Source organism: Peptoniphilus gorbachii (assembly GCF_016908115.1).
Lineage (GTDB): Bacteria > Bacillota > Clostridia > Tissierellales > Peptoniphilaceae > Peptoniphilus_A > Peptoniphilus_A gorbachii.
In genome coordinates this window covers 57,672-114,425 of sequence record NZ_JAFBDH010000005.1, presented here as the reverse complement: position 1 = coordinate 114,425, position 56,754 = coordinate 57,672, and the positions used below count along the sequence as shown (strand labels likewise).

The following is a 56,754-nucleotide window of genomic DNA, read 5'->3' as shown; positions in this document are numbered from 1 at the left end:
GGAAAAAGTGGGCAACTTATGAGAAAGTAGATTCTAATATTTATGTTGAAAATGATATTAGATTAGCAAAAATAACTAGCATAGTTTTAAATGTGGCTGATGTTATTGACTATGAAACAATTAAGTTTACCGATACAGATAAAAAAATATTTGGGCTTTCTGAAGAGGAACTTCCTGTATTAGGGGACGTTATTGTTACAGAGGTTAGAAATGGATAAGAAATTTAATGTTGATGTAAATAATGTCAATCTCCATGAGCTTGAAGATGTGATTTCTATAAATCGCGATGTTGATGTAGGTAGGCACCTGCCACAGGATATTATTGGGAAAGGTGCTGAATTTACTAATATAAGAGTTAGAGAAAACATTGAACTTTCTAATCTTTGGGCGAAATTTAATTCTTTAATGGAAAATTTATATATTGGATCAGCAGATAAACTTGGACTAAGTGCTTATAAAAAGTTAATTGATGATGAGAATATAAAGGGTGATCTGGAAGACCAGAGAAAAAAGATTTATGCCCTTTGGAATATGGCCAGAATTTGGACCCACAGAACCTTTGAAGAGTGGTTAGATTTATATTTAGGCAAGGGAAATTATATTTTATCTTTTGACTATGATAAATATGGAATTGAGATACTGGTAAATATAAAAGAATCATTGAACTTAGAACTTGATGATTTTCAAAAGAAGGCTAGAGATATTATTCCTGCTAACTTGACACAATTTATAAGAATTAAGTTTATTAGAGACCAGAAAATATTTTATGGAATGTATGGGCAAAAAGCCAAGAAGATTACTATTATGGCAGTTAAGCCTGAGGACAGGGTCTTTAATTTATCTACTTATTATGGAATTGGCCAGGTAAGAAAGAGGCTTAAGAGAAGGGCAAGAATGCCTGATGTGTGGACTGTGGATGATGTGGGAATGATGAAGGAAATTGAAGACGGAAGCGAGGTGGACATGAAGTATGACAGATAATTTAAGGGACTTACCTGTGAGCAGGACTTTAAAGGACAAGTGGCTCTTATCCTGGGATGAAACGCAGCAAAAATTTGCAAGAGTATCTCCAAAGATGCTGACTTCAACTATTTACACAGAAGATGGGACTCCTCTTGATGAACTTTTAAAGGTTACACCTTCTGAACTTGCCAAGATGGTTGAAGATATTCTGGAAGGGGCTCCTGAAGCTTATAATACTTTCTTGGAAGTATCTCAAGCTCTTGAAAGCAACAAGGATTCCATAACTGAAATTTTTAGAGAGATTTCTAAGAGGATTGTAAGGCCCGATGGTGGGAAAACAAGTCAAGTTTTAAAGCTTGATGATAAGGGCAAGCTTGTCTTTGCTGATGACCAAGACACCATTTATGAGCATCCTGCCAAACACTCAGCTGACATTATTGAGACTAACGAGAATAGAAGGTTTGTTAGTGAAAAGGAAAAGACAGCCTGGAACAATAAATTAGATAAGGATAGCTTACTTAATGAAAATAAGATTTTTTTGCAGGACCAGGAGGCTTTATTAAAAGACTTTTTGGAAGAAATATTAAAGTTTAATGCTTCTATTAAAGATTCAATTGGGAATTCAAATGGGATGGCAAGTCTTGACGGAAATGCAAAAGTTCCCCTAAGTCAATTGCCTGATGAGGCCTTGAGAGACACTACCTATGATCTAAGTCCTTATGCAAAAACAAAGGATATTGAAAAAACTTATGCAGAAATTGCAGCTTTAAATACCTTGAAGGATGCTATTGAAGAGAAACTGGAAGCTTATAGCAAGAAAGTGGACTTAGATAAATTCAATAAGTCTATAAATGCAGAATTAGACAAGAAGGAAGATACAATCCACAGGGGTGCTGCCAATGGTTATGCTTCTCTTAATGAGCTTGGAAAGGTTCCTAAGGAACAGCTTCCCGAAGAGGCCATTAAGGTCTATGATTTAAATCCTTATGCAAAGACAGAAGATGTGAAAAAGACTTATGCAACTAAGGAAGAAGTTGTTGCAGGGAAGCTTGATTACACTCCTGAAGATGTGTCAAATAAAGGAAGGGCAGGAGGTTATGCAAGCTTGGGAAATGACGGAAAAGTCCCATCTTCACAACTTCCTTCTTATGTTGATGATGTTTTAGAGTTTGCTTCAAAAAGTAAATTCCCGAGCCCTGGTGAGCAAGGAAAGATTTATGTGGACCTTGCTAGTGAAAATATTTATAGGTGGTCAGGGTCTACTTACACAGAAATTTCTCCGTCTTTAATTACTCAAGCTGACATAGAAAAGCTGAGAAATATTGAAGAAGGGGCACAGAAAAACAATGTAACTGGAGATATGATTTCTAAATGGAATAACAAGTGGGATTCTGCTTATGGTAAAGACTTATCTAGGGGTAAGACTAGGGGATATAAGACTTCTAGCTTGTGGCTTGCTTTATCTAATTCAAGAGACCTTGAGGACTGGATTGGGGACCTTTGTCAAAGGACTGAAGAACTAAAAGAAGAGCTTGCAAAGAAGCCAGATGTGGTTGAAATGAGTCTCGCTGACTATGAGGCACTAGAGACAAAGAAGCCCAACACTATTTATGCCATAGATTAGGTGGTTGCATGGATTTTAGAGGTAAAAAACAAGTAATTATAAATGGGAAGACAAAGAGTAAGCTCTTTTATGAGGGGCAAGTTATTTGGTCTAGGATGAGAAGTGATTTTTCTGTAAATTTAAAAAATTTAAGAGAAGATGAAGACTTTGAGGGCCTATATGATGAGAGAAAGCAGGCATTGAGAGTATGAGAAAGGAAGAATTATGCAAAGAGGACGTTATTATTTAACGGAAGCAGGCAGGGACCTGTTGACACTTTGTCAAATAGGGATAGAGTTGCGATTTACAAAAGTTTCTGTGGGTGATGGAACAATTACAAGTACAGAAGAACTTTTAAAAATGGAAGAACTTAAGCACGAACTTTATGAGGCTACAATGACTGGAATAAAGGCTAATGGTGATGGGACAAGTACAATTTCTGTTAGCCTATCCAATGATGGGGTCAAGGAAGGATTTCTTTTAAAGGAACTAGGACTATATGCACAAGATCCAAGGAAGGGAGAAATTCTATATGCTGTTGCTTATTATGACCAATATAGTGACTACATTCCTGTTCACAACCAAGAGATGGTTGAGATTATGATGGATATTATAGTTGTGGTTTCTAATGTTGAAAATGTGACTATAAACATTGATAGGTCAATGACCTTTGTTACTTGGGAAGAGTACTGGGACCTTGCTGGCAGAGGAAGGACAAGCCAAACAGTCAAAGGGAACTGGGATCTCATCCAGGATTTAAAATTACAATTAGCTGCTCAAAGTACTCAAATTGGGACTGGTGTTAATACTAATAGGTTCCAAGTGCAGTTTAAGTTATTAACTGGAGAAGAAGAGTTCGAGGGTGTCTATGATAGCAAGATGGCTAGATTTGTGATTTAAGAAAGGAGTGATAGAAGATGACAACTTATAAATGGGGGAAGTTTGAGAAAAAGAGCTTTAAATCAGGATATGAGGAAGAGTATTTAGGCTATTTTAGTAGAATGGGGATTCGAAATGGTGATCCTTGGCAAAAAATTCTAGGTATTGGGTATTATAAGGGACAATTCTGTTATTGTGCAGGAGACAGCGATATTGATTATAGAGAGAAATTATTTGAGAGCAAATATATACCTGGTTGCATATTAGCTATTAGTGATGAGTATAGAGGCGGATTACCATATAAGGCTGATTTTTTAGAATTTGGCACTTTTAATGGAGATTATCATAAATCTAATTTTAGGATAGTTAATGGACAGGTTGAAAAAAGTGGTAGTTCAAAAGGGCCCAGTGAATATATAAGCGGTGACGTATATTATATAAAAGATAAAATCACATACAATAGAGGCTCAAGACTTGATACTGTAACCTCAACTAATAGAAATGCTTATCCTAATGACGGAAAGAGTGGAAGCTACTGGTACGTTTACGAGGGTATTGCAAATCAAGAACCTACTATTTCAGGACAAGACGAAGACTGGGGTGGTTATAAGCAAGCCTTTAAGAGATACTATTCTGTTGATGATGGGGATAGTGGTCAACAATTAAATGTGACTGTTACTCTAAATGGAGTTACTATTGCATCAGTAAATAATGCAACAAGAAAATCTGACTACCCAATTGATATTGATGATAGTAAGTTCAATGCCTTAACTTTAAATGAGCAAAACACAATAGAAATTACAGTTACTGATTCTAGCGGTGCCACTGCAGTTAGAAGATATACCTTTAAGAGGATAAACACTGCTCCAGTGGTGACAATGACAAATGCTCATTATGGTGAACAAAACAAGCCTTTTACAATAAACTTTGAAGCAGCAGATCCTGACGGAGATGAAATCACTGCAAAATTATTTATAGACGATGTGCAAATAAAGGACCTTGGAACAATCAAAGGCAAGCAAAGTGTGACAATACCAAAGATTGATTTTGCGAAAATTCCTAATGGAGAACACAAGATAAGGGTAGAAGCTAAAGATTCTTACAATGCAGTTGGTGTAGGCTATGCTGACTTTAGCAAGAATTTAACCTATGCCTGGTATAGGCTTAAAAAAGAACTATCAGAGCAGCCTTCTGCGGTAATTGTAAATCCTTTAGCAGAACTTGCACCTGGGGCAAAGATGACTATAAAGGTATGCTCCAATGTAATGGATGCTCAGCCAACTTGGGAAACTGTTCCAGAGGAATTATATGGGCAAAAATATAATTTTAGGAATACATCGAAGACAGCTGCCAAGTGGGGAGTTGGTGTTGAAATTAGGATTGATAAAGAAAAGGCAACTGAAGAGTTCTATCTTTACGGATTCGTTGGAGCCTACATGTAGGAGGGAAATATGTTTGAATTTATAAACGAGAAGTCTCTAAAGGAATTGAGAGAAGCTGAAGATGTGCCTAAGGAAATTTTAAAGGGGATTGAAAGTATTAATGATTCGAACCTTGCCTTGGCTGAAGCTGTAGCCACAAATTATGAAACGAATTTGGAAAGAGCAGAGAAAACAGATGAAGTTTTAGCAACAATTTATGAAACTATTTTAGGAGGTCAAGCATGATTGATTTATATGTGGGATTAGTTATTAGAGGAAAGAGAACTTGTGATGTTAAGAACAAGGAAGTTAAGTTAGTTCCTGCAAATTTAAGGGATGCAGTCATAGAAGAACTTAAAAATCAAGGATATGATGAGAATGGTAAGAAAATCAAATAGTGTATTAATTGGATTTGCAGTAGCAAGTCTTTTTTTATACAAATTTTTTGCTAGGAAAGGAGGTGTAAGTATGTTAGATCTTTATGTAGGTTTAGTTTCTCGTCAAAGAAGGACTTGTAATCCTGAAAATAAAAAGGTAAGACAAGTGCCAAAGATTTGGAGAGATGCAGTCTTAGAAGACTTAAAGGCTTTAGGACTTGATGCTGATGGCATGCCAGTAAAAATGGAAGAAGAATAATTATTATAAGTTACTCTCCTTGATATAATAGTATTGAGGAGAGTGATAATTTTGGATATTTCATTTGATTTGAATAGCATAATAGGTGCATTGTTAGCAGCTTCAATTCCAATATATGTTAGTTATAAGCAAATAAAAGGTCAAAGAGCATTGGAAAAAGAAATGTTTTTTAGACAAGAAAAAATTAAATATATAAACTTCTTGATTGGTGAGGGCCAATTATTAAATCACGAATTATATTATTTAACAGAAGAATTGAGTAGAGTATTTAAAGAAGGAGTTTCTGAACATAGTATTAAAAATTTTAAGGAAAGCTTAAGGCTTAAGAGATACAATGAATTAAGAAATTTTGGAAGAAGTATTGTAGGATATTCGTTTGATGAAGACGAAGTAGACATAATGAATGAAATGGAAATCAATAAATTGAGTGAATTATTTGTTTCAAATTTTACTGTATTGAATATTTTTTTCAATTCACTTTTTGATTTTTGGGATTTTGATAACTTAAAATCAGAAAAAAACTTAACTAGATATTATGATTTAAGCGGTCAGGCTTACAAGCTTATGCGTATAGTAGAAACGATAGTTTTTAGATTAGAACAATTGAATGCCTATAACTTGAATAAGATGACCTATTATAGTGACAACGAGTATTATATGGAAAAGATAAAACAAAAAATTATACGAAATATAATAGAAGACAAGAAGAACTACGGATAAGTGGTTCTTTTTTAATGCAAAAAAGAGGGTGACATATGGATCAAGATATAAGAGATAAATTTACTGAACTAGAGAAAAAGGTAGACAGCGTTGATTTAAAAACAGATAAGACCAATGAGAGAATTAATAAGGTGGAAGCTAGACTCTATGATTCAGAAACAAATATAAAAATAATTCAAACAACTATGAACTTGATTCTTAATGACACCAAAGAAATAAAAGGTGACATAAAAGAAATTAAAAAGAATAGGGAAGAAGACCACTTCGTTAGACCTATAGAGAAATCAGAAAAGCTGCGAAATCAAATTTTTGGTGTAGTAATAGGAATTCTGGTTAGCGGTTTTGTCGTATATCTCTTCCCGATGCTTAAATAGGAGGTGGAAGATGTTAGAGTTTAAATTTATGCCGATTAAATATAACTATTCCAGTAGAAAAGGCAAGAAAGTCCAATTTTTAGTTATCCATGACACTGGTAATTCTGGAAGAGGAGCCAACGCTTTTAATCACTTTAAGTTTTTTGGTGGTGGAAATAGGAATGCAAGTGCCCATTATTTTGTAGATGACCATGAGATAGTGCAAATTATTGGAGATAGCTTTTCTTCTTGGCATTGTGGAGATAATCAAGGTCATGGTAGGGCTTTAAATGGTGTTAGGAACTGCACTTCAATTGGGATTGAACTTTGTATAAATTCAGATGGAGATTATCAGAAGGCTTATGAAAATTTAGTAGAGTTAGTTAAAAATCTCAGGGTTAAATTTAATATTCCTATAAAAAATGTTTGTAGGCACTATGATGTTTCCAGGAAAAGATGTCCTGGAACTTTTTTTACAAAAAATCTTTGGGAAAAGTTTCTAAAGGATGTTCAAGAGCCTATAAAGATAAAATTGGATTTATCAAAGTCCAGTGTTGGTGTACCTGTGCAAGAAAAGGCACTTAAGGAAAGGATTGATAAAGTTATGGATCAAATATTAAAATCCGACAAGGTAAAAATAAATTACAACGGCAAGGAGATTAACTTGCGAGGTAAAAATATTCAAGGTACTAATTATGTATCTATAAGAGACCTTGCAGAAGCCTTAAATTTACAAGTTGGTTGGAATCAAGAAAAACAAACTGTTGAATTGAGGGGATAGGATGCAAGACTTAGTCTTTAGTTTAAAGGAATATTTAAGTCCTGAACTGGTCTTTATGATTCCTGTGCTTGTTGTGATAGGGAAAGCTTTAAAGAAGTCCAATAGAATAAGTGATAGTCTAATACCTACAATTTTATCTATTGTAGGTATTCCTATTGCCTTAGTGACAAGCCTTGCCAATCGAATGGATCCCATGAATAGCATTCAAATTGTTGTTTGGATCCTCATGAGTATTGGTCAAGGAGTTTTTCTTGGTGCAACAGCTGTGGGAGTGCATCAGTTTTTTAAGCAACATACTGAATTTAAAAATCTTAAAGACTGGGAAATGAAAGAGGACCTAATTAAGGAATTTAAAGAATCTATGGAGGATAGAAATGAATGCAAGTAATATTTTTTATGTAGTTTTATCAATTGTATCTGTGCTAATCACTGGTGTCTTGGTGCCTCTCTTAAAACAAAAATACGGCAAAGAAAAAATTGTTAATGTAATGGAAGCAGTTGACATAGCAGTAAAGGCAGCTGAGCAAATATACACAAAGGCAGGCCAAGGACAATTAAAGAAACAATATGTCTTGATGAGGTTAAACGAACAAGGTATAAAATTAAGTGAGAAAGAACTTGATGACATGATAGAAGCTTCGGTTCTTGAATTAAATCGTTGGAAAATGGAAATTGCTAAATGATTTTATGAAATGAAACTTTCAATAAGATATAAGCCTAGGTGTTATGATAGGCCTTGGCTTATAAAAAGAGTTAACGGAAAATACGGATAGCATGCACACATGCGGAGAAAAAAAGATGCCTTTAAACTTAGAAATCTGTTGGATAAAAACCTTATGCCTTATAGTGAAGAATTTAAAACTGCTGCAAAGAGATTACTCAGTGAAAAAGAGTATAAAAATCTTGAAAACAGAAGTAATAAGGCATATAAAGGTATTAAGAAAAAATAAAAAGGCTTATATGAGCCTTGTAGAACCTTGACCTTGTAAGTGTGATGTTGACTGGGTTTAAGGCTTTGATATGTACGATTATAACTTTTTTATAAAACTTAGAATTTTAAATGTTTGTAACGCTTTTAATATACAGCCTAGGGATCTAACCTAGGCTTTTTTTATTGCAAAAAAATAGGGACAGTTGTTACTGTCCCTATAATAATAAATTACAAAAGGTAGGTAGTCCATTGGAGGCCTGCCCACAATTAAATAATAGCAAATGTTCTAAAAGAACACAAGTTCTTTTTAATTTTTCTCTAAAATTATGTAATGTAGCTTTCCCGCCTAAAGTCCCAACCTGATTTTTTAATGTATTAGGTTAATAAAAGTAGGGTATATAAATTATACAGCTAATAAATTAAAAATGTTGATAACTATTTTTAGTTATCAACAGTATTTTTTGATTATTTGTGATATTATAATAACACTTATGCTTGAATTTAAGCATAAAATAAATGAATTAAAGTGATTTGAATGCAGACATATAATGTATATCATGCTACAACAAAAGAAAAAGGTAGTGGTATTTTAAAATCTGGTGAATTTATATGTAGTAAAGGTAAGTATGAGTGGTTGGGTCATGGAGTTTATTTCTGGAAGAATAAATACACAGCTACAGATTTTTGGCCCAAGGCGAGAAAAATAGATGTTGAGGAAGCCTGCATTTTAAAAGCAGATTTAATTGTTAATAGTTCCTTGGTTTTAGATCTTGATGAAGAAGATCAATATGTGAACTTTATAACATTTTGTAAAGATTTAAAATCTGAGCTTATTGCTAAAAATAAGTATATACCATTAAAAAATGAAAAAGAGAAATGGTGTTTTTATTCCAATTATTTTAAGAAAAGATATGAGATTGCATTATTTATTAGAACTTTTCCTGGATATGGGCAAAGTGATGTGTATAGTGTCAATAGAAAACAATTTTGTGTAACCGAAGATTTTAAATCTATAATAAAAAATATTAAGGAGGTTGTATGATGTTTTATAAGAAAGGCGACAATATATATGATGAAGCCATATTAAATGAAGTTTGTGAATATATGGGCATCTATCCAACCGAAGAGTTTCAAGACTATTTTGTTAAAGATACTATGGAACTTGTAGATACTGTTTTTTCTCAAAATTCAAAATTTAATGTAAAGTATGTTGAAAATAGGAGTTTAAAATACGATAGCTCTGTGACTAAGACAAAACATTATACTATTGATAAGAAATCTTATAGTACTTCAAATTTTTATCTTGATAATAAAAAACTATATGAGAATAAATTATTTGTTGAGGCGGCATAATTATGGAAAGTAAAATAAAAGGAAAAATTAGTTTTGAAGAATATAGGGTTCTTGAAATTAATTATAAACTTAATACCGAATTTGATTCCGAAGAATCATTAATGATATCTTTTGAATTAGGACATGATTTTCAAATTTTTGAAAATGGTATGACAGTTCAGATGGGAGTCAATATTTTTGAGGACTCTGAAGAAAATAAGTATCCGTTTGAAATGAATGTAAATTTAGAAGGTTTATTTTCATTTGAAGGTGATGTAGATGGTGAAAAATTCTTAGCTAATGCTTTAGCCATATTATACCCTTATATCAGAGCGATAGTTTCATCTTATACTTCGTTAGCAAATATACCTCCGTTAACTTTGCCAACTATTAATGTACAACAGTATTTGAGAGATGCAGAGAATATCAAAAGTAAATAATTATCTAAAAGCCTTAAAGATTTACATGAATTTTTAAGGCTTTTTATGTAATGTAGCTTTCCCACTTATAGTCCCCACCTATTCAATTATAAAGTTGTATTAAATAGGTATTTTAAGCGGTTTGATATTATAAACATATCGGGTTCGACTCCCACCGCCTCCACCAAAAATTTTATTTAAAGTCATTCATGCTTATGGATGGCTTTTTATTTTTGTAAAAATTTCTTTCTCTAAAAATTTGCAATAAAAAAAAGAGACTCCCGCCTCTTAATTTTTTAGCTTGATTGTAGTAGTTCTTCATACATCTTTATTAATTCTTCTGGTATGACAAAGTTAAAATAAGTGCCGGATTTTGATAGAAATAAATACATCAGTCCCAATGATGTGAATTTTTTCATATTTACATAGACATTTTCATCAGAATAATCTACGGCGCCATTATAAAAATCGTAAAAGGACTTGTGCTCTTTTTCGTCAAAGTTCATGAGGGTATTTTTAAATTCGCTGGTAATTTTTTTATGTATTTCCTCTACTTCTTCTACTAGGCTTAGTCCAGAAAGGTCCAAATCATAGGAAGATGCTATTAGCATTCTTTGCTCAGCGTCTAAACTTTCTATTATAGGGTATAATTTATCAACAGGCAGTTTGTTAATGGTTTCAACTTTAAAAAGTTTTAATAAAAAATCGCTCATAATTCACCTCGTATTTATTATACATGAAATGAGCTAAAGGAGGAAATATGTCTAGTATTAAAAAGCTAAGTGAAGGTGTTTATTGTAAAATTATTCCCCTAAAGGGAAATCCCTTAAAGAGCATAAATATTTACATGGTAAAGTCCAGGGGCGAGGCTTTAATTGTTGACACAGGCTTTAACACTGAAGAAATCAGAAATGAAATGTTATCTTTTATAAAAGATATGGAAATTGATTTAAAGAGGACAAAGTTATTTTTAACTCATCTGCATTCTGACCACACAGGACTTGCAACTTGGTTTCATGAAGAACTTGGCGTGGAAATTTATATGGGAGACATTGACTACAGAATGATGTCATCTATGGCTGATGCAAATTCTAAAAGGTGGAAGGATGTCATGGCGACAACTCACCTTCAAGGACTCGATGAAGATAATTTAAAAATTGAAGAACACTCAGGCTTTCTGTATAGACCAAAGGCAGAATTCCCCTATATTTCTTTTAACCCTGATTACACCCTAAAAATCGGCGACTTTACTTTTAAGGGCATGGATTTTTCTGGTCACACTCCAGGCATGGTTGGTCTTTATGAAAAGGAAAGAAAAATTTTATTTTGTGGCGACCATATTTTGGGAGACATTACTCCAAATATTACTTTTTGGAATTTTACTGTAGGCGATAGTCTTGGCAGATATCTTAAAAATATTGAGAAAGTAAAAAATCTTCCAATTGATCATCTGTATTCATCTCACAGAGCTCTTGTTGATGATGTGCCAAAGAGGATTGACGAACTAAAAGCACATCACAAGCATAGAATTGATGAAGCCTTAAAGACTTTAGAGGACAAGGGCAAATGCACAGTAAGAGATATTGCCATGAATATGACTTGGGACATGAGGGCAAGAGACTTTTCTGAATTTCCAAATACGCAAAAGTTTTTTGCAGCAGGAGAAGCTCACGCCCACCTCGAACACCTAAGGGCATTAGGCAAGGCTGATTTTGAAATAGATGAAGATGGAGTTTTATGGTATTACGCGACATGATTTTTATTTGATTTATAAGTCCATTAGACATAAAATTAATATGAAAAATAAAAAAATGGAGTGAAAAATGAATAATTTAATTTGTAAGTATAAAGATAAGATTTTAGAAAGCGGCAAGGAAACAATTTTATGTGGCATAGTAAATGTTACGCCAGATTCTTTTTCTGACGGCGGCATGTGGTATGGCAAAGACAAGGCTATTAAGAGGGCAATGGATCTTATTGATGCCGGCGCAAAAATGATTGACCTCGGCGGTGAATCCACAAGACCAGGTTCCCATTATGTTGAAATTGAAGAAGAAATTAGTAGGGTTGTGCCAGTTATAAAAGAATTAAAAACTATGACAGATGTGCCTCTATCTATTGATACATGGAAGGCTGATGTTGCAAAGGCAGCAATAGAAGCAGGCGTTGACTTTGTAAATGACATCACAGGTTTTTTAGGGGATCCAAAAATGGCTGAAGTGGTAGGAAAAAGTGATGTTGGTGCAATTTTAATGTTTAATCCAAAAATTGCAAGACCAAATCACAAATCATCTGCCAACTTCCCATCTTTTGGTGGCGAAGGAGCCTTTACTGATGATGAATTAAAATCCTTTGAAGATATGGATATTATTGAAGTCATGAAAAAATACCTAGAAAAATCACTTGAAAGGGCAGAAAAAAATGGCGTGACAAGAGATAGAATTATGCTTGACCCAGGTATTGGCTTTGCCCTAACAAAAAAGGAAAATTTAAAATTAATAGATAAAATTGACGCCATAAGAGAAATGGGCTGCTTCACATTTTTAGGAGTATCAAGAAAGAGATTTATCACAAATATTTTGACAGAAAATAATATTGACGCTGACGGAAATAATGAGGAAGGCTTTGAAAATAGAGACGAAGCATCAGCTGCTCTTACAACTATAGCAGCCTATAAGGGTGTAGAAGTTCTAAGAGTCCACACAATGAAGCATCACAGACTTGCAAAACTTGTTGCAGATTCTGTAAGACAAAATGAAGTTATAGAAGATGTGAATTTCAAACCTTATTCACTTTAAATTATTTTTTAGAAGATATATAATATAAGCATAAATAAAAAAGGGGGACATTATGTCATTAATTGAAAATTTGAGAAGTAAAGTAAGAGCATCAAAACCAGAAATAGTATTTCCTGAAGGCGATGATGCAAGAATTTTAAGAGCAGCAATTAGACTTAATGAAGATGGAGATATTAAACCAATAGTTCTTGGAGACAAAAAAGAACTTGAAGCTTTAGCAGAAAAAGAAGGGGTAAAACTAGGAGATCTTGAAATTCTAGACCCAGCTAACTATGAAGCTAAAGATGAGATGGTTAAGGCTTTTGTTGAAAGAAGAAAAGGAAAAGCAACAGAAGCTCAAGCAGCAGAAATCTTAAAAGACCATAACTATTTTGGAACAATGCTTATCTACATGGGAAAAGCTAAGGGACTTGTATCAGGAGCAGCACACACAACTGCAGATACAGTTAGACCAGCCCTTCAAATCATAAAAACAAAAGAAGGATACAAGAGATGCTCTGGAGCATTTATTATGCTAAGAGGCGAAGAAATGTATTTAATGGCAGACTGTGCTATTAACATCGACCTTGATGCAGAAGGACTTGCAGAAGTAGCAGTAGTATCTAATGAAACAGCAAGACAATTTGGCATGGATCCAAAGATTGCAATGCTTTCTTTCTCCACTAAGGGTTCAGCATCTCACGAAAGAGTAACAATGGTTGCAGAAGCAACAAAAATGGCTAAGGAAAAAAATCCTGATATGGCAATTGACGGCGAATTACAATTTGACGCAGCTTTCGTAGAATCCGTTGCAAAGAAAAAAGCACCAGGCTCAGAAGTTGCAGGACACGCAAATGTATTTGTATTCCCTAACATTGAAGCAGGAAACATTGGCTACAAGATCGCTCAAAGGTTTGGCGGCTTTGAAGCAATTGGACCTATCCTTCAAGGACTTAATGCCCCAGTAAACGACTTATCTCGTGGCTGCGTAGAAGACGAAGTATATTCACTAGCAATCATAACAGCAGCACAAGCAGTTCTTTAATAAATTTTGACTTAAAGACTTCCTTAGGGAGTCTTTATTTTTTTGTTTTTAAAATTTATAATGTATAAAAGAAGGTGAGAAAATGGTAAAGAAAATATTTAAAGGAATTTTAATTTTTTTAGTATCCCTTATTATTCTTATAGGGATTGGAGATTTTTTGTGGATTAATCTTCCAAAGATAAGTGCAAGGAAAAATATTTCAGATATAGAAGACTATGGCAAAATGGTGAGTGAGATAAATTTAGATGACCATGTAAAACTTGTGGGACTTGGAGAAGCGACTCACGGCAACTCTGACTTTCAAAATTTAAAATTAGAAGTTTTAAAGACCTTAGTTGAAAAAAATAATTTAAAGAGCTTTGCCATTGAAGCTGACTTTGGCGAAGGCATGATGATAAATAATTATATTCATGGAAATAAAAGAGATGAAAATATTTCAAGAATTTTTTCTTTTAATATTTATCACACAAAGAACATGAGTGACCTCATAAATTATATGTTTGACTATAATCAAAAGGTAAAGGCTGAGGACAAGCTTTCTTTTTACGGCTTTGACATGCAAAACCCTGAAAAATCCATTGAATTGATTTTAGATTTTTGCAAGGAAAATAATATTTTAGAGGACAAAGACTTGCAAGAGGAGTTTTCCTTTATTAAAGATGAAAAATTTAAGATTTCACAGCTAAAAGACAAGGAAGATTTGTTATTAGAAATAAAGGCTCATGCTGATGCTCTTTCTTCAAACTACGCAAGAGAAGTTTCAAGAGCCATAAAAAATGTAATGGACAGCGTAAATTATTATAAATTGGATTTTAATGATTACGCAAAAGCAAACAATGTGAGAGATAAATTTATGGCTGAAAATGTTAAGTGGATAAGTGATTTTGAAAGGTCAAAGGGAAATGATCTGCTTTTAATTTCTGGTCACAATGGTCACATTGCCAAAAGTGGAAAATTTTATGAGCCAATGGGGTCTCACTTAAAGGAAATTTTTGAAGAAAAATATTTTATTATAGGCACAGACTTTTATAAGGGAATTGTAAATATAAATGAAGTTGGTTCATCTAATAAGAGGTCAAACCATGGCTTTGTATCTGCAGATCCTTTAGCCTATAGTGCTAGAAAATTTAAGGGGAAATATTATTTAGATTTTACAAAAGTTAAAGATGGCGAAACTTCTGAACTTATAAATAAAGAGATCAACATGGGAAGTTTGGGCGAAGGATACTCTCCCCTTATGAAATTCATGCCAAGGTCTTATAGGGTAAAGGAAGTTCCAAAAGATTTATATGATGCAATGATTTTTGTTTATTATGCAAAGCCTATTGCTGTAACTTATGAAGATTGAGTTTATAAAAATTTATAAGCTTCTTGCAAAGAAAGAATATGACAAATTAATTATTTTTGCCATTAATAGGAGACAAAGAAGAAATATTTAAAAAGTAAGATTCTTTTTGAGTTTTAGCTTTTGTTTTATGGAAAATTTTTATTAAAGGAGTTTTTTATGACTAAGTTAAGAGATGCTATATACGGCTTTGCTGTTGCCGATGCTCTTGGCGTTCCCTTTGAATTTAAAGAGAGGGGAACTTTTATTTGCAGTGACTGTGTTGGTTTTGGTACTTGGAATAAGGAAGCAGGCACTTGGTCTGATGACAGCAGCATGACTCTTGCCACTTGCAAGTCTATTAAGGACAAGGGAAAAATTGACACAGAAGACATTAGAAAAAATTTTAAGGCTTGGCTTTTTGATGATGAATTTACAGCTGATGGCAGGGTCTTTGATGTTGGAGGCACAACTAGAGAAGCCCTTACTTTAAATCGCGGCATGGATGATTATTATTCCAATGGAAATGGATCTCTTATGAGAATTTTACCCCTTGCCTTTACTGATGCCAGTGATGAGGAAATCGAAAAAGTTTCTGCAATTACTCACGCTCACGAAATTTCTAGGAAGGCTTGCCTTGATTATGTGCATATAGCGAGAAAATTAATAGGTGGAGAAAAATTAGAAAATTTGGGACTTGATGACTTAAAAAATAAAAGTGAAGATGAAATTAAATCCACTGGCTTTGTCCTTCACACCCTAGAGGCATCTCTCTGGTGCATCTTAAATACTAATAATTATAAGGATGCAGTCCTAAAGGCAGTAAATCTTGGCGATGACACAGATACTACAGCAGCTGTAACAGGTGGACTTGCTGGAATAATTTATGGCTTTGATGAAATTCCAAAAGAATGGATAGATAAATTAAAAAATAAAAACTTAATTGAAGATTGTTTATTTTAAAAAAATCCTCCTTAAATTACTAAGGAGGATTAATCTTATATATAATTTTGTAGAAGATTGACGGCGATGCCAATGACTGCACCGAGGCCTATTAATTTAAATAGGTCTATTTTTTTTAGGTATAAAAGAAAACCAAGAACAAAGGAAATTAGGGCGGCAAGGCTCATGCCATCAAGTTTAAAACCTTCTGGAAATACTGATGACTGAAATAATTTTAAAGTAGTTATAAAAATTAGTGACACAACTCCTGCCTTTATACCAAGAAGGGAGTAGTCCATAATTTTAAATTTTTTATTTTTGCTAAATAAAAAGTAGCCCAAAATCATCATGAGAATAAATTGAGGAAGGACAAGACCTGTTGTTGCAACAATAGATCCTATAATTCCGCTTACACTTTGTCCAACAAAGGTCGCAGAATTTATGGCAATGGGTCCTGGAGTCATTTGAGAAATTGAAATTAAATCTATAAATTCTTTAGTGGATATCCAGGCATTTTCTTCCACAACATATTTTGATATAAGAGGGATTACTGCGTAGCCGCCACCAAAGGCAAAGCATCCGATTTTAAAGAAAATTAAAAATAAATTAAGCATTTTTATATCTCTCCATTACACTAAAATAAGAAATTCCTGCAAGGGCGCAGAATAAAATAATAAGTCCTGTATTTATGTTTGTGAAGAAGGCAACTAAGAAGACTAAAATAATCATAACTGCACTAAATCTTGGATTTTTTTTGTAGGAAGAAATTCCCATGCGAAAAACTGTTATAAATAAAACTGCAGAAATTATTCCACTTATGCCTTCAAGGGCAGAATTTATAAAAAAATTGCTTTTAAACTCTTGATAAAAATTTGAAATCACAGATAAAATTATTAGACAGGGTAGTGATGATGCAACAAGACAAGTTATTGCACCTAGAGGTCCCTTTAGGTAGTAACCAGTTAAAACTGAACAAGATATTGCCATGGCACCAGGTCCACCTTGTGAAATGGCAACTATATCCATCATTTCATCCTCGTCAATAAGTTCTAAGTCAGAGACGAAAATATCTTTTATGACAGGCACAATTGTGTAGCCACCTCCAAAGGTTATGGCATTTATTTTAAAAAATGTTAAAAATAATTTTATAAAAGAAATATTTTTCATTAAATCACCACAATAATTATAGCACACATATGGAAAATTAAGTAATATCGTGTATAATCTAGTTAAGGAGTGATGTGATGAAGATGGGAATAATAGGCCTTGGCAATATGGGTTCTGCCATGGCACATGGTCTTTTAAATAATAATATAGAAACTTTTCTCTACGACAGAAATTTGGAAAAGAGAGAGGCCTTTAAGGATTTTGAAAAGGCAAAAATAATGGACTCAGAAGTTGATGTAGTGAAAAATGCTGATGCAGTAATTCTAACAGTTAAGCCTTATGTTTATGATGAAGTGCTTGATAAAATTAAAGAAGCTGTTAAGAATCAAATTATAATTTCAGTTACATCAAGCTATGATTTAAAAAAGTTAGAAGAAAAACTTCCAGGCAAAAAACTTTTAATGGCTATGCCAAATACGCCAGCAAAAATTTTATCTTCAATGACGGGAATTTGTCCTGGAGAAAATATTTCAGAGGGTGAATTAGAGGAACTTAGAAAAATTTTATCTTCCTTTGGCGAAACTGAAATTGTAGAAGAAAAAAATATAAAAATTTATGAAGCTGTAAGTGGTTGCATGCCTGCTTATGTTTATATGTATATTGAAGCAGCTGCAGATGTAGCAGTTTCTTATGGCATGAAAAGAGACCTAGCTTATAGAGTAATTTCACAAGCAGTGGCAGGATCTGCAAAAATGGTAAGAGAATCTGGTCTTCATCCAGGAGAACTAAAGGATCAAGTTACTACACCTGCTGGCACAACAATTAAGGGATTAAAATCTTTAGAAAGAGATGGTTTCAGAGCTGCAATTATAAATGCAGTTGATTCAATAATGAATAAATAGGAGGTCAATATGAAAGATTTATTAGTATTTTTGGCAGATGGTTTTGAAGAAATTGAAGCACTAACTGTTGTTGATGTAATCAGGAGAGCTGGCCTTTTAGTTGAAACAGTTTCAATAACTGATAGAAATGAAGTTAGAGGAGCTCACGATGTAAAAGTTCTTGCTGACAAAACTTTTAATGAAATTAATATTGAAGACTATAGGGCAATGTATATTCCAGGAGGACAACCTGGCGCAACAAATTTAATGAAGGATAAAAAAGTCCTTGAATGTGTAAATTTATTTAACGATGATGAGAAAAAAATTGCAACTATTTGTGCTGGTCCACAAGTTCTTGATGCTGCTGGAGTTTTAAAAGATGGCAAATTCACTTGTTATCCAGGAGTTGAAAATAGACTTAAAGTAAATAATCCACTAGATGAAGCTGTTGTAATTGATGATAATATTATTACAGGCATGGGTCCTGCTCTTGCTATCTTACTTGGAGTAAAACTAGTAGAAGTTTTAATTTCAAAGGAAAAAGCTGAAGAAGTTGCAGATGGATTACTTCTTCCTAAACTAAAAAAATTTATTTAATTAAAAAATTTTCATAAAATAAAAAACTTTTAATGTACCAAATATTTATTTGGTACATTTTTTATGAAGATAAATATTTTATTGCCTTGTATAATAATAAATAGTTTATAAATGGCTAAATAGCTTCTTGTCCTTTTATTACTAATATTCTAGTGTTATAATGATTATAACTAAAATAAATCTTATAAAGATGGGCTGATAGCCTATTTTTATTTATGGAGGATAAATGTTCTGGAAACTAATTTTAAAAAGGAGTCATAATGCCTATGGCTATGATAGGGCAAAAATTTCCAAGGAGACTTCTTTTCTTGGTCTTATATCAAATATATTGGTAGCCCTTTTAAAAGTAATTTTATATACTTTTACTGGCTCAATTTCAATTTTGTCTGATGCTGTTAATAACATTACAGATTGTGTCAGTTCAATTATTTCAATTTTTGGAATAAAACTTGCCTCAAAGCCAAGGGATAGAGACCACCCCTATGGTCATGGAAGACTGGAATATTTAATTTCCCTTGTAGTAAGTGGAATCGTCCTTAGCCTTGGATTTCAGTTTTTAAGAACTTCTGTTGGAAAAATTTTGAATCCAGTTAAAATAACTTATCCAAGTTCTACTATAGTAATTTTGATAATTACTATTTTTATAAAGTTTTGGCAGGCATCACTTTATTCTCATGTGGCAAGAAAAATTGACTCAACTACCTTAAAGGCTCAGGAGAAAGATTCTCTTAGTGATACACTTATAACAGCTGTTGTAATTATTTCTATAATAATAGAAAAATTCACTGGTAAAATTTTAGATGGATATGTAGGAGTTTTAGTTGCCCTATTTATTTTATATACTGCAATATCTTTAATCTATGAAACTATTTCAATTATACTTGGAAGAGGTTTAACGGAAGAAACTAAGCACGAGATAAAGTCAAAAGTTTCAACATATGACGGAATCTCAAATGTGCACAATATGATGGTGACAGATTTTGGCCCAGATAATATTATCGTATTAATTGATGCGACTCTTGATTACAATTTGACCCTGGAAGAGGCACATAATATAGTCGATAAGGTAGAAAGGGAAGTATCTGAACTTTTGGGAATCAAACTAATAATTCACGCTGACCCACTGGGCTCTAGTTCTGATATTATTAGATCAGTTTCAAAAAATCTCAAAAAAATTATTAGAGAAAGTTTAAATATATATTCTTTCCACGATATAGTGCTTGAAGATAAGAAAATTTATATCGACATTGATTATAATGCCGATGCCGTATCTACTTTAAAGGAAAAGGAGCAATTGAAAGAAGAACTTTGCAATAAATTAAAAGCAATTTATGAAGATTATGACTTTGAAATAATTCTTGATGCAATTTTTTAGGAGGAAATATGAAGGCTTTAGTTGTTGGCGCTGGAAAATTAGGCTATAGACTTGCAGCTTCACTTATAGATGAAGATTATGAAGTAACTGTAGTAGATAATAATGAAGACGTAATTGAATATATTTCAAATTCACTAGATGTCCTTAGTATTTGTGCAAATGCCCTTGATTTTGGCGTTTTAGAAGAGCTTGACATATCTCTTTTTGATTATGTAATTGCAACTACTACTAATGACGAGGCTAATGTAATAGTTTGCACAATTTCAAAAAAACTTGGTGCTAAATATGCCATAGCCAGAGTCAGAGACCCTGAATATAGAAAGCATTTAGATTTTATTTCTGAAGAACTTGAAATAGATAAAATTATAAATCCAGACAATGCCACTGCAAGATCAATTGTAAAATATTTAATGAAAAGATATCAACTTTACTCCGATGAATTTGCTGGTGGAAAAGTTTCTCTTGTTGAGTTTAATATAGGAAATGATCCAAACTTTATTGGCAAGAGAATTATGGACATTGAAAATATTAACGACTTACTTATTTCAGCAATTTCAAGAAGTGGAGATGCAATTATTCCAAATGGAAGTACAGTTCTTGAGGAAAATGACGTAATAATTTTGGCAGGAAAATCAGAAAATATAGAAATTTTTGACAAAGAGCACACTGGTGTAAATAAGACAAAAGCTCTTAGAAGCACAATGATTTTAGGCGGAGGAAAGACTGGCCTTTACCTAGCCATGCTTTTATTAAAGGAAAATATTCGAGTTACAATAGTTGAAATAAATAGAGAGAGATGTCTAGAGTTAAAGGAAATGGTTCCAGGTGCAGAAATAATAAATGGCGACGGAACAGATATTGCCATACTTGAAGAAGAAATGGTTCATACTTATGATGCTTTTGTAGCTGCAACAGGCATTGACGAAGCAAATTTATTAATGAGTCTTGTGGCAAAACAAACTGGAATTTATAAATCTGTTGCAAAAATTTCTAGAACAAATTATGACAAAATCTTAGACAAATTAGATATAGACGCAGTTTTTAACACTGCTTATATAACAGCTGCAGAAATGTTAAAGGAAATCAGGGGCAAGTCTTCTCTTTCACTTCATCTTTTATTAAATGGACAAGTTGAATGTTTAGAATTAATTATAAGGGCAAGACAATTAGTTTGTGGCAAAGCTCTTGAAAATTTAAATCTTCCAGAGGGAATTTTAATTATTGCAGTAATAAGAAAAAATGAAATGTTAGTTCCAAATGGAAAAACTGTGCTAGAAGCAGGAGACAGAATTATTTTATTTGCAATGCATCAAGTTGCACCAAAGATGCAAAAGATTTTCTCTTCAGAAGGGAAATTTAAGTATGCACTAAATTCTTTTAAGAATAGAGGAAGAGTAGATGAATTATAAACTTATTTCAAAAATCCTTGGTTTTATTTTATTAATTGAAACTGCATTTATGGCTCCATCTCTAATACTTAGCTTAGTAGAAAAGGATGGAAGTGCCTCTGGATTTTATATTCCCATGGCCCTGGCTATATTTTTGGGATTAATTTTAATTAATTTAAAGGTAGAAAAAAAATCCCTATCACCAAGAGATGGAATTTTAATAGTAACAGCATCATGGATATTAGTTTCCTTAGTTGGAGCACTTCCACTTTTTATAGCGGCTAAAATGACTTATGTCGATTCATTTTTTGAAATTGTATCTGGTTTTACTACAACTGGTGCAACAGTTATCTCTGGCATAGAATCTTACCCTAGGTCAGTAATACTTTGGAGATCTATTACTCACTGGATTGGAGGAATGGGAATACTTGTCTTTACAGTAGGACTTCTTCCAAAACTTGGAGTCGGTGGTTTTCAAATTTTTAAGGCAGAATCACCGGGACCTGTTGCAGGAAAAATTGAGTCCACAATATCTCAATCATCTAAAAGACTTTACATAATTTATATTATTTTATCGGCTGCACTTTTCTTATGTTTAAAAATTGCAGGTATGCCAGTTTTTGATTCCTTTGTTCATACTTTTGGTGTCCTTGGAACTGGAGGATTCTCATCTTATAACGACTCCTTTATGTCTTATAAGGGCAATGCAGTTCACTTTATACTTGCCTTTTTTATGTTTTTAAGTGCCACAAATTTTACAATTTATTCACTTATTTCTAGAAAAAAGTTTAAAGAAGTTTTGCAAAATGATGAGTTAAAACTTTGGATTTTTATAACACTTGCTGCCATTATTTTTATTACCCTTGATTTATATTCCAAGGGTTATCCTACACTTTTGTTGGCCTTTAGAGATTCAGCCTTTCAAGTTACCTCAATATCATCAACATCTGGTTTTGCCAATGCAGATTATGACTTATGGCCAAGTTTTTCAAAATTTATTTTATTGATACTCATGATTTTTGGAGGCTGTGCAGGTTCAACTGGCGGTGGAATTAAAATTACGAGAATTTCAATTTTATTAAAGTTAATAAAAAGAGAAATGAAAAAAGCAACACATCCAAAGGCAGTTCTCCCAATAATTGCTGATGGAAAAACTTTGTCTGATGAAGTTGTCCTTGGCATAAATGCCTATCTTGGAACTTATTTTATATTGGCAATAGTTTCTACTGGCATAGTCACACTTTCAGGAGTAGATGTAATAACAGGATTTTCTTCTGTGGCAACAACACTATCAAATGTTGGACCAGGCTTTGGAGAAATTGGGCCAACAAAAAATTTTGCTTTTTATAGTGACTTTTTTAAACTATATTTTAGTGTCTTAATGTTACTTGGAAGGCTTGAATTTTTCACAATTCTTGCCTTATTCTCAAAGAACAGACGAAGAAAGGATATTATAAGACTATAATGAAAATATTAATTATTGGTTCAGGAAAAGTTGGATCTACAATTGCAAATACACTAAGCCTTGAAAAATTTGACATTGATATAATTGACAGAGATGAATTAAATTTTGAAAAAATAACTAATACTGTTACAAAAATTAAGGGCGATGTATTAGATGAAAATTTTATGCTAAATTTTGATTCAGAAGTATATGATTACGCAATTATAGCCACAGATAGCGATAAGACAAATTTAATAATGGCATCAATTTTTAAAAATCTCAATGTTAAAATTATTTTGCGCCTTGATGAAATGGAAAATATTTCTGAAATAGGAATTATAAAAAATTCTTTGCCAAATGTTGTAAATATTTTTAATAGAAGCCTTGAGTCTGCAAAACTTGCCACGAAATTAATTGGTTCATCAAATTATTATGAGGCGGATTATTTTGGCAAAGGAAAAATTGAAGTTACAGGCCACTACATTGACATGGACGAAGAATTTGAAAATATAAAAATAAAGGACATTGGCTCTCTTTCCACAATTTTAGTTGTTGGTATACTTAGAGAAGGAGATTTAATTGTTCCAGATGGAGAAACCATTTTAAAACATGGCGATTATATGTATCTCATGGGTCTTTCTTCTGACATAAGAAATTTCAAATATTCTCACTTTGAAATAAAGGGAAAAGAAGATGTGCGTGATGTAGTTATTGCTTCAGGGGATGCGACTTTCAATAGGATTATCTCAAACCTTGAAAATATTAATTTAAAAATAATTGAGCCTAATAGAGAAAAATTTGAAGACTTTAGAAAAAATTTAACGAGAGCTTTTGTTGTAAATAAAAGTTTGAAAAATGACAAAATTTTTAAAGATGAAAATATTTCAAAGGATGCAGTTTTTATTTCTATGACAGATTCAGACGAATTAAATATAGTCCTTGGACTCATGGCAAGAAGTCACGGCATTAGCAAGAATATTGTCCTTCAAGGGGACAATAATTACGACTCAATTTTAGAGAGCCTGGGAATTTATAGGGTTATAGATCCAAAAGTTATAGTGGCAAATGAAATTATTAAGGCCATTAACAACGACATGAAGGTGTCAATAAATTATATGTTTGGTGGCAAGGCACAGGTTTATGAAATTAAAATTCCTGACGATTTTATTTATATTGGAAAAAAATTATCTGAAATTAATTTACACAGAGAAATAATTATTGGTGGAATTATTAGATATGATAATTCTGCAGTAATTCCTAGAGGAAATACAAAAATCGAAAAGGGCGACAGGCTTGTAATATTTTCAACTAATGAAAGTAGAAAAGATTTGGAAGAATTAATTGATCCAACGCTAAAGAAAAGCATTTTTGATTTTTTCAGGAGGTAATTTTGAAAGAAATTTTTAAAAATGACTGGCAAGAAATATTGGAAGAAGAATTTGAAAAAGATTATTACAAAAATCTTAGAAAACTTTTAATAGAAGAATATAGACATCATCAAATTTTTCCCAAGGCAGAAGATATTTTTAATGCCTTTCACTACACTTCTTACAAAGACTTAAAGGTCTTAATACTTGGTCAGGATCCCTATCACAATTTTGGTCAAGCTCATGGACTTGCCTTTTCTGTAAAGGAAGGAGTGAAGATTCCACCTTCACTTCAAAATATTTATAAGGAATTAAATTCTGATCTAGGTCTAGCAATACCAAAGACGGGCTACTTAAAATCTTGGGCAGATGAAGGAATAATGCTTTTAAATACAACTTTAACTGTAAGGGCCCATGAACCTATGAGCCATGCAAAAATTGGCTGGGAAATTTTTACCAACGCAGTTATAGAAAAAATAAACGAAAAAAAAGAGCCTGTGGTTTACATACTTTGGGGCAATCACGCCAAGGCTCGCAAAAAATTTATAAATAATAAAAATCACTTAATTATAGAAGGTGTGCATCCATCTCCACTTTCTGCCAATAGAGGTTTCTTTGGCTCAAAGCCCTTCTCTCGTGCAAATGAGTTTTTAAGAGAAAGAGGAGTTAGACCACCTTCTTGGGAAGTTAAATAGAATTTTTAAAATTTAAAATATTTTTTATTACAGCAGAATTATTTGCCAGGTGCAAATCATCCTTGCTGTAATTTTTTTTGTAGTGAGGATCATAATAATTTATTAAAAGATCTCTTATTAAAAAATCGTAGTCGACCTCCTGGAATTTTTCTAAATATAATTTTTCCTTTTCTGAAGAAATAAATTTTTTGATTTCTAGAAGAGATTTATAAATTTCATCTCTATCTGAAAGATTGTAGTCTCTCTTAATTCTTTTTATGCGACTATCAATTTCGTCTTCGATAATAATTTTTCTGCCAGAAGAAATTTTTTCAATTAAAATTTTTGGCAGCTGAATATTTCCAATTTTTGAGCTTTCTCCTTCAGTGAAAAAAATTTTTTTGTCATTATCTAAAGCTTCAAATAAAAGAGACTCAAAATATTTTTGTGAAGGCTGTTGGGTAAGTCCTATACCACCAAAAATTGAGCCTCTGTGGTTGGCAAGTTCTTCAAGATTTAAAACAGGATAAGCACTTTTTAATTTATTTAAAATTTCAGTTTTTCCAACGCCAGTTTTGCCACAGAGAACTATAAATTCTTTTTCTCTTATTAAAGAAGCTAAATTGTCATGAATATATTTTCTGTAAGACTTGTAGCCGCCAATTAATTTTTTTACATCTATGCCGAGAGACCTTAAAAAGCTAAAAAATACATGAGACCTATAGCCGCCACGTGAACAATAGAGGATAACTTCATCATAAGTTTTTGTAAGCTCAATAATTTTTTCATAAAAGGAAGGGAGTTTATCCTTGGCAAAATTTATGCCAAGATACTTTGCCTTATCTACGCTTTCTTTTACATAGGTCCTTCCAACAATTTCTCTCTCATAATCATTAAGTATGGGAAGGTTTATTGCGCCTGGGATTTTATAGTCATTAAATTCTTTGGGACTTCTCATGTCCACAAAGCTTATTTTTTTTCCCTTTTTTATCATTTCATAAATTTCTTCATATCTTAATTCGTATTTCAAAGTATCACCCTTAATAATATATCACTTAATGTGAGAAGCTAAAATAAATCCCATAAAATTTTTATTTTAGATTTATTTTGGATATAATGTAGGTGAGGTGTATTATGGAGTATTTAAAAATGAATTATTCAAATATAGAAGAGACAAAAATAGGTCATGTGCCAGTTCTTATTATTGAGCCAAAAGAAAAAACAGATAAGACTATAGTTTTTTATCATGGCTGGGGATCTAATAATGAAAGGCAAATTTTTAGAGCCAATATTTTTGCAAGTTATGGATATAGAGTAGTTCTTCCTGAAGCAAGATATCATGGAGATAGAAATGATTTAGATCTTGATTATGGGGATAAAGAAATTGAAGCAAAATATATTTTAAAAGTTATTATGCATAATATTGAAGAGGCGCCTTCAATTTTTAATTTCCTAGAGGAAAAATATCCAGAAAGCAAAATTGCAGTTGGCGGTCATTCTATGGGAGCCATAACTGCTGGTGGTCTCTATGCTTTTAAAAAGGATTTAAAAATGGCATTTATCTTTAATGGAGTAAACAACTGGGAAAAACTTGTAGATTCAGTAAATAAAATTAAAAATCAAGATAAAATCAAGGAAGAAGAATTTAGAATCAATGAGTTTTTCTTAGATATGGATCCAATGAAAAGTCCAGAAATTTTTAAGGATAGACCAATAGTTTTATATAATGGCGAAGATGATGATGTAATTGATCCTTCTGGTCAAGAATCCTTTGCCAGGGAAATAGAAAAAGTTTATAAGGACAAAAAACTTTTGGATTTTCAAATTTTTGAAATGACTTCCCATCAAATAACAACTCAAATGCTTGAAGCAGCAATTATTTTTTCAAAAGAGAGGGCGAATTTCTAATGAATACTGAAAAATATTTAGTAAAAGAAAAGAAAAAATTAAATTTATATGATGTGCCAACTTCTTATCATGGAAAACTTGAAAAAAAGGAAGTTAAAGAAGTTTTAATTCCTAAAAATATTGAGAAAATGCGTGAATATCATGAAAGGCTTTACGCAGAAAACAACCAAGCACTTTTAATTGTCCTTCAAGCTATGGATGCAGCAGGAAAAGATTCCTTAATAAAACACATTATGACAGGAGTAAATCCACAGGGGACAAAGGTTGTATCCTTTAAAAAACCAAGTGAAAATGAACTTGACCATGACTATCTGTGGAGAGTTGCAAAAAATCTTCCTCCTCGTGGCGAAATTGGAATTTTTAACAGAAGTCATTACGAAGATGTTCTTGTATCAAGAGTTCACAAGCTTGTCTTAGACCAACCCTTCCCAAAAAATTTAGTTACTAAGGATATTTGGGAAAATAGATTTGAAGAAATAAATAATTTTGAAGAATACCTATCCAACAATGGAATAAAAATTGTAAAATTCTTCCTTCATGTTTCTAAAGATGAACAAAAAGAAAGACTTATGGAGAGAATTGACAGGCCAGAAAAAAATTGGAAGTTTGCATCATCTGATATCACAGAAAGAGAATATTTTGACGATTATATGAAGGCCTATGCCGACATGTTAATTAACACTTCTACAAAAAAAGCACCATGGTATATTGTGCCAGCTGACAGAAAGTGGTTTTCAAGATATTTAGTTTCAGAAGTAATTGTAGAAAAATTAAAGGAAATGGATCCACAGTTTCCAGAGCTATCAAAAGAAGAGCTAGATAGCTTAGACAAGTGGAAAAAAATTTTAGAAGAGAATTAATAAAAGGGCCTCTTTATTAAATATAAAGAGGTCCTTTTATAAAATTATTCTTTTATAAAATTTTTACAAAAAAAAAGAAGGCACAAGCCTCCTTTAATTTTATTATTCAGCTGGTTCAAAATCAGATTTTTCAGCTCCACAAAGTGGGCATACCCAATCTTCAGGAAGTTTTTCAAAAGGTGTTCCTGCTTTTATACCATTTTCTTCGTCGCCTACTGCTGGATCATAAATATATCCGCAAAGTGAGCATTCGTATTTTTTCATTTTATCTTCCTCCTAATAAAATTTATTGCTTTTTCAAGCCTATTTCCATTATAACAAATTGCTAAATATAATACAGTAAAATTTTAAAATTAATAAATTTATGCAAAATATTTTGAGTTTAAAGGGCAGAAGTATTGGGTAATTTCTAAGTAGATGGAGTGAGAACTATGGATACTTTATATAGATACAAAGGATTTGTTAATAGCGATTTATCATTAATAAAAAACTTTTTAGATTCAGCTATAAGGGATTTAAATCCCTTTATTAGAGACCAAGAAAAATTATTTGATATTAAAGTTATTTTAAATGAATTAGTTGTAAATGGTGCCATGCATGGCAATGAAGAAGATCTAAACAAAAAAGTCTTTTTAAAACTAATTTTGGATAAGAATTCTTTAAAGATAATTGTAAAAGACGAAGGAAGAGGCGTGGATTTTGACACATCTCTATATGATTGTACCCAAAAAAGATGTAATGGCAGAGGTCTTTTAATAGTTGAAGCACTTACTGACCAATTAATTTTAAATGACAACGAAGTAATAGCCATAAAAAATTTATAAACCAATATATATTTACTACATAGAAAACCCCTAGGGGTTTCTTTTTTTGCAATAAAAAAAGGCTGCCTCGCGACAGCCATAATTTTTTTTATTAAAGAGCCTTTAAGACTTTTACAAGATGGTCATAAACTCTCTTTGTTGAAGAAATTGAAAGATTTTCCTTTTGTGAGTGAGCTCCTCTTATGTCTGGTCCTATAGAAATTATGTCAAGATCCCTATTTTTTTCGAAGAAGACGCCACATTCAAGTCCACCGTGAGTAAACTCTTCTTCCATTTCTTCTCCCTTCATTTCCTTGTAAATGTTCTTTACGATTTCTCTAAATTTAGATTCTTTTCTGTATTCCCATTCAGGATATGGGTTTTCAAATTCAGCTTCTGCGCCAAATTTTTTCACAATGTCTAAATAAATATTTCCAAAATCTTCAGAAAGTGAAGAAGATGCAAATCTAAGTGAAACGAAAACTTCTACTGTGTCATCAAGAAGTTTTGCTATGGCAAGATTTGATGATGATTCAAGAACTTTTTTAGCTTCATTTATAAAAGTGTGAGGGCCAGTTGGAAGTTCTAGTAAATATTTTGCAAGCTTTTCTGTGTCTTCTGCTGTCACTATTTTACCTTCATGAGAAATTTTTTCACATTCTATAATTAATTCTCCCTCAACGCCCTTAAATTTATCCTTGGCAAATTCTATTGCTTCTTTTAATTTATTTTCCTCGCACACAAGAGAAACTTTTCCTTCTCTCGGGATTGCATTTTGTTTTGTGCCGCAGTCAAGGGAAATTAATTTTGCATCGTCAACTTTATTTAAAATTTCTGCAATAACTTTTATCATGTTGCCCTTGTTGTTGGCAATTTCCATGCCAGAGTGGCCGCCTAAAAATCCGTGAAGCTTAAGTGAGAAGGCTTCTCCTCTAAAGTCTTCTCTTTCAACTTTTAATTTTGAGTGAAGTAATTTTCCACCGGCAGATGAAACTGTTAGGATGCTTTCTTCTTCTGAGTCTATGTTTATTAAATATTTTCCTTCAAGATATTTTGCCTCAAGGTCCTTTGCTCCATGCATATCAGTTTCTTCAGATACAGTTACAATAATTTTAAGGGGACCATGTTCTTCTTCTGCAAGTGCCATTGCCATGGCAACACCAATTCCGTCATCAGCTCCAAGAGTTGTATCATTGGCATGAAGTTTGTCGCCATCAACAATTAGTTCAATGGGATCAGTTGCAAAATTGTGTTTTGAGTCCTTGCCCTTTTCGCAGACCATATCCATGTGACCTTGCAAGATCACCTTTTCTCTATCTTCCATGCCCTTTGTTGCAGGCACTTCCATAATTATATTTAAAGATTCATCTTGAAAAACTTTATAGCCAGCATCTTCTCCAAATTTTTTTAAAAAGTCAGAGACAGCTTTTTCATTTCCTGATTCTCTAGGAATTCCTGCTAATTTTTCAAAATAATCAAAAACTTTTTTTGGTTCTAAATTCATATTAACCTCACTTTAAAATAACCTTGTGGTAAACTTTCTTGCCCTTTCTAATAATAATTTCTCCATTTTTGAAATCATCCTTAGTAAGTTCAAGCTTAGGGTCACTTATTTTTTCATCGTCAAGGGAAACTCCGCCTTGAGTTATTAGTCTCCTGCCTTCAGAATTTGTCTTAATAAGGCCAAGTTCAGTCATTAAATTTAAAATTCCAACAGGTTCAGCAAATTTTTCTGCTGGCATTTCTGTTGCAGGAATGTCTTCAGAATCTTTTTCTCCACCAAAAAGTGAATGTGAAGCATCAAGGGCAGCCTTAGCAGCTTCTTCGCCGTGAACATCTTTTACAACTTCGTAAGCCAAAGCTTCTTTTGCCTTATTTATTTCTGCACCTTCTAATTTTTCGTATTCAGCAATTTTATCAAGTGGAAGCATAGTTAGAAGCTTCATAAATTTAATTACATCACGATCGTCGCAGTTTCTTAGGTATTGGAACATTTCGTATGGAGTAGTTTTTTCTGGGTCAAGCCAAATTGCTCCAGCCATAGTTTTGCCCATTTTGATACCTGCTGCAGTAGTTAAAAGTTTAAAGGTCATGGCATAAACTTTGTCATTTTCTAATTTTCTTACAAGTTCATAGCCACCTAAAATATTTGACCATTGGTCTGAGCCACCAACTTCTAGCTTGCAGTGGTGCTTTCTGTATAGATACAAGAAGTCATAAGACTGCATAAGCATATAAGAAAATTCAAAGAAAGTAAGACCTTGTTCCATTCTGTTTTTGTAGCAGTCAAATTGTAGCATCCTATTAACAGAGAAGTGAACACCAATTTCTCTTACAAATTCCAAGAAATTTAACTTTAAAAGCCAGTCGGCATTGTTTTCAATGATGCCCTTTCCTTCAGAAAAATCTAAAAATTGTGAAATTTGTTCCTTAAATCTGTTGGCATTGTAGTCGATTGTCTTTCTGTCCATGAGAGTTCTCATGTCGCTTTTGCCAGATGGGTCGCCAATAGTTGTAGTTCCACCGCCAAGTAGAGCTATTGGAATATGACCTGCTCTTTGCATGTGTTGCATTACTCTAATTTGAATGAAGTGACCAAGAGTAAGAGAATCTGCAGTTGCATCAAAGCCAACATAAAAAGTTACAGGCTCTCTGCCAAGCATTTCTCTAAGTTCATCTTCATAAGTGCATTGGTCCAGGTAACCTCTCTCACTTAAAATATCATATACATTTTCCATAAATTCCTCCAAAAAAATAAAAAGAGACCGGGGGATGAAAGGACGCATTCGTGGTACCACCTTTCTTCGCCGAGGCCTCAAAAATTATTAGACTCCAATATTGTAATTCAGCTTCCGCTTACTGTATATCTTCACCGTCTTATATTCATGCTATTTATGATATAATAATCGAAAATAAATAAATTGTCAAATGGGGTGAGACTTTGATAGGCATAGATATAGTAGAAGTAAATCGAATAAAAAAAATAATGGCTGACCATGAAAATTTTCTCGTAAAAGTTTTTAACGAAGATGAAATAAAAAGAATAGAGAAGAGAAAAAATCCTTATGAAAGGGTAGCAGGAATGTACGCTGCCAAGGAAGCAGTGGCAAAGGCAATGACTACGGGAATTGGTAAAATTTCCTTTCACGATATAAAAATAAAATACATAGAAAATACTCCCTACGCAGAAGTTTTTGACAAAAAATTTTATATTTCTATTAGCCACGAGAAAAACTATGCAGTGGCTGTGGCAAAATTATGTGAAGATGATCTTGCAAGAAAAAATTTTGATGAAAAAATAATATTAGATAGAGAAATAAAAGCCCTTTGGAAAAATAGAGATGAGGAAACTCACAAGGGTGACTTCGGAAAGATTGCCATAGTGGGCGGCTCTCTTGGCATGACTGGTTCATCCTATCTGTCATCTAATGCAGCCCTAAAAGCAGGGGCAGGTCTAGTCTATAACATAGTGCCAAGAGAAATTTTTGACATCATGTCCATAAAATTCATTGAGCCTATTGCAAAGTCCTTTGACGACCTAGATGAAATGGAAAAATTTTTAGGAGGACTTGACTGCCTAGCTATGGGACCAGGCATGGGTCTTGGCGAATATGCCAAAGGTGTTTTTGAAAAAATAATAGGGACAGAAAAAAATCTCTTAATAGATGCTGACGGACTAAATATTTTGTCAAAGAATCTAAATTTATTGGAAGAGAGAAAAAATTTTACTACAATTTTAACTCCCCATGAAGGAGAATTTGCTAGGCTAACTGGCTTATCCCTTGAAGAGATAAAAAATAATCGCGAAAGACTTGCTCTTGATTTTGCAAAAAAATATAAGGTGATTTTGGTTTTAAAGGGACACAAGACTATTGTCACAGATGGCGAAAGGGTCTATATAAATAAAACTGGAAACTCTGGCATGGCAAGTGGAGGCTCAGGTGATGTCTTGACGGGAATAATTTCTGCCTTTATGAAAAATTATGACCTGTTTGATGCGGCAAGGCTGGGAGTTTATGTTCATGGACTTTCAGGTGACATTTACGCAAGAAAAAATTCCAAGACCAGCCTAAGGGCAAGGGACTTAATAGAAAACCTAAGCACAGTATTTAAAAATTTTGAAGAAAAATAAATTTGTGTGTTTTTTTGATTTATAATAAAATTAAAGTAAGGTAACCCGAACTCTGATTAAATGTTTACATGTAAATATTAAAAGAGCCGAAAATTAATTTATTATAAAAATGAAGGTAGATGAAGAAATTTTATGAAATCATATCCATTTAAGGTTCATGCCTTTTGGCAGATCCTAAACATTTTTGTCCTAATTACAATGTCAGAGTCTCTCAAAAATCATAGAAGTCCAATAATTGTAGCCTTGCCCGGTTTGTTGGATCTTGTTTTAAATTTGATTTGGATAAAAAAAGAGAGGGACAATTGGAGCAAGGGATACAAAATAGCCATGGGTATTTATGTAGTAGTTTTAATTTTATTTACAATTTTCATGGTTAGGATGTCAATGTAAAGGAGTTATTATGTTTAAAAATAGAAAAATACTTTTTATAATTTTATTTGCCCTAGATCTTTTTTATACATATCTTGCAATCACTGGAGTGGCACATTTTTTGCAACAGTTTAGAGGACCAATCTATGTACAAGTTCTCTGGTTTGTAGTAGTTTTTGCACCGGCAATTGTTCACTACCTACCAGGAGGAACAAAATATAATTTAAAGGAAACAAGGAAATATACAATTCCTTTACTTATTATGATTGCAATAAATTTTGTCATGCCAATGTATTTGAAATAAATTTATTAAAAATTTGTAAAAAATAAAATTAATTTCTATTATTTGTATATATTTATGAAAATTGTGATAGAATGTTATAAAGGTTGTTCATAGTTCAATCTTTAAAATCTCTCTCGCCTAAAAGGTGAAAAATTATGATGATAAAAAGAGGGGATATATTCTATGCCGACCTGTCTCCAGTTATTGGTTCTGAACAGGGAGGAGTAAGGCCCGTAGTTGTTGTTCAAAATGACATTGGTAATAAGTACTCGCCTACTACAATTGTTGCGGCAATTACATCTCAACTTAACAAGGCGAAGTTACCAACCCATGTTAATGTGAGAGCTAAAGATGTTCCGCTTCCAAAAAATTCTGTAATTCTTTTGGAACAGTTAAGGACAATCGATAAAAAGAGGTTGAGAGAGAAAATTGGTAAATTCGACAAAGACGTTATGGATGAGGTTGACGCTGCAGTAAAAGTAAGTTTAGCGATGAAATATTGAACAGCATACATATTTAAAAGACTAGGTCTCCTTTGATCTAGTCTTTTTCTTTTGAAAAAAATTCTCTAAATTCTTTAGCGTTTGCAAAATTATTTATTTATAGAAATAGGGCTAGCTATGTGATAAACTTATTAGCGGAGAGATATATGGAAAAAATAAAAATTTTTGGAGTTGAAATTTTTAACATTGATAATAAAGAGTGTGAAAATATTTTAAGAGACTTCTTAAAGACAGAGGGTCTTAAAAAAATTTACACGCCAAACACTGAGATTGTCATGGCAGCCAAGAGAGATGAAAAGCTTAGACATTTAATTAATTCTGGCGATTTAATTTTAGCTGATGGCATTGGTCTTATCCACGCATCAAAGATGAGAAAGAAGCCTTTAAAAGAAAGAGTCACAGGTTTTGATACTTCTATTAAACTTCTTGAGCTGGCAGATGAGATGGGACTTAATTTATATTTTTTAGGTGGCAAGGAAGGTGTGGCAGAAGATGCTGCAAAGTCCGTCAATGAAAAGTATAAAAATCTTCATGTGGCAGCTTATCACAATGGCTATTTTAACTCTAAGATAGATGGCGAGACATCGCCGGAAGAAAAAAAGATAATTGAAGATATAAATGCTAATGACATTGACATCATCTTTGTCGGTTTTGGGTTTCCCCGTCAGGAAAAGTGGATTGACGAATTTAAAGATGATTTAAAAGCAAAAGTTATTATTGGAAATGGTGGAGTCCTTGATATTTTATCTGGCAGGGCAAATAGGGCCCCAGAGATTTTTATTAAGCTTGGGCTGGAGTGGCTCTACAGGCTTATAAAAAACCCATCTAGGTTAAAGAGGCAAATTGATTTGCCAAAGTTTTTGTTAGCAGTTATGAGAGATAAAAATTCAGTTGAGTGAGGAGTGGAATTTTGAATATCGAAAATAAAGCAGTTAATACTATAAGAATGCTGTCAGTGGATCAAATTGAAAGTGCAAACTCAGGTCACCCTGGTCTTCCACTAGGTGCTGCCCCAATGGCTTATGCACTTTTTAAAAATCACTTAGTAAGAGATTCTAAGGATTTAGATTGGAAAAATAGGGACAGATTTATCTTGTCTGCAGGACATGGTTCTGCTCTTTTATATTCTCTTTTCTATCTATTTGATTACGGTTTAAGCCTTGATGATTTAAAAAACTTTAGACAACTTGATTCAAAGACTCCAGGTCATCCAGAGTATAATCACACTAGGGGAGTTGAAGCAACTACTGGTCCTCTTGGTCAAGGCATTTCTATGGCAGTTGGAATGGCCCTTGCAGAAGAAAAACTTGCAGCCCTTTACAACAAAGATGATTTAAAACTTGTAGACCACTATACTTATGCCCTAGTTGGCGACGGATGTTTAATGGAAGGAATTTCCAACGAAGCATCTTCCCTTGCAGGCACTTTAAAATTAAGTAAATTAATTGTCCTTTACGATTCAAATAAAATTTCCATTGAAGGCTCAACTGACCTTGCCTTCTCAGAAGATGTGAGAAAGAGATATGAAGCTCTTGGCTGGGACACTTTCCTTGTAGAAGATGGAAATAATTTAGATGAAATAAATGAAAAAATTGCAGAGGCAAAAAAATCAGAAAGACCGGCACTAATTGAAGTGAAGACAAAAATTGGCTACGGCTCACCTAGAGAAGACTCTGCAAAGGCTCACGGCGAACCACTTGGTAAGGAAAATAGAAAGTCAACTCGTGAATTTTTTGGACTTCCTGACCAAGATTTTTATGTGGCAGATGATGTTAGAGACCACTTCAAAAAAATCGTGGAAGAAAATACTAAAAAAGCTACTGAAAAGAAAAAAATTGAAGAAGAATATGCAAAGAAATATCCAAAGGAATATGAAGACTATAAGGCAGCCTTTAGTCCAGAAAAAAAAGAATTATTAGAAGATTCCTACTACGATTCCTTCGAAAAGGACATGGCAACTCGTAGCGTATCTGGAGAAGTTTTAAATAAAATTGCAAAAGATAATATTCACATTTTTGGTGGCTCAGCAGACCTCGGTCCATCAAATAAGACTATGTTAAAGGGAGAAGAATATTTTTCAGCTGAAAATAGATCTGGCAGAAACTTAACTTTTGGCGTTCGCGAAAATGCCATGGGAGCCATCACTAATGGAATCCTACTTCACGGCGGACTAAAAACTTATGCGGCAACATTTTTAGTATTTAGTGATTATTTAAAACCAACAATTAGACTTGCTGCCCTAATGAACTTGCCAAATGTCTACATCTTTACTCACGACTCCATTGGAGTTGGAGAAGACGGGCCTACACATGAACCAATTGAACACTTGGCAATGCTAAGATCAATTCCTGGTGTCATTGTTTTAAGACCAGCTGATGGAAGAGAAACTGCAGCAGCGCTTAACCTTGCCTTTAATTCTAAGAGCACACCTGTTATTCTTGCTCTTTCAAGACAAAACTTGCCACAACTTGAAAACTCATCTAGAGATATTATGAAGGGCGCCTACATTATTAAAGAAGAAGAGGGCGAACTTGAAAAAATTGTAATTGCAACAGGTTCTGAAGTTTCACTTGCTCTAGAAGCAGCCAAAAACTTAAAGGGAGTGCGTGTAGTTTCAATGCCTTCTATGGAACTTTTTGATGGGCAATCTTCTGAATACAAGGAAAAAATTCTTCCTTCAAATATTACTAAGAGGATTTCTCTTGAAGCACTTTCATCCTTTGGCTGGCACAAGTACATTGGAATGAAGGGCATGGCAATTTCCATTGATACCTTTGGTGCAAGTGGAAAAGGCTCTGAAGTCTTTGAAAGATTTGGCTTCACAGCAGAAAATATTAAGAGAAAGATAGAAGAACTTTAAAATAAAAAATAAAGGAGGGCAACCTCCTTTTTTATTGGAGAAAAAGGAAGAGGTAAAGATGAACTTAATTAAAGAAAAAAAATGGGCAATAATTTTATCGCTCTTTGTAATGTTACTTTGGGGTTCTGCAATTCCTCTAATAAAAGTGACTTACCTTCATGCAGGCATACTTCCTGATGATACTGGTGGGAAAATTTTAATTGCAGGAATTAGATTTTTTATGGCTGGCATATTGACCTTTATTTACTTTTTAATTTTTAACAAGGAAAAAGTAGAAAGAGAAAAGATAAATTTTAAATTTATATTTTTACTTGCTATGATACAAACCTGTCTGCAATACATGTTTTACTACATTGGACTTTCTAACACCTTAGGCTCACTTGCAGCAGTTATTCAAGCTTCCAATGCTTTTCTAATTGTTATATTTTCAGTAATTTTTATAGGAGATGAAGAACTTACAGCAAGAAAAATAGCTGCCCTAATTATTGGCTCTATAGGAATACTCATAATAAATTTAAGAGATGTAGGTGGCTTTAACTTTAATCTTACAGGCGAAGGATTTGTTTTAATTGCAACAAGTTTAAATGCCTTAGCCTCAGTTTTAATAAGAAAATATGGAAGAGGACAAAATGCCTTATTAATGACTTTTTTGCAATTTCTTATTGGAGCAACTCCACTTATAATTATTGGTGCTATCACTCATAAGTCTAATGTAAACTTTGACTTTGTCTTATTTTTAATGTTATGCTATGGAGCTTTTATTTCGGCAACAGGTTTTACAATTTGGACATCAATACTTCAAGCACATAGCTCTAGCGAATTTGGAATTTATAAATTATTTGTGCCAATTTTTGGGACAATTTTATCTATTTTAGTTCTTGGAGAAGAACTTACAATTTATATAGTTTTTGGACTAATATTTGTCTTAATTGGAGCCCTAGTTTTAAATAAAAAAATTTAATAAATCTAAGTATTTTAAGAGATGTGCCAGCATCTCTTTTTTGTTGCAAAAAAATGCAAAAATAAAATTATAAATGTTATAATTAGTTTGGGAGTGATATTTTGAAATTAAAGAAAAATCACGCAATAATTTTAGCTTTATTATTAATCTTTTTTGGATTTATATATTTTAATCACAAAAATTTTTCTAAGGACAGAACCATAGTTAGACTTAAAGGTGTAAGTGTTAATGAACCAATAAAGGATTTTAGCATATCATCTAAGTCAGTTTTTTTGTGGACTGATTCTGTTTTATACATAACAGATAGAAATGGAAATATTATAAAAAAAATACAAAGAGAAGATGAAAATATGGAGGCATTTTTTGCTAACAATTACGCTTTTTTGTATGAAAAAGACTTAGGTAAAGTTCACATGTATTCTGAAATGGGTGAACTTCTTTCAACAACAGATGTAAAGGGAGAAGTTTTTAATATTACTTACGAAAATGCAAATATTATTTTTCATGTAATCGATGATAAAAACGAAATTTTGTATTTAATGGGCAATGATTCCACTTTGACAGAAATTTACAAAACTGGAAATCAAATTTTAAGTCATGATATTTTAGATTCAAAAAATCTTTGTGTGGCAGAGATAAAAAATGATGCCAGTGGTTATTCTTCTATTCTTTATTCTCTTCACAAGGGAAATAAAAAAAGCCAAGCTTTGAATCATGAAATTGCATTTTTTGTGAAAAAGGACAAAAGATCTGTACTTGCACTTACAGATAAGTCAATTTATAGATTTATGGATGAAGGAAAAGTTTACGAGGAAAAAATCCCGAATGTATCTGATGTTTTAGTAGAGGGAAGAGATACTTATATTCTTCATTCAGGAATAATAACGAAATACAATTATTCTCTAAAGGCTGGCGAGAAAAAAATTATTGCAGCCAATGTAAATAAAATGGAAAATGTCTCTGGTTCAATTTATGTTTATGGACCAAGTGATGTTGGTGGAGAAATAGGAAATCGGGGAGAGTTTTACACAAGACTTGGATATTCTCTGGACAAAATTAAAATCAACGGACTTTTAATTGGCGCCCTTAGAAATGGAGAGCTAAATCTTTATTCTGTAGTTAATTCAAATTCAGTGAGAGAAGATGACAATAAAATAGAGACAACTTATAAAGAGGTGTAAAGTGAATTTAGAAAAAAATACTGACGCTGTTGCAAATGAAGCAGATAAGGCGCTTCAGTCAACCTTTGCTGGACTTGGCTCTTGGCAAAGACTTGCTGTAGTGGGAGCCATAATAATTGGAATTTTTATAATTATTCAGGTCCTAGATGGTTTTATTAATAGACAATTAAATTCAGAAAAAATAAAGGCAAAAGGATCCTACAACAGGATTGTAACTCTTACAAATATTATAAAGAAAATTTTAAAAATAGTTTTAATTTTTGTAGGCATAACAATAATCATGAGCGCCTTTAAAATTTCTATTGCACCAATTCTTGCAACTCTAGGTGTATTTTCACTGGCAATAGGTGTTGGTGCACAAAGTCTTGTAAAGGACTTTATTAATGGTTTTTTTATTATTTTTGAAGACCAATATTCTGTTGGTGATTTAGTTGAAATAAATGAAATTGAAGGAATAGTAGAAGACCTTGGTCTTAGAGTCACAAAAATTCGCGACTTTAGTAAAATTCTTCACATAATTCCCAACAGCAATATTTCTGTTGTTTCAAACAAACAAAGGGCAAATGTTAGAACTAGAATTGACTTTTATTTAGATAATTCTTCTGATCCTTCTTTTGTAGAAGAAAAAATAAATGAAGCTCTTAAAAAATATAAAGATAGCAAAGAATTAATACTTGGGCCAGATCTTTGGGGAGTCACTGAAAATGGCAAGGATGCTTATAAAATGAGCCTAGTTTACTATACAAAGCAGGGTCAACAGTATGAACTTGAATATGCAATTAGATCAGAAATTTTAAAGACTATGCAAAGAGAAAATATTAAAATGCCAATTGTTAGAAATGAATTAATTAAAAGGGAGGATGACAATGCTTTACTATAATCTTGGAGACATTGTAACACTTAAAAAGGGACATCCCTGTGGTGAAAATAGATGGGAGATTGTGAGAAAGGGTGCAGATATCAAATTAAAGTGCCTGGGATGTGAAAGACTTATTTGGATGAGTCGCATGGATTTTGAAAAAAGGGTTAGAAAAATTTTAGAAGATGATAAATTTGTTAGTATAGTCCATCATAAGAAAGAAGGAGAATAGTATGGATGTTAAAGAAATTTATGATGCTAAAGAGAGATTAAAGGGTCACATTAAAGAGACTCCAATAGTTTATGCACCAAACCTAGGCGAAGATGTATATTTAAAGGTAGAAGTTTTGCAAGACACAGGCTCTTTTAAATTAAGAGGAGCTTACAATAAAATTGCAACTCTTACTGATGAAGAAGCAGAAAAGGGAGTTGTAGCTTGTTCTGCTGGTAACCACGCACAAGGCGTAGCAAAGTCTGCTACTGAAAGAGGAATAAGATCAATTATTTGTATGCCTTTTCATGCACCACTTTCAAAGGTTCAAGCAACAAAAAATTATGGCGCAGAAGTAGAACTTGTTAAAGATTCTTTTGATGATGCAGCAGCCTATGCAGCAAAACTTTCTAAAGAAGAAGGTTTAACTTTTGTAGCTCCCTTTGATGACGAAAAAGTTATAGCAGGACAAGGAACTATTGGACTTGAAATTTTAGAAAAACTTCCTGATACAGATATAATTGTTGTGCCAATTGGCGGCGGTGGGCTTATTTCTGGAATTGCAGTTGCAGCAAAAAGCATTAACCCAAATATAAAAATAATTGGAGTGCAAACAAAAATTTCTCCAAGTATGTATGAATCAATTAAAGAGGGAAAAATTATAACTGTAAAAGGCGGTTCAACAATTGCCGATGGTATAGCAGTAAAAACTCCAGGAAAACTTACCTTTGACCTAGTAAAAGAATATGTTGATGACATAGTCCTAGTAACAGAAGGAGAAATTTCTTCAGCAATACTTACACTTCTTGAAAAAAATAAAATTATAACAGAAGGAGCAGCAGCATCAACAGTGGCAGCCTTAATGTATAAAAAGTTTAGCCACAAGGGCAAAAAAGTTTGTTGTGTACTTTCTGGTGGCAACATTGATGTAACAAGAGTTTCCAAAGTTATTGAAAAGGGTCTATTTAAAACTAATAGAAGGATGGAACTTAAAATTAAATTAAATGACCAACCAGGCGAAATGACTAAGATGGCAAAATTATTTGAAAGAGAAGGCGCAAATATAGTTAAGATTGGTCAAAACATAGATGTAGTTGGCGATACAATTGACTCAATGATAGTAAGTGTTGTTGTAGATACAAAGGACAAGGCACATCAAGAGCAAATAATTACAGAACTAAACCAAAACTTCTATGTATTTAAAGCAAATTATAACGACACACAATTTTAAATTTTTATAAAAAGAGGGCAGGTGCCTTCTTTTTTTTTATGAAAAAATTCTTGGCAAATAATTATTATTTATAAGAAAAATTTTAGTGAAGATATTCTTTAAAAGAAGCCGTCTTAAATACTTTTAATATAGTTGGATAGCTTTTCTAATAAAAATCTTTAAAAAGGTCAAAAATAGTCAAAAAAACTATTGACATTCTTTGACCTATAACCTATACTAAAGATAGTTAGCAGATGAGGTAATTGGCTGCTAATAATAATAATATAAAGGGGAGTTTTTAAATGAGTATTAGACCATATGAAAAAAATTATTTGAGAGATGCAAGATTTGATGATTTTTATGACATGATAGATTCTTTCTTTAACGATGATTTTACACCTCAAAGGGCAATGAGATCTGCTACTTTTAAGGTTGATGTTATTGACGAAGATAAGGACTACAAAGTAGAAGCTGAACTTCCTGGATTTTCTAAAGATGAAATTGATGTAGATTTTGAAGATGGCAAACTTACAATTTCAGCTGAAAAAAATGAAGAAGTTAATGACGAAAACAAAGAAAAAAATTATATTCATAGAGAAAGAAAATCTTCAAAAATGATGAGAAGAATGTTCTTTAAAGACGTTGACCAAGAAAATATGACTGCAAAGCTTGAAGGTGGAATCCTAGAAATTACAATTCCTAAAAAAGCTGATGAAAAGAAAAATAAAAAGATTGAAATTAAATAATCTTTTATAAATTAAAAAATAACTTGATAAGTATATTTTAGAATATTCATAAATAATCCAAAAAGATTTTAAGACCGGGGCGAGCTCGGTCTTTTTTTTTATAAAGTTTCTCATTAAATAAAATTTAAAATCTATCAAAATTTAGATGTTATAGTTACAAAAATAATAAGTAGATGAAATTTTTTTTATTTATTATAATGAAAGTGGAGGGATTATGTTAAATTCAGATATTATTGCGAGAATATCTACTTATGCGCTTTTCTATGAAGTATCACTAAGTCCAAAGCCTGGTCTTGTAACTTTAATAGATAAAGGAGCCCATGTGGATATGGATTACATAGATTTTTTTAAGTCGGCTTTAGTTCTTCACGACTACTTTAAAATTGCCTATGAACTTGGCGAAAAGTCAGAGGGAGAAGATTATAAAGAGCTTAGAAAATTTGGCGTGATTTATGAAAAAAAGATGAGAGAAGCGACTAAAGGTGCAAACACCCACAAGGGAATCATTTTTTCTCTAGGTCTTATGGTCTATGCCACTGCAATTGAAATTAAAAGAGAAAATTTTTCTTTTGAAAAAATTATTTCAAGAGTTTCCTATTTAAATAGGGGAATTACCAGTGAATTAAATAAAAAAGTTGCCACAAGTCATGGAGAAGAAAATTTTAAAAAATACGGATCAAAGGGCATAAGAGAAGAAGCTGAAGAAGGCTTTAAAAAGGCCCTTCTTGGCCTAGATTTTTTAAAAAAGATAGAGAAAAATATAAACTTTGACTATGCCCTTACAGGCACTCTTTATTATTATATGTCCTTTATTGAGGACTCAAATATAATAAAAAGAGGCGGACTAGAGGGACTTGAATTTTCAAAGAATAAGGCAAAGTATGTGCTAAAGAATAAGCTTTACGAAACTTCAGAAGGCATGATGGAAATAAAAAAAATAAATGATGAATTTAAAAGAAAAAATTTAAGTCCTGGTGGCTGTGCCGACTTTTTAATTTTAACTCTTTATTTTTATCTATTGGAGGATTATTGTGATTGAATACAGACAAGTGATGAAATTCGAAAAAAAGAAAATTGAAAAATTTTTAAAGGACTTTAACATAAATTATGAAAGAGATGTTGAGTATACAATTGCAGCCTTTGACGGAGAAAAAATTATTGGCACAGGCTCAGCTGCTGGAAGGGTCTTAAAGTGTTTTGCCATTGACGAAACTTATCAGGGCATGGGCATAACAAATGCAATAATAACAAGGCTAATAGATCATGAGTATGAAATAGGCAACAAACACCTCTTTATTTTTACAAAGCCAAAAAATATAAAAATATTTTCTGACTTTGGCTTTTCTCTTGTTGAAGAAACAGAAGATGTGGCACTTCTTGACAATAAAATAGAAAAACTTTATGAAATTTTAAAAAATATGGAAGATGATAGAGAGTCTGGTGCAATAGTAATAAATGCAAATCCCATGACTAAGGGGCATCTCTATTTAATTGAAGAGGCGAGAAAAATGACAGACCTTCTTCATATTTTTATGGTGGAAGAAGATGGCTCAACTTTTCCCTATGAATTTAGATATAAAATTGTGGCAGAGGAAGTATCTAAGTTTGACAATGTAATTCTCCATAAAGGCAATGATTACATCATTTCAAAAAACACCTTTCCAACATATTTTTATAAGGATGAAAAGACAGTTTTAAAGGCCTATTCAGAGCTTGACACAAAAATTTTTGGAAGATACTTTGCCAAAGCCTTAAAGATAAAAAAGAGATTTGTTGGCACAGAAGATAAGGACCTTGTGACAAAAAATTACAATGAAACCATGAAGAAGATTCTCCCAGATTATGGAGTTGAGCTAATAGAAATACTTAGAATAGAAAGTGACGGCGAAGTAATTTCTGCTTCTAAGGTTAGAAAACTTTTAAAAGAAAAAAAATTTGAAGAAGCCTATAAGTTTTTACCTGATGCCACAATTAAGGCATTAAAATCAGAGGAAGGACAGAGGATTATTAATGAAAGACTCTAAAATTATTGCCATGCAAAAAATGCTTGATGCAAAGGAAAAGAGATATTACAAGATAAAAGCCTTGACGGAAAAATATAATTTGCCAGTTTTATCTTTTATGTTAAATATTCCTGGCGAAGATAAAAATTTTGAAGACGCAGTTATTTTTCACGAAAAACTTATAAAAAAGATAAAAAATATTTTAGAAAAAGAAGATATAAAAATTTTATGGGAAGAATATAATAATCTTGACACAGGTATGGAATACCTTGCAGTTCTTAATGGCGAGGGAAAATTTATAAAGGAAAAAATGATTGGTCTTGAAGAAGAAAGTAGGGAAGGAAGGCTTCTTGATATAGATATCTATGACAGGGACTTTAAACAAATTTCAAGGTCAAGCCTTGGACTTTCTGAGAGAAAATGTATAATTTGTGATGACATAGCAAGAACTTGCATCAAAAAAGAAAGACATAGGCAAGATGAGTTAGAGAAAAAAGTAAGAGAAATTTTAAAAAATTATAAAAGCAAAAATTAAAAATATTAACTTAATATTTTATATTGAAAGCAAGCATTGGACTTGCTTTTTTAAAATTTATTAGGATTTTAAAAGCGTTACCACAAAAAAAATTTGTTGCATCAACAACATAATAGTTGCATCAAATCTCTAAGAATGAGGCTTATCTTATTGCATAAGAATCTATCCCTGGGGTATTATAGAGGTAGATTAAAGGAGGTTTTTTCTATGAAGAAAAAATATTTTGGACTTAACCTTCCAATGTTATTGGTTTTAGCAATAATTGTTTTCATAGCAACATACACGGGAGTTTTGTCAAAAGATTTAGCGGGCGGCGTTGCCCTTATGTTCGCAATAGGTATTATTTTATATGAAATTGGAGAGATTATTCCAATCTGGAATACTTATGTTGGTGGTGGACTTGTTCTTGCCTTCTTAGGTACAGCAGTTCTAGTTTATCTAAATGTTATACCAGAAGAATATGTAGAACTTATTTCAGCTGTTAACTCAAAGCCTATGGGACTATTAAACTTCTTTATCATAATGCTTATCTCTGGTTCACTTCTAGGACTTAATAGAGATCTTATGATCAAGTCTTTTGCAGGATATATTCCAGCAATCCTTGGTGGAGTTTTAGGTGCTGCCATTCTTGGTATTATTGGGGGACTTTTCTTTGGAGTTTCTCCATCTGAAACTGTTTTAAAGTATGTTCTTCCAGTAATGGGTGGAGGTAACGGTGCAGGTGCAGTTCCTCTAAGTCAAATTTATGAAAGAGTTACTGGAGATGCTGCTGCAAACTACTACGGCTTTGCTATTTCAATTCTTACAATTGCAAATATCTTCGCTATTATTGCCGGTGGTATTTTAAATAAGATTGGTAACAGTAAGCCAGGCCTTACAGGAGACAAGAAAACTCTTATGAGATCAGCTCCTGAAATTGAACAAAATGAAGAAAAGTTCACAACACAATTAAAGGACTACGCTGGAGCAATTTTAATGGGACTTACTTTCTACCAACTAGGTAGACTTGTAGCTGATAAGCTTTGGGATCCACTAGTTCCTTCAGTGCCAATTCATCCCTTTGCCTTTATGATTATTATTGTTGCTCTTGCTAATGGACTTGGAATTGTTCCTGGATCACTTAGACAAGCTGCTAAGGAAATTCAATCTTTCTTTACAAAAAACATTGTAATCTTAATTATGGTTGGGGTTGGTGTTGAAACTGACCTACACGAACTTGTAGCTGCAATTACTTTTGGAAATGTTGTTATGGCTCTTCTAATTGTAATCGGTGCTGTTATTGGTTCAGGATTTGTTGGACACCTTGTAGGATTCTTCTTTGTTGACTCTGCTGTTACTGCAGGACTTTGTATGGCTAACAGAGGTGGATCTGGTGACTTGGCAGTTCTTGGAGCAGCTGACAGAATGGATTTAATTTCTTATGCACAACTTTCATCAAGACTTGGTGGAGGAATAATACTTGTTATAGGATCAATACTCTTTGGAACGCTCATGTAGTAGGAGGGATATTTTTGAAACTAAAAAAAGAAGCAATGGCTGGAACTCTTGAGTCAAATGATATTTTAATAACAGTTGACAACGGCGAAGGCATAACTATTGAACTTGAAAGTTCAGTAAAAAAACAATTTGGAAAACAAATTGAAAAAGTTATTAGAGAAACTTTAGAAGAATTAAATGTAGAAAATGTAAAGCTTACTGCAGTAGATAAGGGAGCTTTGGATTACACAATTAAGGCAAGAGTAGAAGCAGCATGCTTTAGAGCAGCTGAAAGTACAGAATATAATTGGAGCTGATATTTTGAAAGAGAGATTAAGAAGAACAATGATGTTTCTTCCAGGTAACAACCCTGCAAACATCACTGATGCTCACATTTATGGCCCTGACTCAATTATGATCGACCTTGAAGATGCAACGAGTATCAATCAAAAAGATGCGGCAAGATTTTTAGTTTACAATGCACTTAAAACTTTGGACTACGGAAAAACTGAAGTTGTTGTAAGAATAAATTCCCTTGACACACCTTTTGGACGTGAAGATATTAAGGCTGTTGTTAAAGCTGGAGTAGATGTAATTAGATTACCAAAATCAGAAACTGCACAAGATGTTAAAGATGTAGATGAAATAATAACTGAAGTGGAAGAAGAAATGGGATGTCAAGGAAGAACTCTTATGATGGCTGCCATTGAATCTCCAACTGGTGTAATTAACGCAGTTGATATTGCCAAGGCATCACCTAGAATGATGGGTATTGCCCTTGGAGCTGCCGACTATGTTACAAACTTAAAGACACAAAGATCTAAACATGGTTGGGAACTTTTTGCAGCAAGAAGTCAAATTGTACTTGCAGCAAGAAATGCAGGCATAGCTTGTTTTGATACAGTTAACACAAACTTAAGCGACATGGATGCCTTTAGAGAAGAAGTTCAATTTATTAAGGACCTTGGCTTTGATGGCAAGTCTGTAATTCACCCTAAACAAATTGCTGTTGTAAATGAAGTTTACACACCAACTGAAAAAGATATTACTAAGTCACTAAGAATTATTGCTGGTTCTAAGGAAGCTGAAAGAAAGGGATCTGGAGTTATTACAGTTGACGGAAAAATGGTTGACTATCCAGTTATAGCTGGTGCACAAAGAGTTCTTGACCTTGCAGTTGCAAGTGGAGTGCTAAAGAAGGAGGATATTGATGAACTATAATAAAAACGCAGTAGGAAGAGATATCCCTGAATACCTTGAAGGCATTGGCGAACTTGTTCCCTTTAAAGGCGAAGGCAAATATCTTAGAACTGATAGAAAGGCTTCTCCAAAAATTAGATATGGAAAAAGAGACGAAAGTAAACTTTTAGGTTCTATTGAAGAAGCTGTAAAGAAAAGTGGGCTTAAAGATGGAATGACAATTTCCTTCCACCACCACCTAAGAAATGGTGACTATGTTGTAAATATGGTTATGCAAGTTATTGCAGATATGGGCATTAAAGATTTAACTCTTGCTCCATCATCTCTTTCTCCTTGCCACGACAAACTAATTCCTTTAATTGAAAAAGGTGTAATCACTGGCATTCAATCATCAGGACTTAGAGGAGAACTTGGAGAAAAAATTTCTGGGGGCATTCTTAAAAAACCATGTATAATTCGTTCTCACGGTGGTCGTGCAAGAGCAATTGAAGATGGAGAACTTCACATTGATGTAGCCTTTTTAGCTGCACCAGCATGTGATGAATATGGAAACATAAATGGTAGAGAAGGAAAAGCTGCTTGTGGTTCACTTGGTTATGCTATTGTAGATGCACAGTATGCTGATTGTGTAGTTGCAATTACAGATAATCTAGTTCCATTCCCAAATATTCCTGCATCAATTGGCATGATGTATGTTGATTATGTTGTTAAAGTTGATGCAATTGGAGATCCAAAGGGTATTGTTTCTGGATCAATTAGATTTAACGACAACCCAAGAGATTTATTGATAGCAAATAATGCCGTAAAGGCAATTAAGGCATCTGGACTTTATAAAGATGGCTTTAGATTCCAAACTGGAGCAGCAGGATCAACTCTTGCAGTTGCCAAAATTCTTCGTGAAGAAATGAAGAAGGACAACATAAAGGCTTCAATGGCACTTGGTGGAATCACTGGATATATGGTTACAATGCTTGAAGAAGGTTTAATCGATGGTATTTATGATACACAATCCTTTGACCTTGATGCAGTAAGATCAATTCGCGAAAATCCAAAGCATTTTGAACAAACAGCATCATCTTATGCAAATCCAAATAATCCAACTCCTGCAGTAAATACTCTTGACTTTGTACTTCTTGGAGCACTTGAAATTGACACTGACTTCAATGTAAATGTAATGACAAGATCAGATGGAGTTATTAACCAAGCAGTTGGTGGACACCAAGATACTGCACCTGGAGCAAAGATGTCACTTATCCTTGCACCACTTGTAAGATCAAGAAATCCAATTATCATGGATAAGGTTACAACAGTTTGTACACCAGGCGAATCCGTTGATGTAGTATGTACTGACTACGGCATTGCTGTAAATCCAAAGAGAAAAGATTTAATCGAAAAATTTGAAGAAGCTGGAATTGAAATTAAAGACATCAAAGAATTGCAACAAATGGCAGAAAAACTTACAGGTAAACCTGAAGAAATTAAATTCTCTGACGAAGTAGTTGCAGTTGTAGAATATAGAGATGGTTCTATAATTGATGTAATTAACAAAGAAGCTTAAAAGTAAAAAAATCTAACTATACTATAAGGAGAGACTGCGGTCTCTCTTTTTTTTAGTAATGAATAAAAATAAAAAAATTTTTCATTTAAATATAAGAATAATTGACAGAATGACAAAAGGATGCTATCATTATCTTAAAATTTAAACTCTATAGGAAGAAGAGTAGCCTATTTAAACTTTTACAGAGAGCTTCGTTTGGTGAAAGAAGCAGGGGAGAATATGTGAACATGGTCTTTCTCGAGTGCTTGTCGATATTTAGATGAGTGCGGGCTCGCCCGTTATAGCGATAGAGTATGGTAGTACTTGAAGAGTCCCTTATTGCGAGATAAGGGAGAATTAAGGTGGTAACACGAAACTTTCGTCCTTTTTTGGATGAGAGTTTTTTTTATTGTATCTCTTCTTAAAGTACAGATTTTATAAAAGTGAGGAATAAGAAATGCCATTAATAATACCTAAGGATTTAATAGTTGAAGAAGTTTTAGAAAGAGAAAATATTTTTACAATGAGGGATTCATCTGCCAAGGAGCAAGACATAAGACCTCTTAATATAGCAATTGTAAATTTAATGCCAAAAAAAGAAGAGACAGAGCTTCAACTTTTAAGGATGCTATCAAATACTGCCCTTCAAATAAATATTGACCTTGTGAGAATGGAGTCCTACAATCCAACAAATAGTGATGTCAAAAGACTTAATGCCTTTTACAAAACTTATGAGGACATAAAGAATAATAAGTACGACGCAATGATAATAACTGGAGCGCCAATTGAAACTATTGCTTATGAAGAAATTAAATATTGGGATGAATTAAAGACAATTTTTGAATTTGCCAAAGACAATGTCTACTCAACAATGTTTATTTGCTGGTCAGCTCAGGCAGCCCTTTATCATTATTATAATATTGAGCACAAAGTTTCTAAGGGAAAAATATTTGGTGTCTTTGAATTTGACAAGTTAAAGGACAATAAAATCGTAAAGGGTTTTGACGATACTTTTTTAGTTCCAACTTCAAGACACACCTATGTGGATATAGAAGATTTTTATGACTTTCCAGATTTAGAAGTTCTTGCAGCAAGACCTGACACAGGAGTTTCTCTTGTAACAACAAAGGATAACCGCTTTGTATTTAATTTTGGTCACTGGGAATATGACAAGGACACTCTACACAATGAATACATCAGAGATATTTCCCAAGGCAAAAAAATTGCTCCACCTAAAAATTATTATGAAGATAATGACCCTAAAAAGGAAATTAAGATTAGATGGAGATCTGCAGGAAACTTGTTCTTCTCCAACTGGCTAAACTACTGCGTATATCAAGAGACACCTTTTGCCATTGAAACAATAGAAGGTAAATCAGTTTCAAAATTTGGAGGATCTTCTTTAAAGGATGCAGGACAATTTGCCAAGGTTAAAAAAATAATTTTCTCCAAGGATGATAGAGATGTAATTGTAGTTTCTGCACCAGGCAGAAGATTTAGGGAAGACACAAAAATTACAGACGAATTAATTTCTCTATCAGATAAAAATGTAAAAATTGATGAACTTGATAAGATTATAAAATCTCTTGAAGAAGAATTAAAAGTTCAAGAAGCTTATAGAGATACGCAACTTGAGAAAATTAAAAAGAGATTTCTATCTATAGCTGAAGAATTAAAATTAGAAGAATTTTGGGATGAGGAATTAAAATTTGTTTTTGATGAAATAAAAAATTCTAGGGACAAGGAATTTATAGTAAGTAGAGGAGAATACTTAAACGCAAAACTCTTGTCAAGATATTTAGGCTATGATTTTATAGATGCCAAGGACATAATTATTTTTGATGATGAGGGACAAGTTGACCTTGAAAAATCAAGAGAGGCAATAAGAAATCACATTGTCGAAAATCAAAAAGCAGTTGTGCCAGGTTTTTATGGCAGCGACAAAAATGGAGATATAGTAACTTTTACAAGAGGTGGCAGCGACTACACAGGAAGCCTAATTGCCTATGCTCTAGATTCAAAAGTTTATGAAAATTGGACTGATGTAAATGGAATAATGACATCAGACCCCAATAGAGACCCCAATGCAAAGACAATTGACAAGCTAAATTTTAAGGAGTTGAAGGAAATAATAGATAAGGGCGCTCAGGTCTATCAAGGCGATGCCATAAAGCCCGTTGAAGAAAAAAATATAACAATAAAAATATTAAATACTAATGATCCAAGAAATCACGGAACAATTATAAAAGATTAAGAAAAAAGCCAGAGTTTTAAAAACTTTGGCTTTTTCAATTAAAAAAGGCTCGCATAGCAAGCCTTAAATAAGTTTAAATTATAGAGATTCTGCAATTTTTTCTGTTAAATCAATAACTCTTTCAGTGTAACCCCATTCATTGTCATACCAAGAAATTAATTTAACCATTTTGCCATTAACTGTTGTAAGAAGTGAATCGAAAATAGAAGAGTGAGTGTTTCCTATGATGTCAGAAGAAACAAGTTCGTCTTCAGAATATTCAAGGATGCCCTTTAATTCATTTTCAGCCGCCTTTTTAATTGCTGCATTGATTTCTTCAACAGTAGCTTCTTTTTCAAGTTCAAAAGTAACATCAACAAGAGAGCCAGTTGGAACAGGTACTCTTAGGGCAAAACCAGTTAAAATTCCGTCAACTTCTGGAATAACTTTTCCAACAGCCTTAGCTGCACCAGTTGAAGTAGGAATAATATTTTCTGCGCCCATTCTTGCACGACGCATATCTTTTTTATGAACACCATCGTGAATATTTTGGTCATTAGTGTAAGCGTGAACTGTAGACATAAGTCCCTTCTTAATTCCAAAGTTTTCTAAAATAACTTTAGTAACTGGAGCAAGACAATTTGTAGTACAAGATGCATTGGAAATAATATCGTCTTTGGCAGGATCATATTTGTCATCATTAACTCCCATTACAACTGTAAGCATATTGCCCTTGCCTGGAGAAGTTAAGACAACTTTTTTTGCTCCACTTGTTAGATGTCCTCTAGCCTTGTCTTCATCTTTGAAGGCACCTGAAGAGTCAATAACAATATCAACGCCAAGTTCTTTCCAATTCATTTGGTCTGGAGTTTTTGATTCAACAAAAGTAACTTTTTTTCCATTGATAATCATTCCGTCATCAGTAAATTCAATTTCACCAGGGAATTTTCTATAAATAGAATCAAATTTAAATAAGTGAGTTCTTTCCTTTAAAGTTTTTTCTAAATTTCTAACGGCTACATGAGTAACTTCGAAATTACAATCATCTCTTAGAGCCCAAATTCTAAGAGCATCTCTACCGATTCTTCCAAAACCCATTATGCCAACATTTTTTTTCATAAAAACCTCCATAATCATTACATTGTTATATTCATTATAACACAAGTAGGAAAAAGTGAAATTCAAAAATTATTGTGATAATATAGGTAAAAAGGAAGTGGCGATATGAATAGCGGAATAAGTAGAGAAGATGCACTAAAACTTTTAAAGGAATACAACAAAGATGAGTTTCACATAAGACACGGTCTAACCCTTGAAAGTGTAATGGGATATTTTGCAGAAGAATTTGATAGGGACAATGTAGACTTTTGGAAAATGGCAGGACTTCTTCACGATGTTGATTATGAAAAATATCCTGAAGAGCATTTAAAAAATACGCCAGAAATTTTAAAGAGCGCAGGTGGAAGTGACGAACTAATCCATGCAATTTTATCTCATGGTCATGGTTTATGTTCCAGTGTAGAGCCAGAGCTTTTTATGGAGAAAGTTCTCTTTGCAGTAGATGAACTTACAGGTTTAATTTATGCAGCTTCACTTATGAGACCATCTAAGAGCACCAAGGATATGAATTTAAAAAGCGTGAAGAAAAAATTTAAGGACAAAAAATTTGCTGAAGGTTGCTCTCGTGATGTTATAAAAAAAGGAGCAGAAAATTTAGGTTGGGAACTTGATGAGTTAATCGAAAAAACTCTTATAGCAATGCAAGATAGACAAGATTTTATAGAAGAATCTTTGAAAAAAGAGAAAATATCTTAAAAAATTATCTAAAATCCTATAATTTCGTTGATTAGGAAGACTTGCTGTGTTAGAATTTATATGTTATAGAAATTTAAGGGAGGTAGTTGTTTGCAAACTTTTTTATCTATTATAATTATTATTGCTAGCATTATTATAATAACTGTAGTAGCACAAATGGAATCAGATCAAGCTGGTCTTGGAACTCTTCAAGGTGAAGAAACTACAACTTGGGGATCACACAAAGGCTCAAGTAAAAAAGACATCCAAAATAAAGTTGTCATAATTTCAAGCATTGTTTTTGCGCTTGCACTTATTATTTTAGCTACAATTAAGTAAAATTAGAGAGGAATTAGAAATGATATTTTTTCTACTTCCTGTAGTGGTCTTTATTGCAATTGTATTTTTATTAGTAGCTCTTTTATAAATACTTTGCAATTAAAAATTAAGGAGGATTAAAATGAATATTTTATATTTAGCTCCTATAGTCGGCGTTTTGGCACTTTTATTTGCTTTCTTTAAGGCAAGTTTCGTGTCAAAACAAGATGCCGGAAATGAAAGAATGAAGGAAATTTCTTCTTACATTTCAGAAGGAGCTATGGCATTTTTGACAAGAGAATATAAGGCTCTTGTTGTATTTGTCATTGTACTTGCAATTATTTTGGCAGTAGGACTTAAATCAATTCCAACTGCTATTTGTTTCATTTTTGGAGCTATCTTTTCAGTAGCTGCTGGTTATGTTGGTATGAAAGTTGCTACAAAAGCAAACGTTAGAACAACTAATGCAGCATGGAAGGGTGGACTAGGTAAAGCCCTTGACGTTGCCTTTTCAGGTGGAGTTGTAATGGGAATGTGCGTTGTTGGACTTGGAATTATTGGTATTACTTGCGCATATTTCTTTACAGAAGGACAAACTGAAATTATTACAGGATTTTCACTTGGAGCATCTTCTATTGCACTTTTCGCAAGAGTAGGTGGAGGAATTTATACTAAGGCAGCAGACGTTGGAGCTGACCTTGTAGGTAAAGTTGAAGCTGGAATCCCAGAAGACGACCCAAGAAACCCTGCTGTTATCGCTGATAACGTAGGAGATAACGTTGGTGACGTTGCTGGAATGGGCGCTGACTTATTTGAATCTTATGTAGGAGCACTTCTATCAGTTATTACTCTTGGAGTAGTAGCTTACGGAGATGATGGTGTTAAATTTGGTCTTCTTGTTGCAACAGTTGGTATTTTAGCATCAATTGTAGCTGCCTTTTTTGTAAAGGGAGACAAGAACCCACAAAAAGCTCTTAACGCAGGAGAATATGTTGCAGCAGCTGTTACTATGATTGCTTCAGCATTTTTATCAAATTACATTTTTGGAAGTTTTTCACCTTTTGCACCAGTAATTATTGGTATTGCAGTTGGTCTTATTATTTCTAAATTTACTGAATATTATACAGCTGATGATTATGCACCAGTAAAAAGAATTGGAGCTGAATCACAAACAGGAGCCTCTACAAATATTATTGCAGGACTTTCTGTTGGTATGATGTCAACAGTTGGACCAATTATTGTAATTGCAATTGGAATTATTGCTTCTTATCTTGGAGCAGGCGGAGCAGGCAATTCAATAATTGGACTTTACGGAATTTCACTAGCAGCTGTTGGTATGCTTTCAACAACTGGTATGACAATTGCTGTAGATGCTTACGGACCAATTGCTGATAACGCTGGTGGTATTGCAGAAATGTGCGAACTACCAGAAGATGTTCGTGATATAACAGACTCACTTGACTCTGTTGGTAATACAACAGCAGCAATAGGAAAGGGATTTGCAATAGGTTCAGCAGCACTTACTGCCCTTGCACTTTTCGTTTCTTATATTAATGCAACTGGACTTAGTGGAATTGATATTTCTAAACCACAAGTTATAGCAGCAACATTCGTTGGTGGTATGCTTCCATTTGCCTTCTCTGCACTAACAATGTCAGCAGTAGGTAATGCAGCATCAGAAATGATTGATGAAGTAAGAAGACAATTTAAAGAAATCCCTGGCATCATGGAAGGTAAAGGAACTCCTGACTATGCAAGATGTGTAGACATCTCAACAGGAGCAGCCCTAAAGCAAATGATCGTACCAGGACTTATAGCAGTAGTAGTTCCTATAGTAGTTGGAATTTTACTTGGAACTGAAGCTCTAGGCGGACTTCAAGCAGGAGCTCTTGTAACTGGTGTACTAATGGCAATCTTTATGTCAAACGCTGGTGGAGCTTGGGATAATGCAAAGAAATACATCGAAGGTGGAGCACATGGTGGCAAAGGTTCAGAAGCTCACAAGGCAGCTGTAACTGGAGATACTGTTGGTGACCCATTCAAAGATACATCAGGACCTTCTCTTAATATCTTAATTAAACTAATAACTGTTGTATCCCTAGTATTTGCACCATTATTTGTACAATACGGCGGAATATTCCTATAAAAAATAAATCTGTTAGAGAAAAATCTCTAGCAGATTTTTTATTGCAAACTATATTAACTTTTATGGACTCTGTCAGAATTTATCTGGCAGGGTCTTTTATAATTTAAAGAAAACTAAATTAAATATAAAAGGCAGCATAAAGACCAGCAATCAAATTTGAAATGGCATGTATAATCCAGCTAGGAATAATTGACCCACCTGATAATTTTTCGTTAATATAACCCATAGCAAGAGCTATAAAACCTGTCATTAGAATAATTAAAATAGATTTTAAATTACCGACAAGAGGAAAGAACATCACTCCATGCAAGAGACTAAATAGGAGGGATTGTATAAAATTTGCCTTAATAAACCCTAGTTTACTGGCAAGTCTTTTTAAGATAAATCCCCTAAACAAGACTTCTTCCGGAAAAGATGTATTAAAGACTGCATATATAAAAATTGCAGGAAGGGCAGCAAACCTAAGTCCTTGGAATTCTGTAGTTGCATTTTCTATATTTTTTAAGCTATTAAGAAGAATTAAGCTTATCAATAAATAAAAAGTTGTCACTATAATAATTGCAAGTGCTGTCTTCTTACCTCCCTTTATTTTTTTCAGTCCTATCCATTCTCTAAAACTTTCTTGTTTTCTTGCTGAAAAGTACCAGAAAAGGAAGGGGATAATTGAGAATAATATAATTTGAAGTAAACTGTTTAAAATTTTATTAATTACTAAGTTCATCTTACGCTCCCATGAAATAATAATTGTCAATTTCTTTAAGACGCAAACAATCCGCCTATTATATTTTAACTGCTAGTTGGATATTAAGTTTTATAAAGCTATAAAATCAAAATATTTTTGTAATTTTTTAAGCGTAGCCATCTAAGGAATTATACCTCAAGACAAAAGTAATATTACCATAAAGACAATTTAATATTTTTTAGTATAGCACAAGAAAATCTAAATTTTTAAATTTTATGAAAATTTTACACAAATTTTAATAAGCTAGGATTTGTCATGAAAAAACCACTAGCCTGAGCCAGTGGTTTGTAATTTTAAAAATTTTTAGCAATCTGTTGGGTCTAGTAAATTATTTAAAGTCTTAACATGGATTCCAGTTGCATTCTTTGGTAGATAGCCCGATTTTTTATTTCTGTAGGCTGTTGCTGCTATGTCTAGGTGAACCCAAGGAGTATTTTCTTTTACAAATTCGCCAACAAAAAGTCCTGCTGTAACAGAGCCTGCATCTCTACCTGAAGTGTTTTTGATGTCTGCAACTTCTGACTTGTTTAATTTTTTGTAGTCCTCATCATAAGGGAAGGCCCAAATTTTTTCGCCAGATAAATTTCCTGCTTCAAGAACTTCCTTATAAAAGTCTTCATTATTTGTAACAGCTCCAGTGTAAACTTCTCCAAGGGCAATTGTAACGGCACCAGTAAGTGTTGCAAGGTCAATAATTTTTTCTGCTCCAAGATTATTTGTTGCATAGTGGACTGCATCAGCAAGGGTAATTCTTCCTTCGGCGTCTGTGTTTGCCACTTCAATAGTAAGTCCCTTCATGGAGTCAATTACATCGCCAGACTTGTAAGATGTGCCTGAAATCATATTTTCGCAAGCGGCAACTACTCCCACTACATTTACCTTGGCCTTGTTCTTTGCAAGGGCATAGATTGTCCCAATAACTGTG

66 protein-coding genes and 1 other annotated feature (2 of these 67 running past the window's edge) are annotated in these 56,754 nt (G+C 33.0%); of the genes, 56 read left to right on the top strand and 10 right to left on the bottom strand.

Going from position 1 to position 56,754, the window contains the following annotated elements:
- The 18 genes from JOD41_RS06095 to JOD41_RS06010 all read left to right on the top strand — a co-directional run.
- Positions 1–218 carry the end of a baseplate J/gp47 family protein gene (locus JOD41_RS06095; protein ID WP_205052029.1) on the top strand. Its footprint begins 919 nt before the window's first position, so only the last 218 of its 1,137 coding nucleotides appear in the window; its start codon lies off the left edge, out of view; the stop codon is at positions 216–218.
- A complete protein-coding gene (locus tag JOD41_RS06090; RefSeq protein ID WP_205052028.1) occupies positions 211–981 on the top strand; it encodes a hypothetical protein in 771 nt (256 codons plus the stop codon). The genes JOD41_RS06095 and JOD41_RS06090 overlap by 8 nt, the downstream gene beginning before the upstream one ends.
- Positions 971–2,587, top strand: a complete 1,617-nt coding sequence (locus tag JOD41_RS06085) for a hypothetical protein (RefSeq protein WP_205052027.1) — start codon at positions 971–973, stop codon at positions 2,585–2,587. Before JOD41_RS06090 ends, JOD41_RS06085 begins: the two co-directional genes overlap by 11 nt.
- 8 nt (positions 2,588–2,595) lie before the next feature.
- Positions 2,596–2,778 (top strand): hypothetical protein, encoded by a 183-nt coding sequence (locus JOD41_RS06080; RefSeq protein ID WP_205052026.1) that lies wholly within the window; start codon positions 2,596–2,598, stop codon positions 2,776–2,778.
- Between the two features lie 13 nt (positions 2,779–2,791).
- A complete protein-coding gene (locus JOD41_RS06075) occupies positions 2,792–3,466 on the top strand; it encodes a phage tail-collar fiber domain-containing protein (protein WP_205052025.1) in 675 nt (224 codons plus the stop codon).
- Between the two features lie 17 nt (positions 3,467–3,483).
- A complete protein-coding gene (locus JOD41_RS06070; RefSeq protein ID WP_205052024.1) occupies positions 3,484–4,887 on the top strand; it encodes a hypothetical protein in 1,404 nt (467 codons plus the stop codon).
- A 9-nt stretch (positions 4,888–4,896) separates the two neighbouring features.
- Positions 4,897–5,112, top strand: coding sequence for a hypothetical protein (locus tag JOD41_RS06065; protein ID WP_205052023.1), 216 nt, complete (start codon positions 4,897–4,899; stop codon positions 5,110–5,112).
- Complete coding sequence (locus tag JOD41_RS06060; RefSeq protein ID WP_205052022.1) at positions 5,109–5,264, top strand: CD1375 family protein; 156 nt, start codon at positions 5,109–5,111, stop codon at positions 5,262–5,264. Before JOD41_RS06065 ends, JOD41_RS06060 begins: the two co-directional genes overlap by 4 nt.
- Positions 5,265–5,334: 70 nt before the next feature.
- On the top strand, positions 5,335–5,502 hold the full coding sequence (locus JOD41_RS06055) for a CD1375 family protein (RefSeq protein WP_235777705.1): 168 nt from the start codon (positions 5,335–5,337) through the stop codon (positions 5,500–5,502).
- A gap of 51 nt (positions 5,503–5,553) precedes the next feature.
- The gene (locus JOD41_RS06050) at positions 5,554–6,222 is read left to right on the top strand and encodes a hypothetical protein (RefSeq protein WP_205052020.1); all 669 of its coding nucleotides are present in this window, start codon (positions 5,554–5,556) and stop codon (positions 6,220–6,222) included.
- A gap of 35 nt (positions 6,223–6,257) precedes the next feature.
- Complete coding sequence (locus JOD41_RS06045; protein WP_205052019.1) at positions 6,258–6,596, top strand: hypothetical protein; 339 nt, start codon at positions 6,258–6,260, stop codon at positions 6,594–6,596.
- Between the two features lie 10 nt (positions 6,597–6,606).
- On the top strand, positions 6,607–7,356 hold the full coding sequence (locus JOD41_RS06040) for an N-acetylmuramoyl-L-alanine amidase (protein ID WP_205052018.1): 750 nt from the start codon (positions 6,607–6,609) through the stop codon (positions 7,354–7,356).
- 1 nt (position 7,357) lies between these two features.
- Positions 7,358–7,744 (top strand): phage holin family protein, encoded by a 387-nt coding sequence (locus tag JOD41_RS06035; protein ID WP_205052017.1) that lies wholly within the window; start codon positions 7,358–7,360, stop codon positions 7,742–7,744.
- Positions 7,731–8,039, top strand: a complete 309-nt coding sequence (locus JOD41_RS06030) for a phage holin, LLH family (protein ID WP_205052016.1) — start codon at positions 7,731–7,733, stop codon at positions 8,037–8,039. Before JOD41_RS06035 ends, JOD41_RS06030 begins: the two co-directional genes overlap by 14 nt.
- Positions 8,040–8,138: 99 nt before the next feature.
- Complete coding sequence (locus JOD41_RS06025) at positions 8,139–8,306, top strand: hypothetical protein (protein WP_205052015.1); 168 nt, start codon at positions 8,139–8,141, stop codon at positions 8,304–8,306.
- Positions 8,307–8,822: 516 nt separating this feature from the next.
- Entirely contained in the window at positions 8,823–9,329 is a 507-nt protein-coding gene (locus tag JOD41_RS06020) for a hypothetical protein (RefSeq protein WP_205052014.1), read from the top strand.
- Entirely contained in the window at positions 9,329–9,640 is a 312-nt protein-coding gene (locus JOD41_RS06015; protein WP_205052013.1) for a hypothetical protein, read from the top strand. Before JOD41_RS06020 ends, JOD41_RS06015 begins: the two co-directional genes overlap by 1 nt.
- 2 nt (positions 9,641–9,642) lie before the next feature.
- Positions 9,643–10,059, top strand: coding sequence for a protein-export chaperone SecB (locus tag JOD41_RS06010; protein ID WP_205052012.1), 417 nt, complete (start codon positions 9,643–9,645; stop codon positions 10,057–10,059).
- A gap of 275 nt (positions 10,060–10,334) precedes the next feature.
- Here JOD41_RS06010 and JOD41_RS06005 read toward each other — a convergent pair whose 3' ends face one another.
- Positions 10,335–10,751: a hypothetical protein gene (locus JOD41_RS06005; protein ID WP_205052011.1), complete on the bottom strand. Its 417-nt coding sequence runs from the start codon at positions 10,749–10,751 to the stop codon at positions 10,335–10,337.
- Between the two features lie 47 nt (positions 10,752–10,798).
- Between JOD41_RS06005 and JOD41_RS06000 the strand changes: the two genes are divergently transcribed.
- The 5 genes from JOD41_RS06000 (at position 10,799) to JOD41_RS05980 (ending at position 16,147) form a co-directional block, all read left to right on the top strand.
- Positions 10,799–11,794: an MBL fold metallo-hydrolase gene (locus JOD41_RS06000; RefSeq protein WP_205052010.1), complete on the top strand. Its 996-nt coding sequence runs from the start codon at positions 10,799–10,801 to the stop codon at positions 11,792–11,794.
- A gap of 67 nt (positions 11,795–11,861) precedes the next feature.
- Positions 11,862–12,836: a dihydropteroate synthase gene (gene folP / locus JOD41_RS05995; protein ID WP_205052009.1), complete on the top strand. Its 975-nt coding sequence runs from the start codon at positions 11,862–11,864 to the stop codon at positions 12,834–12,836.
- Between the two features lie 52 nt (positions 12,837–12,888).
- On the top strand, positions 12,889–13,860 hold the full coding sequence (pta, locus tag JOD41_RS05990; protein ID WP_205052008.1) for a phosphate acetyltransferase: 972 nt from the start codon (positions 12,889–12,891) through the stop codon (positions 13,858–13,860).
- An 82-nt stretch (positions 13,861–13,942) separates the two neighbouring features.
- Positions 13,943–15,208 carry an erythromycin esterase family protein gene (locus JOD41_RS05985; RefSeq protein ID WP_205052007.1) on the top strand — a complete coding sequence of 422 codons (1,266 nt, stop codon included), beginning with the start codon at positions 13,943–13,945 and terminating at the stop codon, positions 15,206–15,208.
- 156 nt (positions 15,209–15,364) lie between these two features.
- Positions 15,365–16,147: an ADP-ribosylglycohydrolase family protein gene (locus JOD41_RS05980; RefSeq protein ID WP_205052006.1), complete on the top strand. Its 783-nt coding sequence runs from the start codon at positions 15,365–15,367 to the stop codon at positions 16,145–16,147.
- 35 nt (positions 16,148–16,182) lie between these two features.
- On the opposite strand, the gene JOD41_RS05975 is transcribed toward JOD41_RS05980, so the two are convergent.
- Positions 16,183–16,740, bottom strand: coding sequence for a chromate transporter (locus tag JOD41_RS05975; RefSeq protein WP_205052005.1), 558 nt, complete (start codon positions 16,738–16,740; stop codon positions 16,183–16,185).
- The gene (locus tag JOD41_RS05970; RefSeq protein ID WP_205052004.1) at positions 16,733–17,293 is read right to left on the bottom strand and encodes a chromate transporter; all 561 of its coding nucleotides are present in this window, start codon (positions 17,291–17,293) and stop codon (positions 16,733–16,735) included. The genes JOD41_RS05975 and JOD41_RS05970 overlap by 8 nt, the downstream gene beginning before the upstream one ends.
- Before the next feature lie 77 nt (positions 17,294–17,370).
- Here JOD41_RS05970 and proC point away from each other — a divergent pair, with 77 nt between their 5' ends.
- The 7 genes from proC (at position 17,371) to JOD41_RS05935 (ending at position 24,980) form a co-directional block, all read left to right on the top strand.
- Complete coding sequence (gene proC, locus JOD41_RS05965; protein ID WP_205052003.1) at positions 17,371–18,135, top strand: pyrroline-5-carboxylate reductase; 765 nt, start codon at positions 17,371–17,373, stop codon at positions 18,133–18,135.
- A 9-nt stretch (positions 18,136–18,144) separates the two neighbouring features.
- Positions 18,145–18,711, top strand: coding sequence for a DJ-1 family glyoxalase III (locus JOD41_RS05960; protein WP_205052002.1), 567 nt, complete (start codon positions 18,145–18,147; stop codon positions 18,709–18,711).
- Positions 18,712–18,937: 226 nt separating this feature from the next.
- Entirely contained in the window at positions 18,938–20,086 is a 1,149-nt protein-coding gene (locus JOD41_RS05955) for a cation diffusion facilitator family transporter (RefSeq protein ID WP_205052001.1), read from the top strand.
- Positions 20,087–20,094: 8 nt separating this feature from the next.
- On the top strand, positions 20,095–21,495 hold the full coding sequence (trkA, locus tag JOD41_RS05950) for a Trk system potassium transporter TrkA (RefSeq protein ID WP_205052000.1): 1,401 nt from the start codon (positions 20,095–20,097) through the stop codon (positions 21,493–21,495).
- Positions 21,485–22,939 carry a TrkH family potassium uptake protein gene (locus tag JOD41_RS05945; protein ID WP_205051999.1) on the top strand — a complete coding sequence of 485 codons (1,455 nt, stop codon included), beginning with the start codon at positions 21,485–21,487 and terminating at the stop codon, positions 22,937–22,939. Before trkA ends, JOD41_RS05945 begins: the two co-directional genes overlap by 11 nt.
- Positions 22,939–24,306: an NAD-binding protein gene (locus JOD41_RS05940; protein ID WP_205051998.1), complete on the top strand. Its 1,368-nt coding sequence runs from the start codon at positions 22,939–22,941 to the stop codon at positions 24,304–24,306. Before JOD41_RS05945 ends, JOD41_RS05940 begins: the two co-directional genes overlap by 1 nt.
- A gap of 2 nt (positions 24,307–24,308) precedes the next feature.
- On the top strand, positions 24,309–24,980 hold the full coding sequence (locus JOD41_RS05935; RefSeq protein WP_205051997.1) for a uracil-DNA glycosylase: 672 nt from the start codon (positions 24,309–24,311) through the stop codon (positions 24,978–24,980).
- Here the strand turns inward: JOD41_RS05935 and mnmH are convergent.
- On the bottom strand, positions 24,973–25,989 hold the full coding sequence (gene mnmH, locus JOD41_RS05930; protein ID WP_205051996.1) for a tRNA 2-selenouridine(34) synthase MnmH: 1,017 nt from the start codon (positions 25,987–25,989) through the stop codon (positions 24,973–24,975). The genes JOD41_RS05935 and mnmH overlap by 8 nt on opposite strands.
- 119 nt (positions 25,990–26,108) lie before the next feature.
- Between mnmH and JOD41_RS05925 the strand changes: the two genes are divergently transcribed.
- Positions 26,109–26,867, top strand: a complete 759-nt coding sequence (locus JOD41_RS05925; protein WP_239541076.1) for a prolyl oligopeptidase family serine peptidase — start codon at positions 26,109–26,111, stop codon at positions 26,865–26,867.
- Positions 26,867–27,727: a polyphosphate kinase 2 family protein gene (locus JOD41_RS05920; RefSeq protein WP_205051994.1), complete on the top strand. Its 861-nt coding sequence runs from the start codon at positions 26,867–26,869 to the stop codon at positions 27,725–27,727. The genes JOD41_RS05925 and JOD41_RS05920 overlap by 1 nt, the downstream gene beginning before the upstream one ends.
- A 102-nt stretch (positions 27,728–27,829) precedes the next feature.
- Here the strand turns inward: JOD41_RS05920 and rd are convergent, their stop codons facing one another.
- Positions 27,830–27,991, bottom strand: coding sequence for a rubredoxin (gene rd, locus JOD41_RS05915; RefSeq protein WP_205051993.1), 162 nt, complete (start codon positions 27,989–27,991; stop codon positions 27,830–27,832).
- 167 nt (positions 27,992–28,158) lie between these two features.
- On the opposite strand from rd, the gene JOD41_RS05910 reads away from it, so the two are divergent.
- The gene (locus JOD41_RS05910) at positions 28,159–28,551 is read left to right on the top strand and encodes an ATP-binding protein (RefSeq protein ID WP_205051992.1); all 393 of its coding nucleotides are present in this window, start codon (positions 28,159–28,161) and stop codon (positions 28,549–28,551) included.
- A 91-nt stretch (positions 28,552–28,642) separates the two neighbouring features.
- On the opposite strand, the gene pepD is transcribed toward JOD41_RS05910, so the two are convergent.
- Positions 28,643–30,034 carry a beta-Ala-His dipeptidase gene (gene pepD, locus JOD41_RS05905; protein ID WP_205051991.1) on the bottom strand — a complete coding sequence of 464 codons (1,392 nt, stop codon included), beginning with the start codon at positions 30,032–30,034 and terminating at the stop codon, positions 28,643–28,645.
- Between the two features lie 7 nt (positions 30,035–30,041).
- Positions 30,042–31,268, bottom strand: coding sequence for a tyrosine--tRNA ligase (gene tyrS, locus JOD41_RS05900; protein ID WP_205051990.1), 1,227 nt, complete (start codon positions 31,266–31,268; stop codon positions 30,042–30,044).
- A 203-nt stretch (positions 31,269–31,471) separates the two neighbouring features.
- Between tyrS and JOD41_RS05895 the strand changes: the two genes are divergently transcribed.
- The 20 genes from JOD41_RS05895 (at position 31,472) to JOD41_RS05800 (ending at position 50,850) form a co-directional block, all read left to right on the top strand.
- Positions 31,472–32,662: an NAD(P)H-hydrate dehydratase gene (locus JOD41_RS05895; RefSeq protein WP_205051989.1), complete on the top strand. Its 1,191-nt coding sequence runs from the start codon at positions 31,472–31,474 to the stop codon at positions 32,660–32,662.
- 132 nt (positions 32,663–32,794) lie between these two features.
- Positions 32,795–33,052 carry a hypothetical protein gene (locus JOD41_RS05890; protein WP_205051988.1) on the top strand — a complete coding sequence of 86 codons (258 nt, stop codon included), beginning with the start codon at positions 32,795–32,797 and terminating at the stop codon, positions 33,050–33,052.
- 10 nt (positions 33,053–33,062) lie between these two features.
- Positions 33,063–33,335, top strand: coding sequence for a hypothetical protein (locus JOD41_RS05885; protein ID WP_205051987.1), 273 nt, complete (start codon positions 33,063–33,065; stop codon positions 33,333–33,335).
- Positions 33,336–33,469: 134 nt separating this feature from the next.
- Positions 33,470–33,817 carry a type II toxin-antitoxin system PemK/MazF family toxin gene (locus tag JOD41_RS05880; protein ID WP_070611768.1) on the top strand — a complete coding sequence of 116 codons (348 nt, stop codon included), beginning with the start codon at positions 33,470–33,472 and terminating at the stop codon, positions 33,815–33,817.
- A gap of 146 nt (positions 33,818–33,963) precedes the next feature.
- Complete coding sequence (locus JOD41_RS05875) at positions 33,964–34,716, top strand: WecB/TagA/CpsF family glycosyltransferase (RefSeq protein ID WP_205051986.1); 753 nt, start codon at positions 33,964–33,966, stop codon at positions 34,714–34,716.
- 11 nt (positions 34,717–34,727) lie between these two features.
- Positions 34,728–36,677: a transketolase gene (gene tkt, locus JOD41_RS05870; protein WP_205051985.1), complete on the top strand. Its 1,950-nt coding sequence runs from the start codon at positions 34,728–34,730 to the stop codon at positions 36,675–36,677.
- Between the two features lie 58 nt (positions 36,678–36,735).
- A complete protein-coding gene (locus JOD41_RS05865; RefSeq protein ID WP_205051984.1) occupies positions 36,736–37,638 on the top strand; it encodes a DMT family transporter in 903 nt (300 codons plus the stop codon).
- Between the two features lie 101 nt (positions 37,639–37,739).
- The gene (locus JOD41_RS05860; RefSeq protein WP_205051983.1) at positions 37,740–38,819 is read left to right on the top strand and encodes a hypothetical protein; all 1,080 of its coding nucleotides are present in this window, start codon (positions 37,740–37,742) and stop codon (positions 38,817–38,819) included.
- A 1-nt stretch (position 38,820) separates the two neighbouring features.
- Positions 38,821–39,699: a mechanosensitive ion channel domain-containing protein gene (locus JOD41_RS05855; protein WP_205051982.1), complete on the top strand. Its 879-nt coding sequence runs from the start codon at positions 38,821–38,823 to the stop codon at positions 39,697–39,699.
- Positions 39,686–39,910 (top strand): DUF951 domain-containing protein, encoded by a 225-nt coding sequence (locus tag JOD41_RS05850; protein ID WP_019108051.1) that lies wholly within the window; start codon positions 39,686–39,688, stop codon positions 39,908–39,910. The genes JOD41_RS05855 and JOD41_RS05850 overlap by 14 nt, the downstream gene beginning before the upstream one ends.
- Before the next feature lies 1 nt (position 39,911).
- Complete coding sequence (ilvA, locus tag JOD41_RS05845; protein ID WP_205051981.1) at positions 39,912–41,120, top strand: threonine ammonia-lyase; 1,209 nt, start codon at positions 39,912–39,914, stop codon at positions 41,118–41,120.
- 281 nt (positions 41,121–41,401) lie between these two features.
- Positions 41,402–41,845 carry an Hsp20/alpha crystallin family protein gene (locus tag JOD41_RS05840; protein ID WP_205051980.1) on the top strand — a complete coding sequence of 148 codons (444 nt, stop codon included), beginning with the start codon at positions 41,402–41,404 and terminating at the stop codon, positions 41,843–41,845.
- A 214-nt stretch (positions 41,846–42,059) separates the two neighbouring features.
- Entirely contained in the window at positions 42,060–42,884 is an 825-nt protein-coding gene (locus JOD41_RS05835; RefSeq protein ID WP_205051979.1) for a triphosphoribosyl-dephospho-CoA synthase, read from the top strand.
- Positions 42,877–43,869 (top strand): [citrate (pro-3S)-lyase] ligase, encoded by a 993-nt coding sequence (gene citC, locus JOD41_RS05830; RefSeq protein ID WP_205051978.1) that lies wholly within the window; start codon positions 42,877–42,879, stop codon positions 43,867–43,869. Before JOD41_RS05835 ends, citC begins: the two co-directional genes overlap by 8 nt.
- Positions 43,856–44,383 (top strand): citrate lyase holo-[acyl-carrier protein] synthase, encoded by a 528-nt coding sequence (citX, locus tag JOD41_RS05825; protein ID WP_156701798.1) that lies wholly within the window; start codon positions 43,856–43,858, stop codon positions 44,381–44,383. Before citC ends, citX begins: the two co-directional genes overlap by 14 nt.
- A gap of 207 nt (positions 44,384–44,590) precedes the next feature.
- Positions 44,591–45,880 carry a 2-hydroxycarboxylate transporter family protein gene (locus JOD41_RS05820; RefSeq protein ID WP_205051977.1) on the top strand — a complete coding sequence of 430 codons (1,290 nt, stop codon included), beginning with the start codon at positions 44,591–44,593 and terminating at the stop codon, positions 45,878–45,880.
- Positions 45,881–45,894: 14 nt separating this feature from the next.
- Positions 45,895–46,176, top strand: a complete 282-nt coding sequence (gene citD / locus JOD41_RS05815) for a citrate lyase acyl carrier protein (protein WP_156701802.1) — start codon at positions 45,895–45,897, stop codon at positions 46,174–46,176.
- 4 nt (positions 46,177–46,180) lie between these two features.
- Positions 46,181–47,080: a citrate (pro-3S)-lyase subunit beta gene (citE, locus tag JOD41_RS05810; protein ID WP_156701804.1), complete on the top strand. Its 900-nt coding sequence runs from the start codon at positions 46,181–46,183 to the stop codon at positions 47,078–47,080.
- Entirely contained in the window at positions 47,070–48,617 is a 1,548-nt protein-coding gene (gene citF / locus JOD41_RS05805) for a citrate lyase subunit alpha (RefSeq protein WP_205051976.1), read from the top strand. The genes citE and citF overlap by 11 nt, the downstream gene beginning before the upstream one ends.
- Before the next feature lie 139 nt (positions 48,618–48,756).
- Positions 48,757–48,986 (top strand) — a binding site (T-box leader).
- A gap of 67 nt (positions 48,987–49,053) precedes the next feature.
- Positions 49,054–50,850, top strand: coding sequence for a homoserine O-acetyltransferase/O-succinyltransferase family protein (locus JOD41_RS05800; RefSeq protein WP_205051975.1), 1,797 nt, complete (start codon positions 49,054–49,056; stop codon positions 50,848–50,850).
- 78 nt (positions 50,851–50,928) lie between these two features.
- On the opposite strand, the gene gap is transcribed toward JOD41_RS05800, so the two are convergent.
- The gene (gap, locus tag JOD41_RS05795; protein ID WP_205051974.1) at positions 50,929–51,948 is read right to left on the bottom strand and encodes a type I glyceraldehyde-3-phosphate dehydrogenase; all 1,020 of its coding nucleotides are present in this window, start codon (positions 51,946–51,948) and stop codon (positions 50,929–50,931) included.
- A gap of 105 nt (positions 51,949–52,053) precedes the next feature.
- On the opposite strand from gap, the gene JOD41_RS05790 reads away from it, so the two are divergent.
- The 3 genes from JOD41_RS05790 to JOD41_RS05780 all read left to right on the top strand — a co-directional run bounded on the left by JOD41_RS05790 (position 52,054) and on the right by JOD41_RS05780 (position 55,087).
- Positions 52,054–52,644: an HD domain-containing protein gene (locus JOD41_RS05790; protein ID WP_205051973.1), complete on the top strand. Its 591-nt coding sequence runs from the start codon at positions 52,054–52,056 to the stop codon at positions 52,642–52,644.
- A gap of 90 nt (positions 52,645–52,734) precedes the next feature.
- A complete protein-coding gene (locus JOD41_RS05785; protein WP_205051972.1) occupies positions 52,735–52,962 on the top strand; it encodes a preprotein translocase subunit SecG in 228 nt (75 codons plus the stop codon).
- Between the two features lie 121 nt (positions 52,963–53,083).
- Entirely contained in the window at positions 53,084–55,087 is a 2,004-nt protein-coding gene (locus JOD41_RS05780; RefSeq protein ID WP_205051971.1) for a sodium-translocating pyrophosphatase, read from the top strand.
- 118 nt (positions 55,088–55,205) lie between these two features.
- Here the strand turns inward: JOD41_RS05780 and JOD41_RS05775 are convergent, their stop codons facing one another.
- Together JOD41_RS05775 and JOD41_RS05770 are read right to left on the bottom strand one after the other, a co-directional pair.
- Entirely contained in the window at positions 55,206–55,808 is a 603-nt protein-coding gene (locus JOD41_RS05775) for a CPBP family intramembrane glutamic endopeptidase (RefSeq protein WP_205051970.1), read from the bottom strand.
- 324 nt (positions 55,809–56,132) lie between these two features.
- On the bottom strand, positions 56,133–56,754 hold the 3' end of the coding sequence (locus JOD41_RS05770) for a leucyl aminopeptidase (protein ID WP_205051969.1). 806 nt of this gene lie beyond the right edge of the window; only the last 622 of its 1,428 coding nucleotides appear in the window; its start codon lies off the right edge, out of view — the gene reads right to left on this strand; it ends in the stop codon at positions 56,133–56,135.

Excerpts from the sequence above, each read along its gene's own strand:
- JOD41_RS06090 (WP_205052028.1), top strand. The coding sequence starts at position 211 with ATGGATAAGAAATTTAATGTTGATGTAAATAATGTCAATCTCCATGAG.
- JOD41_RS06085 (WP_205052027.1), top strand. The coding sequence starts at position 971 with ATGACAGATAATTTAAGGGACTTACCTGTGAGCAGGACTTTAAAGGAC.
- JOD41_RS06080 (WP_205052026.1), top strand. The coding sequence starts at position 2,596 with ATGGATTTTAGAGGTAAAAAACAAGTAATTATAAATGGGAAGACAAAG.
- JOD41_RS06075 (WP_205052025.1), top strand. The coding sequence starts at position 2,792 with ATGCAAAGAGGACGTTATTATTTAACGGAAGCAGGCAGGGACCTGTTG.
- JOD41_RS06070 (WP_205052024.1), top strand. The coding sequence starts at position 3,484 with ATGACAACTTATAAATGGGGGAAGTTTGAGAAAAAGAGCTTTAAATCA.
- JOD41_RS06065 (WP_205052023.1), top strand. The coding sequence starts at position 4,897 with ATGTTTGAATTTATAAACGAGAAGTCTCTAAAGGAATTGAGAGAAGCT.
- JOD41_RS06060 (WP_205052022.1), top strand. The coding sequence starts at position 5,109 with ATGATTGATTTATATGTGGGATTAGTTATTAGAGGAAAGAGAACTTGT.
- JOD41_RS06055 (WP_235777705.1), top strand. The coding sequence starts at position 5,335 with ATGTTAGATCTTTATGTAGGTTTAGTTTCTCGTCAAAGAAGGACTTGT.
- JOD41_RS06045 (WP_205052019.1), top strand. The coding sequence starts at position 6,258 with ATGGATCAAGATATAAGAGATAAATTTACTGAACTAGAGAAAAAGGTA.
- JOD41_RS06040 (WP_205052018.1), top strand. The coding sequence starts at position 6,607 with ATGTTAGAGTTTAAATTTATGCCGATTAAATATAACTATTCCAGTAGA.
- JOD41_RS06035 (WP_205052017.1), top strand. The coding sequence starts at position 7,358 with ATGCAAGACTTAGTCTTTAGTTTAAAGGAATATTTAAGTCCTGAACTG.
- JOD41_RS06030 (WP_205052016.1), top strand. The coding sequence starts at position 7,731 with ATGAATGCAAGTAATATTTTTTATGTAGTTTTATCAATTGTATCTGTG.
- JOD41_RS06025 (WP_205052015.1), top strand. The coding sequence starts at position 8,139 with ATGCGGAGAAAAAAAGATGCCTTTAAACTTAGAAATCTGTTGGATAAA.
- JOD41_RS06020 (WP_205052014.1), top strand. The coding sequence starts at position 8,823 with ATGCAGACATATAATGTATATCATGCTACAACAAAAGAAAAAGGTAGT.
- JOD41_RS06015 (WP_205052013.1), top strand. The coding sequence starts at position 9,329 with ATGTTTTATAAGAAAGGCGACAATATATATGATGAAGCCATATTAAAT.
- JOD41_RS06010 (WP_205052012.1), top strand. The coding sequence starts at position 9,643 with ATGGAAAGTAAAATAAAAGGAAAAATTAGTTTTGAAGAATATAGGGTT.
- JOD41_RS06005 (WP_205052011.1), bottom strand. The coding sequence starts at position 10,751 with ATGAGCGATTTTTTATTAAAACTTTTTAAAGTTGAAACCATTAACAAA.
- JOD41_RS06000 (WP_205052010.1), top strand. The coding sequence starts at position 10,799 with ATGTCTAGTATTAAAAAGCTAAGTGAAGGTGTTTATTGTAAAATTATT.
- folP (WP_205052009.1), top strand. The coding sequence starts at position 11,862 with ATGAATAATTTAATTTGTAAGTATAAAGATAAGATTTTAGAAAGCGGC.
- pta (WP_205052008.1), top strand. The coding sequence starts at position 12,889 with ATGTCATTAATTGAAAATTTGAGAAGTAAAGTAAGAGCATCAAAACCA.
- JOD41_RS05985 (WP_205052007.1), top strand. The coding sequence starts at position 13,943 with ATGGTAAAGAAAATATTTAAAGGAATTTTAATTTTTTTAGTATCCCTT.
- JOD41_RS05980 (WP_205052006.1), top strand. The coding sequence starts at position 15,365 with ATGACTAAGTTAAGAGATGCTATATACGGCTTTGCTGTTGCCGATGCT.
- JOD41_RS05975 (WP_205052005.1), bottom strand. The coding sequence starts at position 16,740 with ATGCTTAATTTATTTTTAATTTTCTTTAAAATCGGATGCTTTGCCTTT.
- JOD41_RS05970 (WP_205052004.1), bottom strand. The coding sequence starts at position 17,293 with ATGAAAAATATTTCTTTTATAAAATTATTTTTAACATTTTTTAAAATA.
- proC (WP_205052003.1), top strand. The coding sequence starts at position 17,371 with ATGAAGATGGGAATAATAGGCCTTGGCAATATGGGTTCTGCCATGGCA.
- JOD41_RS05960 (WP_205052002.1), top strand. The coding sequence starts at position 18,145 with ATGAAAGATTTATTAGTATTTTTGGCAGATGGTTTTGAAGAAATTGAA.
- JOD41_RS05955 (WP_205052001.1), top strand. The coding sequence starts at position 18,938 with ATGTTCTGGAAACTAATTTTAAAAAGGAGTCATAATGCCTATGGCTAT.
- trkA (WP_205052000.1), top strand. The coding sequence starts at position 20,095 with ATGAAGGCTTTAGTTGTTGGCGCTGGAAAATTAGGCTATAGACTTGCA.
- JOD41_RS05945 (WP_205051999.1), top strand. The coding sequence starts at position 21,485 with ATGAATTATAAACTTATTTCAAAAATCCTTGGTTTTATTTTATTAATT.
- JOD41_RS05940 (WP_205051998.1), top strand. The coding sequence starts at position 22,939 with ATGAAAATATTAATTATTGGTTCAGGAAAAGTTGGATCTACAATTGCA.
- JOD41_RS05925 (WP_239541076.1), top strand. The coding sequence starts at position 26,109 with ATGAATTATTCAAATATAGAAGAGACAAAAATAGGTCATGTGCCAGTT.
- JOD41_RS05920 (WP_205051994.1), top strand. The coding sequence starts at position 26,867 with ATGAATACTGAAAAATATTTAGTAAAAGAAAAGAAAAAATTAAATTTA.
- rd (WP_205051993.1), bottom strand. The coding sequence starts at position 27,991 with ATGAAAAAATACGAATGCTCACTTTGCGGATATATTTATGATCCAGCA.
- JOD41_RS05910 (WP_205051992.1), top strand. The coding sequence starts at position 28,159 with ATGGATACTTTATATAGATACAAAGGATTTGTTAATAGCGATTTATCA.
- pepD (WP_205051991.1), bottom strand. The coding sequence starts at position 30,034 with ATGAATTTAGAACCAAAAAAAGTTTTTGATTATTTTGAAAAATTAGCA.
- tyrS (WP_205051990.1), bottom strand. The coding sequence starts at position 31,268 with ATGGAAAATGTATATGATATTTTAAGTGAGAGAGGTTACCTGGACCAA.
- JOD41_RS05890 (WP_205051988.1), top strand. The coding sequence starts at position 32,795 with ATGAAATCATATCCATTTAAGGTTCATGCCTTTTGGCAGATCCTAAAC.
- JOD41_RS05885 (WP_205051987.1), top strand. The coding sequence starts at position 33,063 with ATGTTTAAAAATAGAAAAATACTTTTTATAATTTTATTTGCCCTAGAT.
- JOD41_RS05880 (WP_070611768.1), top strand. The coding sequence starts at position 33,470 with ATGATGATAAAAAGAGGGGATATATTCTATGCCGACCTGTCTCCAGTT.
- JOD41_RS05875 (WP_205051986.1), top strand. The coding sequence starts at position 33,964 with ATGGAAAAAATAAAAATTTTTGGAGTTGAAATTTTTAACATTGATAAT.
- JOD41_RS05865 (WP_205051984.1), top strand. The coding sequence starts at position 36,736 with ATGAACTTAATTAAAGAAAAAAAATGGGCAATAATTTTATCGCTCTTT.
- JOD41_RS05850 (WP_019108051.1), top strand. The coding sequence starts at position 39,686 with ATGCTTTACTATAATCTTGGAGACATTGTAACACTTAAAAAGGGACAT.
- ilvA (WP_205051981.1), top strand. The coding sequence starts at position 39,912 with ATGGATGTTAAAGAAATTTATGATGCTAAAGAGAGATTAAAGGGTCAC.
- JOD41_RS05840 (WP_205051980.1), top strand. The coding sequence starts at position 41,402 with ATGAGTATTAGACCATATGAAAAAAATTATTTGAGAGATGCAAGATTT.
- JOD41_RS05835 (WP_205051979.1), top strand. The coding sequence starts at position 42,060 with ATGTTAAATTCAGATATTATTGCGAGAATATCTACTTATGCGCTTTTC.
- citX (WP_156701798.1), top strand. The coding sequence starts at position 43,856 with ATGAAAGACTCTAAAATTATTGCCATGCAAAAAATGCTTGATGCAAAG.
- JOD41_RS05820 (WP_205051977.1), top strand. The coding sequence starts at position 44,591 with ATGAAGAAAAAATATTTTGGACTTAACCTTCCAATGTTATTGGTTTTA.
- citF (WP_205051976.1), top strand. The coding sequence starts at position 47,070 with ATGAACTATAATAAAAACGCAGTAGGAAGAGATATCCCTGAATACCTT.
- JOD41_RS05800 (WP_205051975.1), top strand. The coding sequence starts at position 49,054 with ATGCCATTAATAATACCTAAGGATTTAATAGTTGAAGAAGTTTTAGAA.
- gap (WP_205051974.1), bottom strand. The coding sequence starts at position 51,948 with ATGAAAAAAAATGTTGGCATAATGGGTTTTGGAAGAATCGGTAGAGAT.
- JOD41_RS05790 (WP_205051973.1), top strand. The coding sequence starts at position 52,054 with ATGAATAGCGGAATAAGTAGAGAAGATGCACTAAAACTTTTAAAGGAA.
- JOD41_RS05780 (WP_205051971.1), top strand. The coding sequence starts at position 53,084 with ATGAATATTTTATATTTAGCTCCTATAGTCGGCGTTTTGGCACTTTTA.
- JOD41_RS05775 (WP_205051970.1), bottom strand. The coding sequence starts at position 55,808 with ATGAACTTAGTAATTAATAAAATTTTAAACAGTTTACTTCAAATTATA.